Raw genomic sequence first — 55726 nt, 5'->3', positions numbered from 1 at the left:
CGTTCGGATCGTCGTTTTGACCGTAACGAGCGTGGTGACCAGCGCGGAGGACGTAATTTCCGTGACACTCAGCGTTCGAGTGCACCGCGTTCGCGCGATGAATACACTGCTCCCAATGGTGACGAACCTACGATTCCCGCAGGCGTTTCCGCTGAAGAACTTGATAAAGATGCGCTGCGCGCACTCTCTACGCTTTCTGGAATCAATCGCGATATCGTCGCCCGCCACCTCGTGATGGCAGGCCAGCTGATTGACCTGGATCCCGAGCTTGCGTACAAACACGCAAAAGCGGCAGCATCACGTGCGGGACGCGTCGACGTCGTGCGCGAGGCCTCGGCTCTGACTGCTTACGCCGCCGGCCACTATGAGGAAGCGCTGCGCGAGGTACGCGCTATGCGACGCCTCCGCGGTGATCTTTCCTTGCGCGCCATCGAAGCAGACTGCGAACGCGGATTGGGACGCCCCGAGCGCGCCATCGAAATTATCGACCAGACTGATACTTCCCAGCTGGATCTTGCAGAACAAGTTGAACTTGTGCTTGTTTCCTCCGGTGCACGTGCGGATCTGGGACAAAATGAAGTTGGCCTTGTCATTGTTGACGATGCGATTGCTGCACTCGGCTCGGATGCAGATCCTGAATTCCTTCGCCGTCTCATGTCAGTCAAGGCAGATCGTCTTCGTGAACTTGGACGTGAAGAAGAAGCAGCTCAGGTAGAAGCTGAAATTCCGGAAGAGGAAGAGGACCCGGATATCGTCGATGTTGGCCTCTTTGCAGATGCTGATGTGGATGATCGTCGCTCACCTCTCAAAGGCTCGAAGGGCGCTCTGTACACCAATTTTGATGCAGCCCTCTTAGACCTGGATGGCACTGCCTACGCTGGCAAGCTTCCAATCGAACATGCCGCACAGGCAGCCGAGGAAGCTCGTGAAGCAGGTCTGAAGATTGGGTTTGTCACCAATAACGCTTCACGTACCCCCGAGATGATTGCTGCTCAGCTTGATGAGCTTGGTTTCAAGGCACAGCCATCTGACATTATGACCTCTGCCATGGATGTCATTGCAGTGATGAGCGAACACCTTGATGAGGGTGCCTCGGTCTACGTTGTTGGTGGCGAGGGGCTGCGTCAGGCACTTCGCGAGGCCGGCTATGTCTTGGTTGAGAGCGCAGACGATGAGCCTGCTGCAGTTGTTCAGGGCTTTGATGTTTCGGTTACTTGGGCCCAGCTTACTGAGGCTGCTTTTGCCTTGGAACGCGGTGCTCAGTTCTTTGCAACCAACTTGGATGCGACGCTTCCACAGGAACGAGGATTCGCACTGGGTAACGGTGCATTAGTACGCGCAGTCAGCTATGCAACTCGCAAGCGTCCGATTGCTGCTGGCAAGCCGGAACCTGGAATCTACCAGCGTGGCGCTGAACTGCTCGAGAGCGAAAATCCGATTGCAGTCGGCGACCGTCTTGAAACCGATATCCTCGGCGCGGTTGCTGCAGGCATCCCTGCGCTCCATGTTTTGACCGGTGTTCACGATGCCCGTGCAGTGATCTGTGCGCCTCGTGGCCAGCGTCCAAGCTACCTCGCATTGGATATGCGCGGACTCCTCGAAGAGCATCCTTCACCCAAACATCACGCAGACGGAACGTGGACTTGCGGTATCTCTCAGGTTGCACGCCTACGTCGTGATGGACACTTGACTCTTGACGACGTCGAGTTGCGAGAGGATGCCGTTATCAATATGGATTCCTATCGCGCTCTTGCAGCAGCCGCATGGGATTCACCCTCGGAGCTTGATATTGTCTGCCCGACTTTGACGGTGGTACCTAATGATGATCCTACAGGTTACTTCGAAGCTCTTGAGGAGTCTGTTGAAGAATCTGAAGTAGGTGTCAGTTCTGAAGAGATCGTCTCAGGAGTGGGTGAAACCCTAGAGTTCCTTCCCGGTGAAGAAGACCTCCAAGAGCTTCTGGCTCAGACCAGCGATCTTGACGGAGAGGACGACTGATCGTGTCCTTAGAGGCAGGCGAGGCGGGCGGCTCATCATTGCCTGATAACTTTGATGAGCTTCCCGTCGCGCAGCAGATCGAGTTGCTTCGACAGCTCGATCAACGCCTTCGTAGTGAATTAGAAGGACGCATGAGCTGATGAAACTACGGCGTATCGATTCTGAGCTCGTTCGGCGCAAGATGGTCCGTTCACGTTCTCATGCGCAAGAACTTATTGCCCAGAGACGGGTTCTTCTTGATGGACAGGTTGTTGAGAAACCTGCTCGTCAAATGGATCCGGCCCAGGCATTGGTGATTACTCAGGGCGATGATCCCGATTATGTCTCTCGCGGAGCTTTCAAGCTTGCGGGTGCCTTGGATGCATTGGGTGAACACGCGCCGATTGTTCAGGGACGTCGATGCATGGATGCTGGAGCCTCTACCGGCGGTTTTACTGACGTGCTTCTTCGCCGTGGTGCATCCAGCGTTGTTGCCGTCGATGTTGGTTATGGACAACTGGCCTGGCGTCTTCAGAGTGATCCACGAGTCGAAGTTATGGATCGAACGAATGTACGCCTAATGAAGGCCGGCGACATCCTCCCAGCTCCAGAGCTGGTTGTTGGCGATCTCTCCTTCATTTCCTTGACGCTGGTTCTCCCCGCGCTTGTGAGTGTTGCCGCGCCCGATGCTGATTTTCTCTTAATGGTCAAACCACAATTTGAGATTGGAAAAGATCGTTTGGGTAGTGGTGGGGTTGTCCGTAACCTTGACCATCACCGCGAAACTATCACTCAGGTGATCGACTGTGCACGAGGCCTCGGCTTGGGAATTGCCGCTGTTCAAGCATCTCCGCTTCCCGGTCCTTCCGGGAATGTCGAGTATTTTGTCTCCATGCGGGCAAACCATCCTGAAGCTCTTGAGGATTCTGAGATCCCCGAAGCGATTCAAAAAGCCATTGACGAGGGGCCTGCGGGACGCGGTATTGGCACTCACATGCACAAGAATGCATAGGGAGAGGGGTATTCATGAAAAGAATTCTTATGGTTCGGCACGTTCAACGCCCCGCTGCTATTGCCGCAACTGAAGTGGCGGTACGTGAGCTCACGCAACTTGGAATTGAAGTTATTGGTGAAGATGAGGCAGAAAATCTCACCGATGATCATGGGCCTGATCTGGTCCTAGCGATGGGTGGAGATGGGACCATCCTTGCGGCTGCCGAATCAGCTCGGCGCTTCAATATTCCCTTGCTCGGGATCAATGCTGGCCACATGGGTTTCCTAGCCGAGGCCTCGCCGGAGTCAATTCCTACTCTGATGCATCGCCTTGCGTTGGGGGAGTACCACGAGGAAAAACGCTCAACTTTGGATATTTCCATCAAGCTCCCCGGTGAAAATCTTATTACCGATTGGGCGCTTAATGATGCGGTTGTGAAGCACACCGATCCTGCGCACCCTGTACACCTTGTGCTGGTAGTCGATGGCCAGGATGTTTCAACATATGGTGCAGATGGAATGATCCTCGCGACGCCCACGGGATCGACCGCCTACTCTTTCTCTGCTGGCGGTCCGGTTGTGTGGCCCGATACGGAAGCTGTTGTGATTTCTCCGATTGCGGCACACGGGCTTTTCACCCGACCGCTCGTGGTCGGTCCCGGCTCAACGATTGAAGTTGTGATTAATGAAGAGCATTGGAGTGCCCCTGAAGTCTGGTGTGATGGTCTTCGTCGAACAATTGCACCTGCCGGCACCTCAGTGGTCGCACGAGTATCGCAAAATCCCGTGCGCTTGGTTCGAATGGAGCACACTCCTTTTGCTGAGCGTCTGGTGACGAAGTTCAACCTGCCTGTCCGTGGATGGAGGAACCCGGAAGGAAACGCCAAGTGATCGAGTCTTTGGATATCGAGAACCTGGGAGTTATCGAAAGCTCTCATGTCGATTTCGGTCCACGTTTTACCGTGCTGACCGGAGAGACAGGTGCGGGAAAGACCATGGTTCTCACCTCGTTGAACTTGCTTTTAGGGGGACGGGCCGATCCCCAGATCGTTCGTCAAAGCAGCGACGAAAATGCCTCTGATCGTGGAAGTGTTGATGGGGTGTTTTCGGTCCCGCGCGCTCTTGCTGACGAACTGGAAGAAATGGGCGCGCAGCTCGATGACGACCTCCTCTATGTTTCGAGGACAATCCCGAGGAATGGGCGATCGCGTGCTGCCCTCGGAGGGCGCGCGATGCCGGCGGCTGCTCTCTCGAGGATCGTCGGTTCCCTTGTTACTATTCATGGTCAATCAGATCAGCTTCGTCTTCGCTCGACGAGTGCTCAACGAGAGGCTCTGGATTCCTACGGTGGAGACGAGCACCAGACACTGATCAATGACTACAGCGCGGCTTGGAAGAAAGCCGTCGATCTTAGCTCGCGTTTGCGTGAGCTAAGGCGCTCTTCGAGTGACCGACAGGAAGAAATTACTGAGCTTTCGAGCGCGCTAGCAGTTTTTGATTCTCTCAAACCGCAAGAAGGTGAAGAGGAAGAGATCCTTTCGAAGATTCAGCGCCTGACCAACACGGAAGATCTCCGCCGTCATGTAGGCACTGCAGTTGAGTTTCTCGACGGCGATGAGGATACCGACGGTATCCTCGATTTGATTGGTCGCGCTCTTGATTCGCTTCGAATGGGGGCGCGTGTGGACCATGCACTTGCCTCTATCGGACAGCGCTTTAAGCAGTCCTCAATGGAACTCGCCAGTGTCCGCGATGATCTTGCACACTACCTCTCAACTGTTGAAGCCGATCCCGAGGCTTTGGCTGCGTTGCACTCCCGACGATCCTCGCTGCGTCAACTGATGGAGGGAAGAGCAAGTGATATTCCCTCACTTCTCGAGTGGGAGAGGAACGCGCGTTCACGCCTTGACGTACTTACTGCGCAAAACGACAGTCCAGAGGTTGTCGAAAAGGAACTTGAGAAGGCTCAAGAACAGGTACTTGTGACTGGTGAGGCGCTGGCCCGTTCGCGCAGACTTTTGGCAGAAGAGCTTAGTTCAAAGGTCACACGCGAGCTTCACTCTCTTTCGATGCCTGATGCTTCTTTTAGCGTCGATTGGGAGAAACACACCCCACAGTCTCATGGTCTTGAAGACCCTGTGATGCTCCTCCAACCACACCCGCAGGCACCGCCGAGGCCCCTAGGCGTGGGTGCCTCGGGAGGTGAGCTCTCTCGCGTCATGCTTGCCTTAGAGGTGATTTTGGGGGAGTCCGACAGCGATGTCACTTTCATTTTCGATGAGGTCGACTCGGGAATCGGCGGGAAAACGGCAGTGGAGGTTGGTGCTCGGCTTGCTCGGCTTGCTGAGCATCATCAAGTCATTGTCGTCACTCACCTTGCGCAGGTTGCTGCCTATGCTGATCATCATCTCTACATCGAGAAGTTGGATGGCCGAACCTCGATCCGCGTGCTTGAGGGTGAAGAACGTGCCGCTGAGCTAGCGCGCATGATGAGTGGGGATGCGCACTCTGAGGCGGCGCGCCGACATGCTTATGAGCTCCTAGGCCAGGACATGCCACAATCGAAGGCGTGACGGAAGAAAAATCAGGATTTTTAGGTAGCGATGCTACCTCGATTGAGGGACGTGTATGGATCGCCAGAGACCTGCACCAGAAGGTTCCTCAGCTCGACAACGGTGATTTTTTACTGATTGAGGACAACGATCTCACTCAGGCAGACGCGGAGCTTCTTATTGAAAGCGGAGCGAGAGTTGTGATTAATGCACAACTTTCAGTGACCGGTCGTGTTCGAAGCCGCGGCCCCCAGGCACTTCTTGATGCAGGTATCGTGCTGATTGATGATTGCGGACCAGATGTGTGGGCCCTCAAAGATGGCGATACGGTGAGGATCGTTGGTTCTGAAATTCAATGCAAGGAAAAGCGAATCGCACAGGGGACTCGATACGATTCCCGCTCTCCGCTAGAGGATGAGCTTCCCGATGCTGATCAGACTCTTTCCGACCAACTTCAGGCTTTTGAAGCATCGACTGCGGCATTCCTAGAAAACGAAGGCGCTGCGGTTCTTCACGGCGAAGGCTATCCGAAGCTGTCAACAAAGATTGCGGGTCAGCAGGTTCTTCTGGTGTGTGATTCCCCGCGATCCAGCCAGCAATTGAAAGATCTTCGCCAGTGGATCCGTGACACGCAGCCTATAGTGGTCGCTGTTGAGGGTGGTGCGCTTCGCGCGCGTCGTGCGCATCTCAAGCCGGCCATCATCGTCGGTGATATGACTGAAGTACCAGACAGGATCTTGCGCAGCGGTGCCGAAATTGTTGTTCCGCGTGCTCATGATGGTGATCAGGGGCGTGATCGTCTCAATCGTATGGGGATCGATTATCACCAGGTCGATCTCTCCGCAGCAGCAGTTGATGTTGCGATCAGCGTTTTGAGCTTTATGGATCCGGCCGCGATTGTTGTCGCGGGAGATGCTCGCGAGCTTGAGGACTATCTTGAGCTCTCGCGTTCGGTTGTCACGCCCGCTTTCTTGATCCGTTTACGAGCCGGTGATCTTCTGATTCCAGCGCGGGCTGTCAGTGCTACTTATCGAAGCCGTATCCGCGGTGGTTCGCTCTTCCTCTTGTCATGTGTCCTTCTGATCTCAATGGGTGTTGCGCTCTGGTCAACTCCTTGGGGACACGACCTATTTACCGGAGTGTGGGATTGGGTTTCGCACCTGTGGTCCCCGACGAATTCAGCAACCTCTGAGCTAGCCAACTGGGCTGGCGCACCCACTGCTTAAGGAAGATATCTCATGGTGAATTTTCGCTATCACATTGTTTCTTTGATCGCGGTGTTTGTTGCGCTGTGCCTAGGCGTTGTCCTCGGTGCGGGACCGCTTCAGTCGCGAATTTCTTCAGGTTTGGCGCCAAAGGCCACCACGGCCTCGTCAAACGAGGCGCTTGCCCAGGCACAGAACAACGGCAAGATTGAAGCGCGCGCAGTTTCCGAACTCGCACAGAGCCGAATCAATGGTTCCCTGAACGGAGTTTCGGTTGCGCTTGTGACGGTGCCGGGAACAGATGCTGCGGATGTTGATTCAATGCGTCAAACCCTCGGACAGGCTGGCGCGCAGGTTTCGGGCGAGGCAGAGCTAACGAATACGTGGCTGAGCGCTGATTCTGCGACTTTCCGTAGTACCTTGTCGACCCCTCTTGCTTCGCACTTGAATGGTTTGCCAGCAGATGCAGGCGCCGAGGCAGTGATTGCGCAGGCAATCGTGTCGTCATTGACTCAATCTGGATCCGAGCCTGATCTTGTTAAGCAAATTCTTACGGGTGGAGACACCCCCGTTATGAAGATTTCCAAAGATCCTCAGGGGGGCGCACAGGCAATCGTCGTCATCGGTCCCAGAGCAAACGCGATGTCTGCGAATGAGACCTCGGCCGCCGCTCCTTTGTCTTCGCAAGCATCATGGGAAGGCTTGGCGAAGATGATTGGCAATGCACCGGTTGGTGGCGTAATTTTTGGCGATGCGTCAAGTGACCGTTCCACCATTAGTGCCCTACGCAATGCAAACGTTGCAGCAACGACCGTCGATCAGGTTGGAACGACACAGGGGACAATTTCTGCAGTCTTGGCCCTTAAGGATGCCCACGCGAGTGCCCGTTCCTTCGGTGTCGGTAGCGGCGCGACCTCAGTTTTCCCTCCTGCTCAGTGAGAGACAATAGAGTCGTGAGTGAATTTCAAGATGAGCATGTCCCTGTTCGCTTAGTGTCGTCTCAGACCGTTTTCGAAGGAAAAGTCTTTGATATCCAACGTGATGAGCTGACTCTTACCCACTCTGAACAACCCATTGTTCGTGAATACATGGCGCATCCTGGTGCAGTGGTTATCGTTGCGCTGCGCGGTGACGAGGGTAATGAGGAAATTCTTCTGGAACGTCAGTATCGTCATCCAGTCCGTGCAAAACTGTGGGAAGTGCCCGCCGGGCTCCTTGATATTCCGGGCGAAGACCCGCTGATTGGAGCTCAGAGAGAATTGGCTGAAGAAGCTGATTTGACAGCACAACACTGGGACGTTCTTCTCGATATCTTCAATTCTCCGGGGTGTTCGTCTGAATCAATTCGAATCTTCCTTGCGCGAGGCCTGGAGTCGACAGGTCAAACTTTTGACCGCGAGGATGAAGAAGCTGATTTTGAGTACCAGTGGGTCAGGCTTGATGATGCCGTAACCGCGGCACTTGATGGGCGCCTGCATAATGCGTCAACTGTGTCTGCTGTTCTTGCAACAGATGCGGCGCGTCGTCGCGGTTGGAAGCTTCGTAGCCTCTCATCTGAATGGCTTCGCTGACTGAAGGACCTTGGACCTAAGACTTGTGATGCGAGTCGCGCTAATCGGGCGGTATTTCGCAACGAAAATGTTTCATAAAGAGCGTATGCTTTTTCATGAGATTCAAGAGTTGTGAATGTAATTCGCTTGGAGGGCAGCGTGGAGAGCAGTGATGCGCGCACCCGGCAGCAGGTACGTGACCTTGTTGTTGAGAAGGGGCCGGTAACCGCCTCGACAATTGCGCGCATTCTCGGATTGACGACCGCCGCGGTGCGTCGTCACCTCACCATCTTGCTTTCCGATAACGAAATTGCTGAGCACGAACCGGGACAGGTAGGGCGACGTGGGCGCGGACGTCCCGCGCGTCACTATGTCGCCACTGCTCGGGCGCACGAAAAACTTGCTGAAAGTTACTCAGACCTTGCCTCGAAAGCCCTCGGATACCTTGGGCAAGTTGGCGGGGGAGAAGCGATTGATTCGTTTGCTGCGGCTCGCTCTCGAGAAATCGAAAGGCGTTATGCAGCTACGGTCCGTGAGGCAGGTAGCGACCCGCGGCTGCGGGCACAAGCCCTTGCAGATGCCCTTACGGCAGATGGCTACGCAGCTACGGTTCGCGATATTGGTCGCGGCGGCTATGCTGTCCAGCTCTGCCAGGGGCATTGCCCGATTAGGCAGGTTGCTGGTGACTTTCCACAGCTGTGTGAGGCTGAGACTGCTGCATTTTCGCGACTGCTCAATGTTCACGTTCAACGACTTGCAACACTTGCGGGAGGGGAACACGTGTGCACAACCAATATTCCGGTTTCTGCACCTGTCATCTCTCCCGCAGCGCGAGCTGCTCTTCGCAAGTAGCAGCGCATCACTGAAATAACCGAATTGACGAGGAAAAATATGACCCAGTCACCACCGGTCACCGAGGCAACTACTCAGATGAGTGACGATGAGATCATTAGCTCCATCGGCGCATACGAGTACGGGTGGCACGATAACGATGACTATTCGAAAGATGTCCCCCTTGGTATTAACGAGTCGGTTGTCCGTTTTATCTCTGATGTAAAGGACGAACCGCAGTGGATGCGCGAACGGCGTTTGAAAGCGCTTGAGTTATTCGAGCGTAAGCCAATGCCGACGTGGGGTCCCGATCTTTCGGGTGTTGATTTCGATGCCTTTAAGTACTACGTGCGTCCCACTGATCGTCAGGTGAATGACTGGGAAGACCTTCCCGAAGAAATTCGTGACACCTACGATCGTCTGGGTATTCCCGAGGCTGAGAAGAACCGCCTGGTTTCTGGCGTTGCTGCTCAGTATGAATCTGAGGTCGTCTACCAGCAGATCCAAGATGACTTGGAGAAGCAGGGCGTGATCTTCACTGACACCGACACTGGTTTGCGCGAACATCCAGAGATTTTCGAAGAGTACTTCGGTAAGTGCGTCCCGGCTGGAGACAACAAGTTTTCTGCTTTGAATACAGCAGCATGGTCTGGTGGTTCCTTCGTTTACGTCCCGCCGGGTGTGCACGTGAATATTCCTCTTCAGGCCTATTTCCGTATCAACACTCAGGCAATGGGACAGTTTGAGCGAACCCTGATTATTGCTGATGAAGGTTCCTACGTTCACTACGTCGAAGGCTGTACCGCTCCTATTTACGATGAGAACTCTTTGCACTCCGGTGTCATTGAGATTTTCGTGAAGAAGGATGCGCGTGTTCGTTACACCACGGTGCAGAACTGGTCGACAAACGTGCTGAACCTCGTGACTCAACGAGCAATGGTCGATGAGGGCGGCACAATGGAATGGGTTGACGGCAATATGGGTGCCGCCATCACGATGAAGTACCCTGCTTGCTTCCTTATGGGTGAGCATGCTCGTGGTGAAACTCTCTCCATTGGTTTTGCTGGTCCGGGGCAGCAGCAAGACACCGGTGCAAAGATGGTTCACATGGCACCCCACACTTCCTCTTCGATTGTGTCGAAGTCGGTGTCTCGTGGTGGCGGTCGCACTTCTTACCGCGGTCTTGTTCAGATCAATGCTCGTGCCCGTCACTCGAAGTCCAACGTGCTCTGTGATGCACTTCTTGTGGATAAGGTGTCGCGTACTGATACCTATCCCTACGTCGATGTCCGCACTGATGACGTCGAAATGGGACACGAAGCTACTGTTTCTAAGGTTTCCGCCGATCAGCTCTTCTATTTGATGAGCCGCGGTTTGGATGAGAACGAGGCGATGGCGACAATCGTCCGCGGCTTTGTTGAGCCGATCGCTAAGGAACTCCCCATGGAATATGCCCTTGAATTGAACCGACTCATTGAGTTGCAGATGGAAGGATCTGTTGGCTGATGACGACCCAAGAGACCGCTGCCCGTCCGCATTCTCACGGAGCGGGAGCACCCGTAGCACATTCGTCCCGAGGCGATCGCCCGACTTCTTTCTCTCTTGAAGAGATTCCTGTCCCTCACGGGCGTGAAGAGGACTGGCGTTTTACCCCGCTTCGCCGAATTGAAAAACTTTTTGATCCCAGCTTCTTTGAGTCGCAGCCCCTGGGCTTGCAGGTGAACGCACCTGCTGAAGTGACTGTTGAAGAGGTTGGACGTGATGATTCTCGTCTGGGAAACGTTCTTGCCCCCGGCGACCGCACGTCGGTTGTTGCGTGGAATGCTTTCACCCGCGCGCAAATCGTCACTGTTCCTCCACGTACCGAGGTCACTGCCCCCGTCATGATCGACGTTGACGGTGACGAGCATGCCCGCGTTCAGCACCTGCTTGTCAGTGTTGGAAGCCAATCTGCCGCAACCGTTGTCATTAATCACCGAGGCGGGGGCGAAGGTGCGCTCAACCAGACAGTTGAGATTGAGGCAGGCGATGCTTCAGATCTGACAATCGTTTCAATTCAGGAATGGGACGACAGCTTCGTACACGCATCGAATCACCGTATTGCGATTGGCCGTGATGCAAAGGTTCGCCACATTGTGGTTAGCCTTGGTGGCGACCTCGTACGTATTTGCTCTGATACTGATTATCGCGGTCCTGGCGGCGAATTGACCATGCTCGGCCTGTACTTCGTCGACTCTGGACAACACCTTGAGCACCGAGTGTTCGTTGATCACTCGCAGCCTAATTGTTACTCCCGCGTGACATACAAGGGTGCACTTCAGGGGAAGGACGCACATTCGGTGTGGATCGGGGACTGCCTGATTCGCGAGGCTGCCGATGGAACCGATACCTACGAGCTCAACCGTAACCTTGTACTGAGTGAAGGAGCGAAGGCTGACTCCGTTCCTAACCTCGAAATTGAGAACGGTGAAATCGTCGGTGCTGGACACGCATCCGCGACCGGACGCTTTGATGATGAACAGCTCTTCTACCTGATGAGCCGCGGCATCGACGAAGCTGATGCACGTCGTTTGGTCGTTCGCGGATTCTTCGCCGAACTTATTGAACAAATCGGCGTTCCACAGGTTCAAGAACACCTGATGAACGCAATTGAGAAGGAACTGGAACGCGCCGCTCTTGGCGCCTGAGGCTACACGACAGTAGGACGACAACTACAGTGCGGCGTCTAGCGCCGAAGAGGAGAAAAAATGTCGACTTTGACCATTAAAGACCTTCACGCATCCGTTGAGACAGCTGAAGGACCGAAGGAAATTCTGAAGGGCGTGAACCTGACCATTAACTCCGGTGAGATTCACGCAATCATGGGCCCCAACGGCTCGGGCAAGTCAACTCTTGCATACGCTCTTGCAGGACACCCAGCCTATGAAATCACCAGTGGAGAGGCTTACCTCGATGATGCTTCGATTCTGGACATGAGCGTTGATGAGCGCGCGAAAGCTGGCCTTTTTTTGGCAATGCAGTACCCGGTTGAAGTTGCTGGTGTTTCGGTTTCGAACTTCCTGCGTACAGCAAAGACCGCGGTTGACGGTCACGCCCCCCAGATTCGTCAGTGGGTGAAGGACGTGAACCAGGCTATGGAGAATCTGCGGATGGATCCTTCCTTCGCAGAACGCGACGTTAATGTTGGTTTCTCCGGTGGTGAGAAGAAGCGCCTCGAGATCCTGCAGATGGAGCTGCTCAAGCCCTCCTTTGCGATCCTTGACGAGACCGACTCTGGCTTGGATGTCGATGCGCTCCGCATCGTTTCTGAAGGCGTTAATCGCGTCCATGGCAATACCGGCTGCGGAGTCATGCTCATTACGCACTACACCCGCATTTTGCGCTACATCAAGCCCAGCCACGTTCACGTTTTTGTCAATGGCCAGGTCGCAGCTCAGGGTGGTCCTGAACTCGCTGATGAGCTGGAAGAGAATGGTTACGATTCCTACCTGGAGAAGTGAGCTTTCTCGGTGACTGAAGATTTTTCGCTTCAAGAGCTGTCGCGACTGCGTGCCGACTTTCCCATTCTTGGGAGGGTCGGCCGCGGTGGCAAGCCCATTGCCTATCTCGATTTCAGTGCGACTTCGCAAAAGCCCGTGCAAGTTATCGATGCGATCAGTAATTTCTACCGCACCAGTAATGGTGCAGTACATCGTGGGACGCATCTGCTGGGTGACGAGTCGACTGCTGCCTTCGAAGAAGGACGCGCGATTCTGGCAGATTTCATTGGTGGTCGCGCCAATGAAATTATCTGGACAAAGAACGCCACCGAGGCAATTAATCTAGTTGCACTTGCAATGCGAAATGCAACGCAAGACAGCGGCGTAAAGCCGTCACCTGTCAAGCTTGCGGCGGGGGATAACATTGTTATTACCCGAGCAGAGCATCATGCGAACCTAGTTCCGTGGCAACAACTCTGTGCTGCAACCGGCACAGAGCTTCGCTGGCTCGACCTTCATGAAGATGGCCGGATTGATTGTGAGACTCTTGGGGTAATCGATGAACACACGCGTCTGGTTGCCTTTACCCATGTGTCGAATGTGACCGGTGCGGTTTCTCCCGTTGAGTCGATCGTTTCGCGCGCACGTCAATGCGGCTCTCTTGTGCTTCTTGATACCTGTCAGTCCAGTGCACATATGCCGGTCAATGTCAGGGAGCTTGGAGTTGACTTTGCGGTCTTTTCCTCGCATAAGATGCTAGGCCCAACCGGTATTGGAGCACTGTGGGGGAGAAGCGAACTTCTTTCACAGCTGCCGCCAGTTCTGACCGGTGGATCGATGATCGAGAATGTCACCATGGAGTCCTCGACTTTCATGCCTGCACCCGAGCGTTTTGAAGCAGGTAGCCAGCCGATCGCTCAGATCGTTGGCTGGAGTGCCGCTCTTCAATACCTCAGCGGTATCGGTATGGCGCGCATTGCTGAGCACGAACGCATCCTGACTTCCTACATGCTTGAAGGCATCTCTGGAATTGACGGTGTTCGCGTGTTGGGACCGGGAGCGGATAAAGAACGTATCGGTGTCGTCGCGTTTGCCGTTGATGGCGTGCATCCGCATGATGTTGGACAAGTCTTGGATTCACTGGACATCGCGGTGCGAGTTGGTCATCATTGTGCCATCCCATTGCACCACTTCTTTGGAGTCCGTTCTTCGACCCGAGCATCCGTCGGACCGACAACAACTCGTGAAGAGATTGATCGTTTCATTGAGGCCTTAGGACAGGTTCGTTTCTACTTCGGAGGCAAATGATGTCAAGCCTTGAACAGATGTATCAGCAGGTCATTCTTGACCATGCGCGTGAGCGCCACGGGACTGGTGATCCCTCAAGCCTTGCAGCCTCATCGCATCAGGTGAACCCGACTTGTGGAGACGAGACAACACTGGGTGTCACTCTGTCTGACTCCGGTAAGATCGAGGCACTGACCTGGGATGGTGATGGCTGCTCGATTTCGCAGGCATCCCTCTCAATGCTCTCAGACATGGTGAGCGGAGCTGATTTGGAGCATGTCCGTGAGCTCTATGCTGCTATGGAGAAAATGATGCATTCACGCGGACTGGGCGTGGATGACGATACCCTCGACCTCCTTGGTGATGCTGCTGCATTGGAGGGAACGTCACAGTTCCCGAATCGTGTGAAGTGCGCACTCCTTGGATGGTATGCATTGCGCGATGCTCTCGCGCAGCTCGGAACCGATATTGCAGGAGAAAACGAGTAATGGATACTTCTTCCAACCCGATGGCGCAAACTGATGCTGTCGAGCAGCGCTTCGCCCCTGCGCCTTCTGCAGTCGCAAGCTCTGCCACGCCCGAGCAGGCTTCTGCTTCCGCTCCCGATGCGGCCTCGGCGAATGTATTCAATGTCGAAGGAACTGACATCATTGAAGGCGGAAACATTGCCGGCCTTGATGTTCTTGAGGCACTCAAGGACGTCATCGATCCCGAACTAGGTATCAATATTGTTGACCTCGGTTTGGTTTACGGTGTCAAGGTTGCGACGGATGACTCAATTGTCATTGACATGACCTTGACCTCAGCGGCATGCCCCCTGACTGACATTATCGAGCGCCAGGCACAGATGGTACTGGCTTCGCTCTCGGATGACGTCTTGATCAATTGGGTCTGGATGCCCGCTTGGGGTCCTGATCGAATTACAAGCGATGGTCGCGAACAGCTCCGCGCGATTGGTTTTAACGTCTGAGCGAGTAGTGACGTGTCCGTGAACCCCTTCCGCTATGCTGGAGGGGGTTCACCTGTACCGGAGGAAAGAGAAGCGATGACTATGGCCGATGCTCCTGTTGTGCAGCCTGTACTTTTGGGCGGAGATTTTGGAGTTTATGCTCTTGCTCGTTCTTTCCACGAGGCCTATGGCGTGACCTCGATCGTGCTGTCTCACGCACCGACTGTTGCGATCTCACGTTCTGCCTTTTGTCGGGTTGAGCCGATCGTTGCGCATGCTTCCGATGAGGAACTTCTGGCAACGCTTGGGAAACTCGCCGATACTTATGCGGATCGCGCACTGGTCCTTGTTGCAAATCATGACCTTCATTCTGAATTTGTTGCGCGTCATTGGGATACTCTGAGCCAACATTACGCACTCCCATTTCCGTCGATGGACGTTATCGATCGCGTGACGGATAAGGGTGCCTTTGCTCAGCTCTGTGATGAGCTGGGAGTGCCTACGCCGGCGACGCGTGTGGTGTCCTTCCGTGATTTTTCTTCCGAGGCTCCAGTGCGTCCCGAGATTCCGTTTGCTTTCCCCGTGGTGGCAAAAGCCGCGCGCGGTAATGATTACGATGCCTTGGAATTCGAAGGAAAACGCAAGATCTGGTTTGTCGAGAGTCAAGAGGAACTCAACGACCTCTGGGATCTTTTGGGGCGTGTTGGCTTCCGCGGTGACTTTATTGTTCAGGAACTGATTCCCGGAGATAACACGCAGATGCGTTCTGTGACCGCCTATGTTGACTCTCACGGGCATATGACTTTGATTGGTTCCGCACGCGTCCTCTTGGAAGATCATGCGCCAACCATGATCGGTAATCCCGTTGCAATGATTACCGAGGCCTTTCCTCAGTTGTGGGAGGATGCTCGACGCATTCTTGAGGCGGCTGACTACCGTGGCTTCGCAAACTTCGATGTGAAGATTGATCCCCGTGATGGTCGCGCGCTCTTCTTTGAAGTGAATCCTCGAATCGGGCGGAACTCTTGGTACATGACCGCGGCGGGACATAACCCCATGATTCCAATGGTTGATGATCTTATTCGCGGTGAGGAACATAGCCCTGAAGAAGTCAATGAGGAAATCCTCTATTCGATGGTTCCTGATCGATTGCTCTTGCGATACATCCGAGAGCCCGAACTTGCCCAGCGAGTGCGTAGTTTGATTCGAGGGGGGAAGCGTTTCGATCCGCTCTTCTACTCAGCTGATTCGGACCTGCGCCGCTCGCTGACGCTTCACCTGCAAAAGCTCAATCACTACCGAAAGTTCCATAGGTACTACCCTCAAGCGAACGACCGTTCATTCTAAGGGGACTTTTCTTATGACAGATACACAGCTTCGTGAGATCACCGCTGAAGAAATGCGTATTGGCGCTGCCGGAGTAACTCCTCTGCCCATTGAACAGTCTGCAATTTGGGAAGAGTACGAGGCAGTTGAGGGGCGTAAGCTCTGGGGACGTTTCGAGTATTCAGAAAATGGCAAGCGCATTGCTCTTGTTGCGCTCTACGAGTACTCAATGCGAGGTGCGCGCTACCTTTGGGCTAAACATGGACCGGTGTGGCTTAAGGAGGCCACACCAAGTCGCGAGCGTGCTTTCCGTGATGCGCTTGGACGTTATGTTCGTCAGAAAGACTCATCGATCGTTTTTATTCGCCTGAATGCGATCTTTAATGACACTGATCTTCGCGATGTCGTGCAGATTATTACCTATGACCGCACCGTCATCATTCGCTCCTATGGCGGTGATGAGGAAAAGATCCTTGGGGATATGACGAAGGAAGGTCGGCGTCAGCTTAAGCGTTCGCGCAAGGCCTTGTCTGAAGTTCAAACAACGATCGCTGACGAGCGCGATCAGGCTGTGGAAGATTTCACTGAGTACTACGAGGTACTGAAAGAGACCGCCGAGCGCGATGGCTTCAGTCCTCACCCCGCGCAGGTGTACTCAACAATGCTGAAAGTCCTTGGCCATGAACATTCACGCCTCTTCGTGCTTCGAGTCGATGGGGAAGTGGTCGCATGGAATTTGATCCTTATCAATGACCGTCAGGCTGAATGCTATTACGGCGCAACGACCGCGAAGGCCCGTAAATTGGGAGCAATGCCTGAACTTGATGTTCAGTGTGCCATCATCTTGGGACCTGAGCTTGACGTCAATGGCGGTATCGACTTGATGGGAATTCACTCACCTCGGGTTCCCGAACTATTTACTGTCGGGAAATACAAGTTGAGTTTTGCGCAGGGCTATACAGACGTCCCGGGAGCATGGGATCTACCTCTTCGCCCGCGTTTGTATGCTGGTTTACGAAATCTGCTCTCAATTAAGCGTGCTCTTCGTTCGTGACATTGGGATGAGACGGCTACGATAGAAGGGTCCAAGCCTGCTGATTCTCGAAAGAGCGTTTGACACGCCATCGTATGCGTGCAGTCAGTGGGTAGAGATGGCGCAAGACGCCAGAACCCGAAGGAGCACAGCTCGTGCCTGTTATCAACGCAACTATTGATGGTGTTGCGGTCGAAATTGAAGAAGGCTGCACCGGAACGCAGTACTACGAATCCCACAGTGATGTCGTCGCGATGACGGTTGATGGGAACGCATGGGATCTTTCCCGCGAAATTCCTGCCGGTGCAACTGTTGAAGCAATCACTCTGAATTCCCCAGCAGGCCTAGAGATCCTGCGTCACTCCTGCACTCACGTTATGGCGCAGGCAGTCCAAGAGATCTTCCCCGATGTCAATTTGGGAATTGGCCCCTTCATCACTGACGGCTTCTACTATGACTTCGGGAATATTGATTCCGTCACTCCTGAGCTCATGCGCGATATCGACAAACGCATGAAGCGCATTGTGAAGGAAGGCCAGGCTTTCCGACGCCGTGTTGTCACTGAAGAAGAAGCACGCGAAGAACTTGCTGATCAGCCCTTCAAGCTTGAGCTGATTAGCACCAAGGGTGGGGGAGCGCAGGACGCCTCCGTCGAGGTTGGCGGAGCGGAACTCACCATTTACGACAATGTCCGCCGTGATGGAACCACCGCATGGAAAGACCTCTGCCGTGGACCCCACCTGCCTTCGACAAAACTCATTGGCAACGGATTTGCGTTGACCAAGTCTTCATCCGCCTACTGGCGCGGCGACCAGGCTAATGACCAGCTGCAGCGAATCTACGGAACTGCCTGGGCCTCGAAAGATGACCTTGTCGCTTACCAAGAACGACTCAAGGAAGCGGAACGACGCGACCACCGTCGCCTCGGTGCTGAACTTGATCTCTTCTCCTTCCCAGAAGAGTTGGGTGCGGGGTTGCCGATCTTCCACCCCAAGGGCGGTGTGCTCAAGCGCGTCATGGAGGACTACGTGCGGGAGGCTCACATCGAGAACGGCTTCCTTTACGTGGGTACCCCACACATCTCGAAGGAAGAACTCTTCCATACTTCGGGACACCTTCCGTACTACGCCGATGGCATGTTCCCTCCGATGGATGATGATGGCCAGCTGTACTACCTCAAGGCCATGAACTGCCCTATGCACAACCTGATCTTCAGGAGCCGAGGCCGTTCGTACCGTGAGCTTCCCCTGCGTCTCTTCGAATTCGGTACTGTGTATCGAAATGAGAAGTCCGGTGTTCTTCAGGGGCTCACTCGCGTTCGCTCCATCACCCAAGATGATTCGCACTCCTATGTGATGCCTGAGCAGGCAGCGGATGAAATTAAGCATCTCTTGAACTTCATTTTGAAGCTTCTGCGCGACTTTGGATTGAGCGATTTCTATCTGGAACTTTCCACCCGTGATACCGATGGGAAGAAGAAGGATAAGTTTATCGGCACCGATGAACAGTGGGAAGAAGCAACTGAAATTCTGCGTCGCTGCGCCGAAGAGACCGGTTTGCAAACCGTCCCCGATCCGGGCGGTGCTGCATTCTACGGTCCGAAGATTTCGATTCAGGCCAAGGATGCCATCGGTCGTACCTGGCAGATGTCGACGATCCAATACGACTTCAACCAACCGCACCGTTTTGGCCTGGAATACACTGCTCCCGATGGAAACCACCGCGAGCCGGTCATGATTCACTCGGCGAAGTTTGGCTCGATTGAGCGTTTCATCGGTGTTCTGACTGAGCATTATGCCGGTGCTTTCCCGGCATGGCTCTCGCCGGTGCAGGTGCGCCTGGTCCCCGTTGCCGAGGCTTTCGATGAGTACGTTGATACGGTTGCGCAGCGTTTGCGTGAGCGTGGGATTCGCGTCGAAGTTGATCACTCCGATGATCGCTTTGGTAAGAAGATTCGCAATGCTGCAAAGCAAAAGGTCCCCTTCACTTTGATTGCAGGTGGGGAAGACCAAGAAGCACAGGCAGTGTCCTTCCGCTTCCGCGATGGCTCTCAGCTCAATGGAGTTCCCGTTGACGAAGCGGTTGAGCGTATTGCTCAACACATCGCGACCCGCAATAACGCTGATCCCAGCGCTGAGGACTGATAACAATGAGTGGCACTCTTCCGACAGAGGATTCCCGGGCATTCGCCGGCGTTCCCGACGGTTTCGATCGTTTATGGACGCCGTATCGAATGGCCTACATTAATGGCGATCACAAGCCTGCCGATTCCTCGTCGGAAGAGTGCCCTTTTTGCGTTGCACCATCGCACACAGACCAAGAGGGGCTCATCGTTCATCGCGGTGTAAGCTGTTTCGTTCTGATGAATCTCTTCCCTTATAACTCCGGGCATCTCTTGGTCTGCCCCTATCGCCATGTCTCCGACTACACGGAGCTTACTGACGAAGAACGTATTGAACTCAGTCGTTTGACTGCCACTGCAATGCGTGTGGAACGTGCGACTGCGAATCCCGCTGGATTCAATTTGGGCATGAACCAAGGAGATGTCGCAGGCGCGGGGATTGCTGCCCACCTTCATCAGCATGTCGTTCCTCGGTGGGCTGGAGACGCAAACTTCTTCCCAATCATTGCTCGCACCAAGGCAGTGCCAGAACTACTTGAGGATGCTCGTGCTCGACTAGCCGCTGCATGGCCCATATCATCGGAGGAATAGTGCTTGGAAACCACGGACGCTCGATAACGAAAGCTATTTTTACTCCTGTCGCGAGAGTGCTCGTAGCAGCGCACATTACTCCCAATATGGTGACTATTGCCGGAACCCTTGTGACAATCGCAGTTGCTGTCACAACCTTTCCTTTTGGCTACCTTTGGCAAGGCGCCCTTGCTCTCGCTGTTGTCCTTTTCTGCGACTCGATTGATGGTGTTCTCGCGCGAATGAGTGGGACCTCATCGCCATTTGGGGCCTTTTTGGATTCAACAATGGACAGGCTGGGCGATGGAGCGGTCTTCGGTTCCTTGACTGCCTACGCAATTTTCAGCATGGAAAGCTCACCATCGAGGACTGTCTCGATCGTTGCAGGCCTTATTGCGATCGTTGGTGCAGCTACAGTGTCCTATGCGCGAGCGCGAGCTGAATCGATTGAGGTGATCGCAAAGGTCGGTATTGCCGAGCGGACTGACCGTCTCATCGTTGCTTTGTTGGGAGCTGCGCTATACGGGTGGGGCGCACCCGCAGTATTCCTCGCAGCAAGTTTGTGCTGGGTAGCTTTTGCGTCGATTGTTACTGTTATTCAGCGGGTGCATTTCACAGCAACGCATCTTCCTTCATCCCAGGAGTCCTAATGTCAGGGCGTGCCTTGGTATGGGCTTTCAGAGTAGTTCCTCGTCTACCTTTCTCCTTCGTGACATGGCTGGGCAGACGTGGAGCCGATCTCATGTGTCTGCTCAATGGTTCCAGCGTGCGCAGAATGCGAGCCAACCATGAGCGTGTTTTAGGGCGCAAAATTTCGCGACGCGAGCTTCGAGATGCCGTGCGCTCACACATCAATGCTTATGTTGAGCAGCTGAGTTTTGGTGGCAGCGTCGGTGAGAAACTTCGTGCACGTGTTGATCTCAGCCAGGCAGAAGAATTCCTTCGTCTTGCCGCCGAAGGTCCAGTTGTTTTGGCTTTACCTCATGCGGGAACCTTTGATCGTGTCGGTGCGGCTGTGTGCGCACGGGGAATTTCCGTACTCACTGTTGCCGAGAAACTGAATCCTCCTGAGCTTTTTGATGCCTTCCTGAAACTGCGCACGGACGTCGGGATGGAGATCATTGGGGTTTCACCTGGAGATAGTGTTTTTCATTCTTTGGTTGAGCGGGCAAAGGGGAGGAATAACCTTGTGATCCCGCTTCTTGCTGACCGCGATATTTCAGGAACCGGTATTGAGGTTGAATTCGGTACCAAGTCTGCTTTGGTTGCCGCCGGGCCAGCGGCACTTGCACGAGCGCTCAATGCCCCGCTTATAGCTGGGGTTGTGTCAGATGTTGATGCTTCTGGCACCCCAGAATTTGTGCGTTTGGAAGTTACTGAGAATCTCTGCGATCCGCAGGTCAAGGATGATGACGTACCTGAGCTCACCCAGAAATGGGTGACTGCGCTCCTTCCAATTCTTCAACGTCGGATTCGTGAGTGGCATATGATGCAAGCAGTTTTTGTTGAGGATTTAGATCCGGAGCGTTTGGCCCGGGCGCGTAAGCGCGCGGCACAGAAAGGAGAATAGGTGAGAGTCGGTATTGTTAACCCTTACTCCTGGGATGTGCCCGGTGGCGTTCAGTTCCATATTCGTGACTTCGCATTGGAGCTTATGAAGCGAGGACACGAGGTGAGTGTTCTTACTCCAGCGAAAAATACCGATGACTTGCCCGAGTGGATAACTACCGTCGGTTCATCGGTTGCTGTTCCTTTTAATGGTTCAGTCGCCCGGCTTTCCTTCACCCCCTTGGCTAACATGCGAACGAAACGGTGGATTGATGAAGGCCACTTTGATCTTCTTCATGTCCACGAACCAGAAGTTCCCTCTATCTCAATGCTGGCATTACGTGCGGCCGAGATTCCGGTTGTTGGAACTTTCCACGCAGCATTGGACTATTCCTTCTCTCGTTCCGTTTCTTCCTCCGCGCTGGACCCGCTATTGGAGAAACTTGCGGCCCGTATTGCTGTTTCAGCAGAAGCACGCCGGACGCTTGTTGAACATCATGGTGGCGATGCGGTCATTATTCCCAATGGGGTTGATACTCATTTCTTCGAGCAGGCTCAGATCAAACCCGAATGGGAAGCGACTCTACAGCGCCCGGTCGTTGTTTTCCTCGGCCGTCTTGACGAGCCCCGGAAGGGATTACCAGTCTTCTCTGCAGCGATCGAAACGGTGCTTGCAGAAATCCCAGGTGCCCGCTTTCTTATTGCAGGACGAGGAAACGCACATGAATACCGCTCACAATTGGAGCGTTTTGGGGACTCAGTCGAGTTCCTTGGCGGCGTGAGCGATGAAGAGAAGGCTTCGCTTCTGAAGGGAGCAAGTATTTATGTCGCTCCCCAAACCGGTGGGGAATCCTTCGGAATTGTTCTTGTCGAGGCGATGGCAGCAGGTTGCGCAGTACTTGCCTCTGATCTCGAGGCCTTCAGGGCAGTTCTTGAACAAGGAGAAGTAGGCGCGCTATTTGAGACCGGAAATAGTCAGGATCTTGCTCGTCAACTAGTTAGACTTCTTCGTGATTCTGAGGAACTCTCAATGCTTGCACGCCGTGGAGAAGCGGCGAGTTCTCGTTATGGATGGGATACGGTCACCGACCAAGTCTTAGCCTTGTATCAGACCGTTTTAGCCTCTGCTCAAGCGCAGCCATCGGACCCGACAACTCTTGATCTGATTCGTGGCAGGAACGAGGCCGAAGACGATGAGTAATACTTTGACCTTTGTCCTCTTGACTCTTGTCTTGGTCGCGCTGGCCTTTCTTGTGCGTCAATCAGCAATTCTTGCAACACGACTTGACCGTCTTCATTGGCGGATTTTAACGACGAGGGATTCGCTAGCACTTCTTCTTGACGAACGAGCACGCTATAGCGAGAGGATCGCTGACTATCCGGGGTTTACCTCTGACGAATCTCAAGAGATCCGGGAGGCCTCGACAAGAGCGCGCCGGCAGATGATTCCTCTTGTTGCCGATGGACTCGACCGACGGACAAGCGAAGCAAGCGTCCGCGACACCCAAACGCATGAGAAGGTCATCGAATTTTTTGAAATTCAGTCGCAACTTTCAAAAATTCTCCGAAGCGCGCTTAATGCAAAGCTCCGCAAGGAGATTGATGCCGATGATTACTGGTCTCGCGAGCTACGCGAACTGGACCAAGCCTCCTATAAGGTCCAATTAGCTCGATCAATGCATAACCTTTACGTTACTCAGACCCATAAGATTCGTGAGAGAAGCTGGGTACGCTTGGCACATCTTGCAGGACATGCGCCAATGGCTCAGACAATTGATTTTGATGACGACACCATTGAAGACGGATACGGCTATTAAATGAGTGAAACACACCCGCGTTGGGGAGGTCCCGGTGAGGACTATCGGCTGAAGAAGATCAGAACGACCGAAGCTGAACTATTCGGTCCTGACGACCCAGCCCCCGCACAAGCTCCGACATGGCGAATTCCTCAACGTGTCCGCTCCTTACCGTTCCTTGAATTTATCTTCACAATTTTGGGAACCATCGGTGTCATCATCCTCATGGTGACGTACGTGCGTACGGGCGGTGTTGTCTCCGCAGCAGTGATGACGACCTTGGCATTAATTCCGCTTGTCATTGTCCTCGGAGTGCTCAGCTACCTTGATCGTTGGGAACGTGAGGGTTGGAAATCTAATTTCATCTGTTTCATTTGGGGAGCGGGCGTCGCAACGCTTTCTTCGTTGGTCGTGAATAGCACCTTAAATTTAGATATTGCACGCACACTCGGTGATCAAGATTCCGCAGCGGTCATCGTCTCTGTTTTTGTTGCACCGGTTGCTGAAGAATTCTTCAAGGGCATTGGTGTCATCATCTTCATCCTTGCACGCCGAAATTCCATTAATTCACGGCTTGATGGTCTGATCTGCGGTGGCATTGTTGGTGCCGGGTTTGCCTTCATTGAGAATATTCAGTACTTCCTGCGATCCAGTTCTTCCGGTGCGTTTATGCTGACAACGACGGTATTTACACGCGGGATTCTCTCGCCATTCGTTCACCCGATGGCAACCTCTTTTACCGGAATGGCCATCGCACTTGTTTTGATTCGACGCTATGGCGCACTGTGGAGCACTGTTCGAGTCTTACTCGGTTACCTAACTGCGGTGTTCTTCCATGGCCTGTGGAACTTTCTTGCGAGCAATAACGGTATCGGAGGTTGGTTCCATTCTTATATCACCATTGAAGTTCCTATTTTTACGTGTTGGTTCATCTATCTAATTACGCAATCTTCACGTGAAGCAAAACATATCCAGCAGGGCTTAACTCCTTATGTCGTTCAAGGCTGGGTGCTTCCTGTTGAACTTCAAATGGTTACTGACCGTGCGCAGCGTCGAAATGCTGTCAAGTGGGCTGCTAGCGCAGGTTCAGAAGCCCGTAAAGCAATGAATTCCTTCTTGAATTCTCTTGCCGCCATTGGTCTTGATGAGTATGCGCGTCCTTTAAGAAAGCGCGAAGATCCCGCACGCGATGCTTACGATCGAGAACTGCTTACGAAAGCGGTTGAAGCGCGGAAGAAGTTCCTCTCGTTGACGGAACTTTCGCAAGCGGCACGTCGGGTGAGCGCGTGAGCGTTCTAGAGTGGCCTCGTGATGAGGAAGGTTTCCCACATCGAGAGGCAGCGCGAGTAATTCTCATCGACAATCAAAATCGCGTTCTTCTTGTAAGAGGACACGATGCTGATAACCCCACGCGCTCATGGTGGTTCACCGTTGGCGGGGGAGTCGAGGACGGGGAAACAAGCCAAGAAGCTGCCCTACGTGAGGTCTTCGAAGAGACCGGTATACAACTCAAGCAGAAGGAACTCGTTGGGCCCATTGCTCGTCGACAGGCAATATTTGACTTTAAGAGTCTTGTTGCTCGCCAAGACGAAGAAATTTTCTGGGCACGCGTTCAAGCCCAGCCTCTCAGCAATTCTCATTGGACCCCAGAAGAACAACGAGTGATCGATGAATACCGTTGGTGGGATCTACACGAACTCAAGAAATATGCCAAGAACCATGAGGTGTACCCGCGCTCGCTGGGTGATCTTATTGAGCAATGTCTTCACGGATGGAATGGAACAGTAAAAGACATTGAATAACTAGAAGTTAGCCCCCTGCGATGATGACTCACGCAGGGGGCTAACTCTAAGTTTTCACGAGCTATCGGGTGACTATCGTTCCCTTCGGGACGACGGTAATTCCTGATTCTGTGACCGTGAAGCCACGCTCGAGATCGTGTTCCAAATCGAGACCGACAATCGCGCCTTCTTCAACGACGACGTTCTTGTCCAGAATTGTCTTCACGACCTGTGAGGAACGGCCGACACGCACACCGTGCATGATCACTGAGTCAGTGACTTGCGCCCATGAGTGGACATAGGAATTTGGAGAAACGATGGAGTGGTAGACCTCGCCACCCGAAATAATCACGCCGGGTGAAACGAAGGAGTCGACTGCGTGCCCCATGCGCGAATGTTCGTCTCCATAAACGAACTTCGCGGGAGGCAATGAGCCATCCAAAAGCGTCATCGTCGGCCAATCCCTGTTATAGAGGTTAAAGACCGGGTGAACGCTAATGAGGTCCATATTTGCCTCGTAGTAGGCATCTAAGGTACCGACATCGCGCCAGTAATCGCGGTCTCGATCCGTCGAACCGGGAACATCATTGTCCTTGAAGTCGTAGTAGCCGCACATGCCACGCTCAACGAACCACGGAATAATATTCCCGCCCATATCGTGCTTCGACAGGGGATCCTCAGCATCTTCTCGAAGCGCGGCAATCAGATCCTGAGTTGTGAAGACGTAGTTGCCCATCGAGGCCAGAACCTGAGTGGGATCATCCTCGAGGCCAACTGGATTTTGAGGCTTCTCAACGAACCTATCGACGTGGCCATCCTTGCCTTCGATTACCCCTAGGGCCGATGCTACTTCGATGGGCTGGCGAATTCCCGCGACGGTCGCGGGAAGCCCGGAATCGATGTGGTGTTGGACCATCTGTGAGAAGTCCATGCGGTAAATATTGTCAGCGCCAGTGATGACAATGTAGTCGGGATTTTCATCATCAACGATGTTGAGTGACTGGTAGATCGCATCCGCGCTTCCCAAGTACCAGTGTGGTCCACGACGCTGTTGGGCGGGAACTGGAGCAATGAAATTGCCAAGCAGGGGAGAGGTGTACCACGTACGGGTTACGTGCCTGTCCAGTGAATGCGATTTGTACTGAGTCAGTACAACGATCTTCATATAGCCAGAATTGACCATATTTGATAGTGAGAAATCAATGAGTCGGTAATGACCACCGAAGGGAACGGCCGGCTTTGCCCGATCCATGGTGAGAGGCATCAGCCTTTTACCTTCGCCTCCGGCTAGAACGATCGCGAGAACATGATTTTTAGCCATGGCTCTAGAGTATGCGTAAATTTCTCATTTTGGTTGCGGATTTTAGAACGTGGTGAAGAACATATTGCGAGGGAAATTTCCGCTAAGCTAGAAGCACCCGTGCGTCGAAGGAGCTCACATGCGCGTTGACTTGTTGACCAGAGAATACCCGCCACATGTTTACGGAGGCGCGGGAGTTCATGTTACTGAATTAGCTAAGGTTCTTCGCTCTCGAGTGGATGAGCTTCGTATTCACGCATTTGACGGTCCCCGCGAAGACGCGGGAGATGTCATTGGATATTCAGATCTCCCGGAGCTGGCACAAGCCAACCCTGCTCTACGCACGCTTGGTGTTGATATTGCTATTGCAGCCGATACAGTTGGCGCCGATCTAGTGCACTCACATACGTGGTATGCAAATTTTGCCGGGCACCTATCATCCTTGATGAACGATATTCCCCACGTCGTGACGGCTCATTCACTGGAGCCACTGCGCCCGTGGAAGGCTGAACAGCTCGGTGGCGGGTACCGCGTTTCCTCTTTCGTTGAGCGTTCTGCCTACGAGGCTGCGGCAGGTATTGTTGCAGTTTCGCACGGAATGCGCGAGGACATTTTGCGCGCCTATCCGGCCGTAGATCCCGACCGTGTTCATGTCATCCATAACGGCATTGATCTGACTCAATGGCATATTCCAACAACCGATGCTGAGAAAGAACATCAGGTCGAGGTCCTTGAGCACTGGGGTGTAGATCCGGATAGGCCTTCGGTGATCTTCGTTGGGCGGATTACTCGCCAGAAGGGGCTGCCGTACTTCCTGCGAGCGGCACGCCGTCTTCCCGAGGAAGTCCAGGTAATCCTGTGCGCTGGTGCGCCAGATACCCCGCAGATTGCCGCCGAGGTTGAAGGACTAGTAGCCGAGCTGCGCAATAGTCGTAATGGTGTTGTTTTGATCTCCGAAATGCTACCTCGCGTAGATCTTATTGCCCTCTTAGATGCTGCGACTGTCTTTATTACCCCTTCGATCTATGAACCTCTTGGCATCGTCAATTTGGAGGCTATGGCTGTTGGTCTACCTGTTGTTGGAACAGCAACGGGCGGTATTCCAGATGTCATTGTTGATGGTGAAACAGGTTATCTTGTGCCGATCAAGCAGCTTCATGATGGGACAGGGACACCGTTGGATCCTGAGCAATTTGAAAACGATATGGCTGATCGCTTGATCGAGGTGCTCTCGTCGCCTGAGAAGGCTCATCAAATGGGACAAACAGGTTTGCGTCGTGCACGTGATTATTTCTCGTGGGATGCGATCGGTGATAAGACCGTTGCGCTTTATCAGAAGCTCGTTCACTGAGCTGATGGCTTTGAAGAGGACACTTACTGTGAGCTGCGGGATACTAAGACAATGAATACGGTAATTGAGCTCGATGACGTTGCTTTAACGCGTGGCGAAACCAAGATTTTAAACGACATCACGTGGAGTACCCATCGCGGCGAGCAGTGGGCCGTTCTGGGTGCAAATGGGGCAGGAAAGACTTCTCTTGTTCGCATTGCAAGCGGAAAAGTTCAAGCGACAAGCGGAAGTGTTCGTTTTGACGGCAATCCGATCAATGATCTCCAGCCCCAAGAACTTGCATCACGCTGCTCGTTAGTATCTTTGTCGACCACCCAACGACTACGTGCAAGTATGCGTGTGATTGATGTGGTGCGCTCAGCAGCTTGGGGGATTTCTGCACCATTCGTAGAGACTTACGAAGATATCGATACCCAGCGTGCCCGTGACTTGCTCGGTCTTTTTAGTGTTGATCACCTCGAGGAACGTCCTTTCCACACCTTGTCTGAGGGCGAACGCCAGAGGATTGTTCTTGCACGCGGTTTGATGTCGGATCCCGAAGTACTGATTCTTGACGAGCCAACTGCGGGCCTCGACCTTGGAGCACGAGAGCTTCTCATTGCCGCCATGGAAGAGATCATCGCAGGGAAGAATGCCCCTCAGGTTATTTTGGTGACGCACCACCTTGAAGAAATTCCACAGGGGGTCACCCACGCAGCAGTGATGAAGGGCGGGGAAATCTTCGCTGCCGGCACTGTCGATGAGGTGCTGAATGGCCGGGTACTTTCGGATGCCTTCGAACTAGCACTCAGCGTAGAAAACGAAAACGGCCGTTGGTTCGCCCGCGGATTACCCCGTTGATCAATTTTTCGGTACACAGAAGTAGGTGAAAATAAATGATTACCTGGTGGATGTGGTTTCTTGCCGCGCTCGTCTTCGGCATCATCGAGGTCTTGACTATTACCTTCGTTTTCCTGATGTTTGCCATCGCTGCAATCGCGGCGGGTCTTGTCGAGTTCTTCGGTGGAGGGACCTTAGCCCAGATCATCGTTTTCGTTGTGGTTTCAATACTTTTGATCTTCGCGCTTCGCCCGTTGATGAAAGGACGCATTCAACGCTCAGGTGAGGATGTTCGAACCAATGCGGATGCCTTGATCGGTAAGACCGGTTATGTCACACAGTTGGTGGGCGAGCGTGACGGTCGAATTCAGTTTTCAGGTGGTGAGTGGAGCGCGCGAAGTGCCGTAGGTCTGATTCCTGTCGGTACCGAGGTGACTGTTGTCGCAATTGACGGCGCTACCGCAGTTGTTCAACCGCTTCACTCTTAATTTCATCCGGTTTACTCATAGAAAGGGGAGGGATTGATGAATGAAGATCCCATCGGGAGCATCGCAATGATAGTCGGTGTTGTGCTAGCGATTTTCGTCATGATCGCTATCGCTCGCGCTGTCCGTATTGTCCCGCAGTCTGAAGCATACGTCGTGGAACGACTTGGTCGTTTCCGTTCTGTTCTACACGGTGGTATTCACCTGCTTGTTCCCTTCGTCGATCGCGTTGCCGCACGCATCGATCTGCGCGAACAAGTTGTGAATTTCCCTTCGCAGTCAGTGATTACTGCAGACCAGGCAATGGTTGAAATTGATTCGGTCATCTATTTCCAGATTACCGATCCTCGTAGTGCAACCTACGAAGTCGCTAACTTCCTGCAGGCGATCGAGCAGTTGACTGCAACTACTCTTCGTAACCTCATCGGTTCCTTGGATCTGGAAGAAACTCAGACCAGCCGTGAATCTATTAACAAGCAACTTCGTGGTGTGCTTGATGAAGCAACTGGTCCCTGGGGTATTCGCGTGACACGCGTCGAGCTCAAGTCAATTGAACCACCGCCGAATGTTCTCTCTGCAATGGTGCAGCAAATTACAGCTGAGCGTACGAAGCGTGCCACGATCTTGACCGCTGAAGCCGAGCGCGAGGCGCAAATTAAGAAGGCGGAAGGCGCGAAGCAGGCTGCCGTTCTTGCTGCGTCAGCACAGCAGGAAGCTCAAGTGCTTCAAGCACGTGGTGAGAAGGAAGCACTGATTCTTCAGGCTGAAGGTGCGCGTCAAGCGCAGATCCTCCGCGCAGAGGGCGAAGCGGAAGCAATTTCCGTCGTCTTCAATGCGATCAATCAGGGGCACGCTACTCCTGAACTGCTGTCCTACAAGTACTTGGAGATGCTGCCTCGCATTGCTAATGGCCAGGCTTCAAAGTTGTGGGTTCTTCCCTCAGATCTCACCGGTGCACTGGATGCCATTTCCAAGGGTTTTGGTCGCTCCTAAGGTAAGCAAATGAAACAGCAACAGGAACAGGTCCTTCGTAGTGTTGCCCAGGAAGATATCCGACTAATCCGCTTGTGGTTTACGGATGTCGCTGGAGTGCTCAAATCGGTCTCAATTGATCCCGGAGAGCTCGAAGAGGCTTTTAGCGAGGGAATCGGTTTTGACGGGTCTTCCATTGAAGGTCTGACTCGTGTCTACGAATCCGATATGCTCTTGCATCCTGATGCTGCTACTTTCCAACGTTTGCATACAAAAGATGGCACTGATGTTCACGGTCGGATGTTCTGTGATGTCCTCACCCCGGATGGTTTGCCGTCGCCAGCCGATCCCCGAGGCGCGCTCGAGCGAGCGGTTCAGCGTGCCTCGGAGATGGGCTTCTCAGTCTTCGCCCACCCTGAGATTGAGTTTTACCTTCTTCGTCAGCCGGTTGATATCAATCATCTGGAACCGGTTGACCAAGCGGGCTATTTCGATCATGTGACTCGCGGGCTATCTAACGATTTTCGACGGAAGATCGTGCGCGCCTTGGAAGAGACGGGGATCCAGGTAGAGTTCTCGCACCATGAGGGTGGGCCTGGCCAAAATGAAGTTGATCTTCGTGCGGTCGACGCTCTTCATGCGGCCGATAACATCATGACCGCGCGGACGTTGATTGAAGAGGTAGCGCTGGCTGAGGGGATGCTCGCCACCTTTATGCCAAAGCCCTTCATTGATCGCCCTGGATCGGGAATGCACACCCACCTTTCCCTGTTTGAAGGCGATGAAAATGCTTTCTACGATCCTTCTGGACGCTACCAGCTCTCAGAGATTGGTCGCTATTTCATTGCTGGTCTGCTCCACCATGCGCGTGAAATAGCAGCGATCACCAATCAGCATGTGAATTCCTACAAGCGTCTATGGGGCGGGGGCGAAGCGCCGTCCTATATTTGTTGGGGTCACAATAATCGTTCGGCGCTCGTTCGCGTTCCCGTCTATAAACCCTCGAAGAGGAGCAGCGCGCGCATCGAATACAGGGGACTTGATCCTGCAGCAAATCCCTATCTCGCACTCGCTGTCCTTATTAGCGCTGGCCTTGACGGTATCGAAAAGAAAATGCCTCTCGCTGAAGAAGCAGAAGATAATGTGTGGCAACTCAGTGAAACAGAGCGTCAGATTTTAGGCATCCACCCGCTGCCCTCATCACTTTCTGATGCCCTGCGCGCAATGCGTTCATCGGATTTAGTCGCCGAAGCACTGGGCGAGCAGGTTTTCGAGCACCTTCTGCGTGAAAAAGAAAATGAGTGGCGCGAGTACCGTCGGCAGATTACTCCGGCAGAACTCCGTCAATTCCTCAAGGTCAATGGATGATCTCTGATCGTCAATTACGCCGTTGTGGCGTGACTCAGCCTGAGCGTATTCGCAGACTCTTCGAATCTTCTGGTTTGAGCGATATCGAGCATATCGACTCACTCGAAATATGCGCGGATATTGAACAGTTTGCGCTTTTCTGCGCAAGAGCACACGATGAATGCCCTTCGCTAATCAACCTGCTACAAAATGATGCTGTTAGTGCTAGGCGTCTTGCTGTGGTTCTCGGTTTCTCATCGTGGTGGGGAGACTACCTTCTCCAGCACCCGAATTTCTTCTTTCCAGATGCTCCCGGTGCGACAAAGCTCTGTATGACGGATGAACTCTGGCGACTGCTACCCGAAGGATGGCCTGCGACGGCTGCGGACGAGGCTCTTGAGTCGCGTCGGGAAGAGGCGGCCTCGTACCTTCGGATGGTCTATCGGCGGAGGCTTTTTGACATCATCGCGGATGATCTTCTGGCCGAGAATCCTTACGCACCCGATCATATTGAATCCATTACTCAACATCTCTCGCAGGCTGCAGACGAGGCTCTTCAAGGTGCGCTTTACATTGCTCGGCGACTGGAAGACCCCGATGGTGAGGTGCCTTTGTGCATTATCGCAATGGGAAAGACTGGGGGAGGTGAGCTCAATTATGTTTCCGATGTTGATGTCATGTACGTGCTTGCGGATAGCGCACCCACGGAAGACGCAGAAGTCACTCGTTTACGCCTTGAGCGTGCAACGCGTATTGCAAGCCTGGTGGCATCCATCTGCTCAAGTCCTGGTAAAGAGCCGCCACTGTGGAGCGTGGATGCGAATTTACGTCCAGAGGGTCGTGATGGAGCGCTTGTGCGCACCATTGATTCTTACCGAGCCTACTGGGAGCGCTGGGCGCAAAACTGGGAGTTCCAAGCGCTTCTGAAGGCACGTCCCTGTGCTGGCGACATGGAAGTTGGGCAGCGTTTTCTTGAGTGTGCCGCACCCTTTATTTGGGAAGCTTCTGCGCGGCCAGGTTTTGTCGACGACGTTCGTTCGATGCGCGCTCAAGTTGAAAACTCAGTGCCGCCAAAGGTGCGTGACAGCGAGTTGAAGCTGGGTGTGGGAGGACTGCGTGACATCGAGTTTTCGATTCAATTTCTGCAGTTGGTCCACGGGAGAAACGATATCCAGATCAGGCAGCGATCGACTCTTGGCGCACTAGGGGCATTAAGTGCACGAGGATATATTGCGCGCACGGATGCTGCTCATCTTCGGGAAGCCTATGCCTTCTTGCGTACCCTCGAGCATCGCTCCCAGCTGCTGAGGATGCACCGAACCCATACGCTTCCCACTGGTCTTCATCAGCTCGAACGCCTTCTGCGTTCGCTTCACGCAGCGCCCGCCACAGTTGAGCAGCTTTACGAGCAGCTTCGAGCACTTCGTTTACGGGTACGAGAGCTTCACCATTCGGTATTTTTCCGGCCAATTATTGCTGCAAGCGCCCGACTGGATGAGGATCTTATTCATCTTGATGACGAAGCGGCGATGGATCGTCTACGAGCGATCGGTTATTTAGACCCGCGCAGCGCGCTCAAACATATCGAGTCTCTATGCGCGGGAACTTCCCGGCGTGCGATGATTCAGCGTCATCTTCTTCCCGTATTGCTCTCATGGATTGCCGATGGTGCAAATCCCGATATGGGTTTGCTTAATTTCAGGGTTCTTTCCGATGAGATTGGTGATTCTCATTGGTATTTGGCGCTTTTACGCGATAGCGATTATGCGGCCTCGCAGTTGTGTCGGGTTCTTTCCGCATCCGCGTGGATTGGCTCCTTAATCCGTCTTTTCCCAGAGGCCGTTTCTTGGCTTGATTCAGCTGAATTGCTTGCGACACCTTCATTTGAGGTGCTTTCCCGCCAAATGCGTTCGGTTGCGGGAAGGGCAGGGAGCATTGACGAGGCGATTGAGAAGATTCGCCTTATTCGCACGCGTGAAGTTTTGCGTATTGCTCTTCGCGAGGCCGCTGGTTCAAAAGAAGGGGTGGGTAGGGATCTCTGTGTTGTTGCTGATGCCTGTGTACTTTCGGCCCTCGAAACCTTCGATGTTTTTGATGAGGGCAATGAGCATATTCCCGATATGCACATCGAACTGTGCGCCTTGGGTAGTTATGGGGCGCGGGAGCTGTCCTATACATCTGATTTGGATGTTCTTGCCATCGTTGCTGATAGCTGTGATGCTGGCGCTCTACGATGTGCACATGATCGAATCACGCGGCTAAAGCAATTGCTTTCTACATCAAGCCGAGCTCTGCCTGTAGCTTTGGATTTTGCTCTGCGTCCCGAGGGTAAAAACGGAGCCTTAGTGCGCACTCTCGAGTCCTATACGGAGTATTACGGACGGTGGGCGCAGGCGTGGGAAAAACAAATGCTTGTTCGTCTGCGCCCGCTTGGTGGTGGGAACACCGCAGATGCGCTGTATCAATTTGCGCAAGCGTATTGTTTCCACTCACCTTTGAACGACGATGAAACCCGCGACATTCAATTAATGAAGGTCCGTGTCGAGCGAGAAAGAATTCCCGGGGGGATTAACCCGCGAATGCACATCAAACTAGGCCCCGGCGGTCTTTCTGACATCCAATGGCTTGTCGAACTTCTGCAATTACAGTCGGGGAGTGAGGACTGCGACCTACGGACATCCTCTACACGACAAGCTTTGCTGGAACTACTCCACAGAGGAAAACTCACTCAAAGCGAGTACCAACGTGCGGCCTCGACTTGGGAATTTGGCCAAGAAGTGAGGCGCGCCCGGGTTATAGCGGCAGGCCCGTCTGCCTCGAAGAATGATGTTATTCCCTCAAATAGTGAGCAACTTGTGGCGATGGCTATGCTCATGGGTTTTTCGCGCGATCAGCGTGAAGAAATGACGACGAAATGGCTGACCTCCTCACGTAAAATGCGGGAGGTATTTGAGAAACTGTTTTGGAATATCTCGTGAAACTAGGCGTAGGAGCAGGGGAGCGGCATGAAACTTGCATTAATTAGACATGGACAAACTCCAGCAAACATCACAGCCTCTTTGGATACTCGCCTCCCGGGCTTGCCGCTGACTGAACGTGGGCTTTCACAGGCCGAGAGTCTGAAAGAACGATTTGTACGTGAAGTGGCGGGGCAATTGGATGCGCTCACTGTCTCTGCGATGAAACGAACGCAACAGACAGCGGCACCCTTGTGTGAGCTTTTCGGGGTAACACCAGTAGTGACGGCACAGATACGTGAAGTGAGTGCCGGCGATCTTGAGATGTCATGCGATCCCGTCGCAATCAGGATTTATGTGGAAGCCTGCGCAGCGTGGATGCAGGGAGATTTTTCGCATCGTATTCCTGGTGCTGAGGATGGTTACGAATTTCTCGGACGTGTCATCCCCGAGATTCAAGCTGTCATGGAACGTGCTTATCGCGTTGCTGGGGATCAAGGGATCGGAGCACTTGTTGCTCATGGAGGTCTCATTCGTGTGATCTCCGCGTATCTCAGTGAGGATATTCGCCAGGGAATTCCGCTTACTCGCTTCATGTCAAATACCGGAATCGCAGTGTTTGATGTTGATATTGAAGAAATCCTTTCCCTCAGCAGTGAGGGGGTTTTCGCTTCTCTCTCAGCTATCAGTTGGGACGGGGATCAAGTTAGCGGTGACTGAGACTGGGCTCCACTCTGCGGCGGATTGAAAGTGCCCACCTCATAGGGAAAGTTTCGATACCTGAGGTAATCGATGAGGAATTGCCGGTGCGCTTGGCATGAAAGCCACTTCTTAGTACGACCGGTATGAATCTTCGGATTTGACCATTCGATGATGAAAACCGCTGGATTCTCGCACTCTCTTGCAGAGCATACGCAGTGCTCGATACCGCGTCCTAAAGACATGTTCCCTCCTGAAAGAACCAAGTCAATGCTCGAATTTCCCGCGAACATCCACCATGCTGGCGAGGTGCATTGTCCCATAAAACGCGCGCCCGGTGGGGAAGTGAGGGTATGAGCTGTAAACTGGCACAGTATTAATCCAGCCCAAAAGGGAGAAGTAATGTCGGGACACTCTAAGTGGGCGACTACCAAGCACAAGAAGGCGGCGATTGACGCCAAGCGCGGTAAGCTCTTCGCACGACTGATTAAGAATATTGAAGTTGCTGCTCGTACCGGTGGTGGCGATCCCGCCGGAAATCCCACCCTCTTTGATGCTATTCAGAAAGCAAAGAAGAACTCTGTTCCCGCAGACAACATCGATCGCGCCGTTAAGCGTGGTTCGGGTGCAGAAGCTGGTGGCGCAAATTACGAAACCATTATGTACGAAGGCTACGGCCCCAACGGTGTCGCCTTCTTGGTTGAGTGTTTGACTGACAACCGTAATCGTGCGGCATCCGATGTTCGTCTGGGATTTACCCGTCACGGCGGGTCGTTGGCCGACCCCGGTTCGGTTGCTTACCTTTTCTCGAGGCGTGGTGTCATTGAGGTACCCGCTGCAGATGGTGTAGACGAAGACAGCATCATGGAAGCTGTTCTTGACGCCGGTGCCGAAGAAGTTGAAGACCTCGGTGAGGGCTTTGTTATTGAGTGCGAGCCCAGCGATGTCGTTGCAGTCCGCAAGGCGTTGCAAGAAGCTGGCATCGACTATGACTCGGCGGAAGTTCAATTCGTCGCATCCACCGAAGTTGAGCTCGATCTTGAAGGCGCGCTCAAGGTCAATAAGCTCATTGACGCACTTGAAGATTCTGACGATGTGCAGAACATCTACACCAATATGTCTCTTTCCGATGAGGTGCAAGCCCAGCTGGAAGAAGAGGAGTGAGTGATGACTGAGCAGACGGCAACTCGCGAGGTTGGAACCCCGCAGGTCAAGCGCGGAATGGCTCAGATGCTCAAGGGCGGCGTCATCATGGATGTCGTCACTCCTGAGCAGGCAAAGATTGCTGAAGATGCTGGTGCCGTTGCAGTTATGGCACTCGAGCGTGTCCCGGCGGATATTCGCGCACAGGGCGGCGTTGCTCGCATGTCAGATCCCGATCTGATTGATGGGATTATTAATGCTGTCTCCATTCCGGTCATGGCCAAGGCCCGCATCGGTCACTTCGTCGAGGCGCAGGTCCTGCAGTCCCTCGGCGTCGACTACATCGACGAGTCCGAGGTGCTGACCCCCGCCGACTACAGCCACCACATTGACAAGTGGAACTTCACTGTTCCCTTCGTCTGTGGTGCGACCAACCTCGGTGAGGCGCTGCGCCGCATCAACGAGGGTGCGGCCATGATCCGCTCCAAGGGCGAGGCCGGCACCGGTGACGTCTCGAACGCGACCACGCACATGCGTAAGATCCGCGACGAGATCCGTCACCTGACCTCCCTGCCCGAGGACGAGCTCTACGTCGCGGCCAAGGAGCTTCAGGCCCCCTACGAGCTCGTTGCTGAGGTCGCTCGCGAGGGTCGCCTCCCCGTCGTCCTCTTCACCGCTGGTGGCATTGCCACCCCCGCCGACGCTGCGATGATGATGCAGCTTGGTGCCGAAGGCGTCTTTGTTGGCTCTGGCATCTTCAAGTCCGGTGACCCCGCCAAGCGTGCGGCGGCCATTGTCAAGGCCACGACTTTCTACGATGATCCTTCGGTCATTGCAGAAGTTTCGCGGGGGCTTGGTGAAGCAATGGTTGGCATTAATGTCGACGACCTTCCCGTTGACCATCGATTGGCTGAACGCGGATGGTAAATATCGGCATTCTCGCCCTTCAGGGTGATGTCGCCGAACACGTGCGGGCGCTGGAAGAATCCGGCGCCCGCGCTGTCCTAGTGCGACGTAGCGAGGAACTCGCCTCTGTTGACGGCTTGGTAATTCCTGGCGGCGAATCGACAACTATGTCCAATCTGCTGCTTTCATTCGGCATTTTTGATCAGCTAGCCGAGCAGATATCAAATGGGATGCCGGTCTATGGGACATGCGCGGGAATGATCATGCTTGCGACGACGATTCTTGATGGCAGGGATGACCAGCGTTCATTTGGCGCCATCGACATGGTTGTGCGTCGGAATGCCTTTGGTCGTCAGGTGGACTCCTACGAAGAAGAGCTTGATATCAAAGGCATCGAGGGAAAGCCTTTCCCCGCCGTCTTTATTAGGGCGCCTTGGGTTGAGTCAGTGGGTGAGTCTGTCGACGTGCTCGCGCGTGCTGGAAATACTCCCGATGGTCCAATTGTTGCTGTCCGCAGTGGTCAGGCACTCGCAACCTCTTTCCACCCCGAGATTGGCACGGACTGGCGCTTTCACGAGCTCTTTACGCGGATGGTTCAGCGGGAATCTTAATCATGCGAGTTTTGGGAATTGACCCGGGTATTACGCGCTGTGGTTTGGGCGTTGTTGACGTCGATCCCTCTCGGCGCGCATCGATGGTTTTTGTCGGAGTTGCCCGGTCTTCAACCGAACTTGCCCAGCATTTTCGGCTAGCCAAGATCGCTGATGCGATTGATCATGTGATCTCCCTATATGAACCTGAGGTCGTTGCCATCGAACAGGTTTTCGCTCAGGACAATCTTCGTTCGGTTTCGACGACTATGCAGGTTATGGGAGTCGCACTCGCTGCTGCGGGACGGGCTGGACTTCCCATGGCAATACATACCCCTTCAGAAGTAAAAAGCGCAGTGACGGGGAATGGCAATGCTGATAAAGCGCAGGTTCAGCACATGGTTGCTCGTATTCTGGGGTTGGACAAACCCCCAAAGCCCGCTGATGCCGCTGACTCATTAGCTATTGCAATCTGCCATGCATGGCGAGGGACTGGACTGCTTGGAGCTCGGGGTGACTCTACAGTTGCTGTTTCTCAGTCAGGGAAGCTTTCTGCTAGGGGGCGCCTAACTCCGGCACAACAAATGTGGGCAGAGGCTCAAGCGGCGCAGCGCCGAACCGGCGCGGTCGACCCCCGTCGTCGACGCAGCTAGGGTATCGTACGTATGTTCGGTCCCATCAAGAGCATTGTTGAGGAGAAAGCATGATTTCCCGAGTTCTCGGCAGCATCGCACGCATCGGTGTGGGTGATGTCGTTGTTGTCCACGGAGGTATCGGCTTTCAGGTCTTCGTGACTCCGCCTTTTGCTAGTGAGCTCCACAAAGGTGATGATGTTGAGCTCTATACCCATCTGATTGTTCGTGAAGATTCTTTAACGCTCTACGGGTTCAAGACTGAAGAAGAGCGTGAAGTATTTGAAATCCTGATGTCAGTCAGTGGTATCGGCCCCAGGATTGGCCTAGCGGCTCTTTCTGTTTTCACCCCGAATGATCTACGGCGTGCTGTGGCAGATCAAGATACCGCAGCTCTGGCCAGGATTCCCGGAGTTGGCAAGAAGGTTGCCTCGCGCATGCTTGTGGAGCTGGGAGATAAGCTCGGACTGCCGGCTCAACTTCCTCAGGCCTCGGCACCGATGTCGGGAGTAGTCGAAGCAGAGGTGAAGGCGGCGTTGATTGGCTTGGGATGGAACGATGCAAAGGCAGACGCTGCGCTGGCCGAGCTGGGCGGAAATGGTCTCAATGCCTCGGATCTCCTACGTGCAGCATTGATTAAGCTGGGAGGCGCAAATGGCCGATGAGTTCGAGGCCTCCGTCAATATCGTTGCGCCAGACGCGGGAGAACTTGAGAGGGCTGCCGAGGCTGCTCTTCGCCCCAAGCGTTTGAGTGAGTTTGTTGGTCAGAAAGTTGTTCGTGATCAGCTTCAGTTAGTGCTGGATGCTGCGCGGGCTCGTGGCGCGAGCGCCGATCATGTCTTACTAGCGGGACCGCCTGGACTAGGCAAGACGACACTGGCAATGATCATCGCTGCTGAAATGGGTACATCTTTGCGTCTCACTTCAGGACCAGCGATTCAGCATGCTGGTGATTTAGCTGCAATTTTATCCGGGCTGCAGGAAGGTGATGTTCTCTTTATTGACGAGATTCATCGCCTAGCCCGTACCGCCGAGGAAATGCTTTACCTCGCAATGGAGGATTTCCGAGTTGATGTCGTCGTTGGTAAAGGTCCGGGAGCGACCTCGATTCCGCTGACCCTACCGCCTTTTACTGTTGTTGGTGCGACAACTCGTTCTGGCCTCCTTCCTGCACCGCTTCGCGATCGCTTTGGTTTCACCGCTCATCTCGAGTTTTACTCGACGGAAGACCTTGAAATGGTCGTCCGGCGTTCTGCAGAGCTTCTCTCAACTCCCATTGATGCGAAAGCAGCACATGAAATCGCCTCTCGTTCCAGGGGGACTCCTCGAATTGCCAATAGGTTGCTGCGTCGTGTCGTTGATTATGCCCAAGTTCGAGGCAATGGTCAGCTCACGCTTGACGCTGCGCGAGGTGCTCTTGAGCTCTTTGAGGTCGATGCTTTTGGCCTAGACCGTCTGGACCGTGCTGTTCTTGACGCAATGTGTCGCCGATTTGCGGGAGGGCCGGTTGGGCTCACCACCCTTGCGGTGACTGTTGGCGAGGAAGCTGAAACCGTTGAGACGGTCGCAGAGCCCTATTTGGTTCGCGAAGGTTTCATCCTGAGGACGACACGCGGTCGGATGGCAACTGCTAAAGCATGGAAACACCTTGGTTTAACGCCGCCGGCTGAATCTGCTCTCTTTGAGTAATCTCGTTTTTATATTGGGATGTCACCCAAATGCGCTGCTTCCTATTACACTGTATGCGGATAGCTTTCATGCATTCCTACCCCAAGAAGAAAGATAGATCGTGAGTACACCGTTCCTGATTTTCATCGGCCTGATGCTTGTCGCCATGTTTATTTTCAATAGTCGCGCCCGAAAGCGTATGGCTGAACAAGAAAAGAAGGCTGAAGAACGTCGTAAGGAAATGATGGTCCCCGGCGCGTGGGTTCGTCTGCGCTCTGGATTCTGGGGTCGTTTCGTTGACCAAGATGGTGAGATTGTCATTCTCGAGACCCCCGGTGGCTACGAGACTTATTGGGATCAGCGGGCAATTTTGGACGTGGCTGAGGAACTTCCGTTCCAGAGCACTGATGCAGAGAAAGACGACGCTTCTGGCGAGTCTGAAGAAGAGCCTGTTCTTGGCTTGGATTCGCAGGACGACTCGGCCGAGACGAAGTGATCCCAAGGGGAACTAAAGGTAGACCATCGTGACAACTCAAAAGCGCCATCCTTGGCGCGCTCTATTTACTCTAATCTTTATTTTTGTTCTTGGTACGGCATCTCTTGTTGTCGGAAAACTGACTAATAAAGGTGCTTCATATATTCCCTCGCTTGCGTTGGACTTGCAGGGTGGTACGCAGTTGATCCTGACTCCGGTTGCTTCTGGAGGGGTGGATCGCGAGGTTACTGAGAACGACATTACCGAGGCGATCAATATCATTCGTCAGCGTATCGACGCCTCAGGTGTGTCCGAGTCCGAGATCTCTTCCCTGGGTTCCTCGAATATCTCGGTGTCGATTCCAGGTACTCCTTCGCAGGAAACTCTGAACCTGATCCGCTCGTCCTCTCAGATGAATTTCCGTCCGGTTCTAGCAATGCTTCCCGCCACTCAGCCGCAAAGTAACCCGACCCCGAGCGCGACCGATTCTAGTAACCAGACGCAGGTGAACAATCCTGAGGCCTCGGCAAGCTCAACGCCCTCAGCGTCCGAGTCTGCCGCGCCTAGCGAATCTGCATCTCCCTCGGCCTCGGCAAGCCCCTCAACTGTCAGCACCGCGCTAAGCCCTGAGCGAGCAAAAGAACTGGCCGATCGGAATAAGGATGGTCAGCTCTCGGATACTCCCACTGAGCAGCCTGAGAACAACTCAGACCTGAAGTGGGCGACGGAGCAAGCGCTCTTCGATCTGTACACCCTTGATTGCACGACCGGCCGCGGCGGTCGCACTGAAGCCCCTGCTGATAAGCCCTATGCTGCATGTGATTCAAACGGACAGATTAAGTATCTGCTCGGTCCCGTTGATGTTTCAGGTTCGGAGCTCTCCAAAGCCACTGCCGGAATGGTCATGAACTCTCAGGGACACTCCACTGGTGAGTGGGGAGTTGATCTCACTTTCAACGCTGAGGGAACCAAGCAGTTCGCCGAGGCTTCAAAGCGTCTTTACGATCTGCGTAATGACACTCAGAGCGGGAAGAACTACGGCAAGCCGGATCGGAACCACTTCGCCGTTGTTTTGGACGGCCAAGTGATTACCGCGCCGTCGATGAATGCTGAAATTCCCACGGGTACTGCACAGATTACCGGTAGCTTCACTGCAAAGAGTGCCGCTGCTCTTGCTAACCAGCTGAGCTTTGGTTCGCTCCCGTTGAACTTCGAAGTCCAATCTGAGCAGCAGATTTCGGCAACCCTTGGCTCCGAGCACTTGGAGAAGGGCCTGTGGGCAGGCTTGATTGGTCTGGTTCTTGTTGTCCTTTACATGATTTGGCAGTACCGAGGCCTGGCAATCATCTCCGCTGGCTCGCTTGTTGTCGCGGGGTGCTTGACCTACCTGGTAATCACGGTCTTGTCATGGGCAGTTGGATACCGTCTGTCGCTTGCGGGTATTGCCGGTTTGATCGTTTCAGTCGGTGTTACAGCAGACTCCTTCATCGTCTATTTCGAGCGTATTCGAGATGAAGTGCGTGATGGCCGTCCGCTGAGTGCCGCCGTTGATGAAGGTTGGGATCGTGCAAAGCGAACCATTTTGGTTTCGGATGCGGTCAACCTCGTTGCTGCAGTGGTTCTTTACATCTTGGCTGTTGGCGGCGTTCAGGGCTTCGCATTCACCCTTGGCGTGACAACAGTTGTCGATCTGATCGTGATCTTCCTCTTCACACACCCGATGATGGAGTTGCTCATCCGTACCGAGTTCTTCGGTGGAGGACATAAGCTCTCCGGACTTGATCCCGAGCACCTCGGTGCCCGTTCGGCGGTTACCTATGCCGGCCGAGGCCGCGTGGTAGTTTCGGGTGCAGGTTCCGCTAGCGGCACTTCCGAGACCAATGCTGAAGGCCAGCCGCTCTCTCTGGCAGAACGTAAGCGTGCAGCACGTTTGGCTGAACAGGGGAGTCAAGATGCCGAGGACAACACTTCTTCCGAGCAGGCAGGAGAAGAGCAATGATGAGTTATGCCCAGTGGGGTAATGCCCTTTATTCGGGTGAGAAGTCCTATCGGATTGTCCCGAAGCGTCGAATTTTTGTTCGAGCAGCCCTAGCTGTGATCGCTATTTGTGCGATTCTCATTGGAATTTTTGGTCTTAATCGGTCATTCGAATTCACCGGTGGTTCGCAATTCACTTTGACGGGTCTTTCTGAGACTTCTCAGCAGCCGGCATACGATGCGATCCAGAAGGGAAACCTTGCGTCTGAAGTACGCGTTTCTTCTGTTGGCGTTGATGGTATCCGAGTTCAGACCGAATCTCTGGATTCACAAAAGACACTCGAGGTTCGCGAAGCTCTTGCAAGCGCCTACAAGGTCGATGCGAAGGATGTTCAGTCTGCATCTATCGGTCCTTCCTGGGGACGCGATGTTACTGCTAAAGCTGCGCAATCGCTTGTGATCTTCTTGACGCTTGTCGCAGTGCTAATGGCTGCATACTTCAGATCCTGGACGATGTCCGTTGCTGCGATTTTCGCGCTCTTCCACGATATTGCGACGACCCTTGGTTTCTTCGCAGTTACTCGTGTCGAGGTCTCGCCAGCAACAGTTATCGGCTTCCTGACGATTTTGGGTTATTCGCTCTATGACACCGTCGTGGTGTTCGATAAGGTTCGAGAACTCACGAAGGGTATTAACGACCAGAATCGCTACACCTTCGGCGACATGGTCAACCTTGCTGTGAACCAGACAATGGTGCGTTCGCTCAATACCTCAATCGTGGCTCTGCTTCCGGTTGGCTCAATTCTTGTCATCGGTTCGATTCTTCTGGGCGCAGGCACATTGACCGACATTTCTCTTGCTCTGTTCGTCGGTATGATCGTCGGAACATATTCCTCGATCTTCATTGCTTCGCCGTTGTTGGTTATGCTGGAAGAACGCCGTTCGTCAACCAAAGAACACGATGCTTTGGTCGCGAAGCGACGCGAACGCGAAGGTCATACCGGTGACGATGTACGTGTGGCACCGGTCCAGCCTGGTCGTCGCCTTGGAAATGAAGCCCAACCTAAGAGGAAGAAGGCCCGCTGATGAGCGCAGAGCTCGGAGCAGAAGTTAGCGAACTTGTCCGCACCCATCTCCGCGAAGTACAAGACTTCCCTGAGGAAGGCGTACTTTTCCGCGATATCACGCCTCTTTTGGCGGATGGCAACGCATTCGCGGAATTGATTCGCTTGCTGGCTGACCACTACCGTGGACGTATCGATGCGGTTGCAGGCCTGGAATCTCGCGGTTTTATCCTTGCAGCACCTTTGGCGACTGCGCTCGGCATTGGAATGATTACTGTGCGTAAGGGAGGGAAGCTTCCCGGTCCGGTAATCGGCATCGATTACGAGCTTGAATACGGTAAGGCTCGGATGGAGCTTAATCCAGGCCTCGTTGAAGAAGGCGCGCGTGTCTTAGTTGTTGATGACGTCTTGGCTACAGGCGGAACGGCAGCTGCTTCTGTCAGGCTTCTCGAGCAGTGTGGTGCGAAGGTAGAAGCCGTCGCAATTCTTTTGGAGCTTGAAGCTCTTGGAGGACGTTCCAAGCTTGAACCTCAGGTTAAGGTTGAAACTGCTGTCGTTTTCTAATTTGCGACTTTCATTCACACTGATCGCTTGTATCATTGAGGAATGAGTGAGCAAAATGACAACGTGACCCGGCCACCTGCGGCCGGGTCACGCGTGCGTTCAGGCCTGGTGTGGTTCGGTGCTCGTTCGAAGATGACGACGCCAGAGATCGAGCCTTTGGTTCGTGCCCTTCGCGCCAACCATCCCAAAGCGGATGTTTCTCTCATTGAGCGTGCCTATGCGACGGCTGAGAAGGCACATCGCGGCCAGATGCGTAAGAGCGGCGAACCGTACATCACTCACCCCGTTGCAGTTGCGACAATCTTGGCTGAAGTTGGAATGACTTCACCTACGCTCGCTGCAGCTCTTCTTCACGATACGGTTGAAGATACCGACTACAGTCTTGAGCAGCTCACTGCTGATTTTGGCCCGGCTATTGCTCAGTTGGTCGATGGGGTCACCAAACTCGATAAGATTCGTTACGGCGAACGCGCGCAGTCCGAAACTCTGCGCAAGATGATTATCGCGATGAGTCGCGATATTCGAGTGCTCCTCATTAAACTTGCCGATCGTCTTCACAACGCTCGTACTTGGCGTTTTGTCCCTGTCGAATCAGCGAAGAAGAAGGCGCGGGAAACTCTTGAGATCTACGCGCCCCTAGCGCACCGCCTCGGGATGAATATGATCAAATGGGAACTGGAAGAGCGTTCTTTCAAGATCCTTTATCCCGAAATTTATGAAGAGATTGATCATCTGGTTGCGGAACGAGCACCTGAGCGTGATCTTTACTTACGCGAAGTGATTTCTCAGATCGAAGAAGATTTGCGACGTTCAGGTACACAGGGAACGGTGACCGGGCGTCCTAAGAATCACTATTCGATTTATCAGAAGATGATCGTCCGCAATAAAGCATTTGACGAGATCTTTGATCTTGTCGCAGTGCGCGTGTTGGTCGAAACCGTACGTGACTGCTACGCGGTTCTAGGGGCTCTCCACGGAAGATGGAATCCAATTCCGGGGCGCTTCAAGGACTACATTGCGATGCCGAAGTTCAACTTCTATCAGTCGCTGCACACAACGGTGATCGGCCCGGGTGGCAAACCAGTTGAAATTCAGATTCGCACCTATGAGATGCACGAACATGCAGAACATGGCGTCGCGGCACACTGGAAATACAAGCAGAATCCAAATGCTAACTCGTTGGAGTCTGACCGGATGAGCGCCGATGAACAGATGAACTGGTTGCGTGCACTGGTTGATATGGAACGCGAAACCGGGGACCCTGAAGAATTCCTTGATTCGCTTCGATATGAGATTTCTGGCGACGAAGTCTATGTCTTCACGCCTAAGGGAGAAGTGGTTGTACTTCCGCGCGGGGCAACTCCCGTAGACTTTGCATACTCAGTGCACACTGAGGTGGGAAATCGGACTGTAGGTGCGAAGGTCAACGGCCGCCTCGTTCCGCTTAATACTCGACTGGAGTCCGGGCAAACCGTTGAAGTTGTCACTTCAAAGTCGGATAAAGCTGCTCCTTCGCGCGACTGGCTTGCTTTTGTTGCTTCACCGCGTGCTCGGTCAAAGATCAAAGCATGGTTTTCTCGTGAACGAAAAGAAGAAGCAGTAGAGGCAGGTAAGGAAAGTATTGCGCGCGCAATGCGCAAACAAAACTTGCCTTTGCAGCGTCTGATGAACCATGATTCTGTTCTTTCAGTCGCGACATCGCTGGGGTACCCAGATATTTCGGGTCTGTACGCAGCCGTTGGTGATGGCCATATTTCTGCGCAGAATATTGTCTCGAAGCTTGTTGAAAATCTCGGTGGTGGAGATGGCACTGAAGAAACCCTCTCCGAGGCAGTTACTCCAGGAGGACATCTCCATTCGGCCCCTGAGCTCAGCGCGAAGGGACAAGGCGTGAGCGTTGATGGGATGAATGCTAATGACGTGTGGGTGAAACTTGCGCGGTGCTGCACACCAGTTCCCGGTGATGACATCGTCGGTTTTATTACCCGCGGTCAAGGCGTTTCGGTCCACCAGCGCTCGTGCCCTAATGCTGTACGTCTGGAAGGTCTGCATCCGGAGCGTTTTGTACAGGTTTCGTGGAGTAGTGAGCATTCTCAAGCACAGTATCTCGTTCAAATTCAGACGAAAGCTCTGGACCGTCCCGGGTTGCTTGCAGATCTGACGAAAGTTATGACTGAATATCGAGTCAATATCGTCTCTGCGTCTACTGTTTCAACGCGAGACCAGGTGGCTACTGCGCGATTTAGCTTCCATTTGGCTGAAATGAGCCATTTGAATGCGGTCCTTGCCGCACTCCGGCGTGTGGATGGGGTCTTCGAGGCAGTGCGTGTTTCGACCTCCGCAAGTTAGCAACGCTGTCTCATTTTGAGGCAACCTTGTGAGACGTCAGCCTATTTTTTATGAGATTGGCGGTTTTTTCCTTTAGGATGGAGCATGTACCGCTGAAGGTATGCCTGTGTGGAAAATCCATGCATCGCGTCGGATGGGAAACTGTCCCAACCTCGAAGGAATATCGTGACTACTTCGCCTGAAACCCAGGCCGCTGAGCCTGAAGTCGCCGCTGCACGTACTGTCGAACCGGTCGCAACGACCGAGCTTTCGATCGATTTTGGTCGAATTGATTCCCAGGGAAATGTGTGGGTTCAAGACGGTGATACTGAGCGAATGATCGGATCCTTCCCTGAGGGACTTCCATCGGATCCTTTCGCGCTTTACACGCGTCGCTACGCGGACCTCGAAGCGACGATTAAGCTCTTTGAAGACCGCTTGGCAAGCCTTGGGCCGAAGGAGATTGACCAGACCCTTGCAACGCTTAAAGAAGCTGTTGACCAACCCAATGCTATTGGTGATCTCCCCGCACTGCGCGCACGTGTCCAAGCCGTAGAGGAGCGGGCTCAAGCTCGTAAGGAAGAAGCGAAGGAAGAACGTCGCCTCGCAAAGGAACACGCTCTGGAGGAGCGCACTGCTCTTGTTGAGCGTGCGGAGGCGATTCTTGCTAGAGAATCCAGCAAGATTCACTGGAAGCAATCGGGACAGGTACTTCGCGATCTGCTTGAAGAATGGAAGCAACTCCAGCGTCGTGGACCGCGCTTGGATAAGGCCGCAGAAGATGAACTGTGGAAGCGCTTCTCCGCGACCCGTACGCAATTTGATCGTCGTCGTCGGCAGTATTTCTCTGAGCTCGATGAACGACAAGGGCAGGCAAAGCGCGTTAAGGAAGAAATTATTGCTCGTGCAGAAGCTTTGAAGGACTCGACCAATTGGGGTGAAACCTCCAATGCCTTCCGTGAATTGATGGAGCAATGGAAGCGTGCGCCGCGTGCTTCTCGTCGTGAAGATGATGCGCTGTGGGCGCGATTCCGCGCTGCCCAGCAGGCCTTCTTCGATGCGCGTCACCGCAATGATCTTGCCGTTGACTCCGAGTACCAAGCGAATCTGAGCGCAAAAGAAGATCTGCTGAAGGAAGCAGAAGCACTTCTGCCGATTACTAACCAAGAAGAGGCCAAGGCTGCTCTGAGGTCGATTCAAGATCGTTGGGCTGAGATTGGTCGTGTTCCTTCAGAGCACTTCCGTAAGATCGAAGCCCGGCTTCGTGCAGTTGAAGATGAGCTTCGTAAGGCCGAAGAAGCTGAATGGCGCCGTACGAACCCCGAGACTCGTGCTCGTGCCACGGGAATGCTTGGTCAGCTTGAAGAACAGCTCGATCAGTTGCGCGCTGACCTTGAAGAAGCAAAAGCCTCGGGTAATGAGGCGAAGGTTCGCGAGCTGACGCAGGCACTGGAAACGAAGCAGGCTTGGTTCGATCAGATTTCCTCATCACTGTCGTGAATGAGAACATTCGAATCCACGTTATCCCCACCCCCTTCTATGGCGCGAATTGCTGTGTGATTACGCCGCAGTCTCAGGGAGACGGACAAGTGGGAGCGCTTGTTGTCGACCCTTCTTTTGGCGTGCGTGAAGAAATTCGTCGGGCGCTCGAGGAAGACGGAGCATACGTTGGCGCCGTTTTAGCGACGCATGGTCATGCTGACCATGTCTGGGATTGTGCTGAGGTTGCGTCGTGGGCGCCGGAGGGGCCTGCACCCGTCTGGATCCCAGGACCCGACGCATACCGCCTCGACGATCCAGCATCCTACGTATCGCTCCCACTTCCGGAAGAAGTGAGTGAAGGATGGCGCAAGCCCTCAGTGATCAAAGAATGCCCGGTCGACTCCTTTGAGTACGTTCCTGGACTTGTTCTCAGGATGGTTCCTGCTCCCGGACATACTGAAGGCTCGGCGCTTTTCTTGGGAGCCTCGGTACTCACTGTCTATTGGAACGGCGTGCGCGCTCTAGACACTGGGGTTGTTGTTCCCTGGGCGCTCAGTGGTGACGTTATTTTTGCCGGTTCTGTGGGACGAACTGATATGCCCGGCGGTGATGAGACCCAGATGCGGCATACTTTGCGAACCCTTGCAAATGTGATTGATCCACAGACAATTCTTTTCCCCGGGCACTCTGTAGCGACGACGATGGGTGATGAACTGGCGAATAATGCCTATCTACGTCGCGCGAAGAGCATCGGTTAATTTCGCTCTCGTCTACCCGCGGCTCGGGCCGACAGCTGAGCTCCTCCGTGAAAGAATAGGGATTATGGCACGTACTTCACTTTCAGGATTTCCCGAGTGGCTCCCACAGGGCCGCATCGTTGAACAAGCGATTCTTGATCACATCCGTTCTGTATTTGAGCTCCATGGATTTGCGGGTATCGAAACTCGAGCGGTTGAAACACTTGAACAGCTTCAATCCAAGGGCGAAACCTCGAAAGAGATCTATGTTCTGGATCGCTTGCAGGCACTGAAAGATGAGGGACAGCGCTCTTCCAAAGAACGCCAGATGGGACTTCACTTTGATTTAACCGTGCCCTTCGCAAGATACGTCATTGAGAACGCAAACGAGCTCGATTTTCCGTTTAAGCGTTATCAGATTCAAAAGGTCTGGCGTGGTGAACGCCCACAGGACGGTCGCTTCCGCGAGTTCACTCAGGCTGATATCGATGTCGTCGGCTTGGGGGAGTTGCCGTTCCACTACGAAGTCGATCTGCCCTTGGTGATGGCTGAGGCTTTGATGTCTTTGCCGATCCCTCCCGTTCACGTCTTGGTCAATAACCGCAAGGTTGTCCAGGGAATTTGTGAGGGGCTCGGTGTCGATGATGTTGAGTCCGCACTCCGCGGCCTCGATAAACTTGACAAAATTGGGCCTGAAGGCGTGGCTGAAGAGCTTGCCGAGGCCGGGCTTGAGCAGCCGCAAATCGACGTACTCTTGCGTATGGCACAGATCCGTACCGAGGATTCAAAGCATCTGCGCTCAGAGGTTAACGCACTTGGCGTATCGAGTGAAACACTCACCCAGGGCTTGGATGAACTGTGTGCATTGGTTGAGCAAGCCGGTGCTGCGATGCCCGGTGTTGTTCTGGCTGACCTAAAGATCGCGCGTGGACTGGATTACTACACGGGTTCCGTTTACGAGAGCGAAATCGTTGGTCACGAGGACCTGGGGTCGATCTGTTCTGGTGGACGTTACGATTCTCTTGCCAAAGACGGAAAGCGAAGCTATCCCGGTGTTGGCCTCTCTATCGGTGTTTCTCGCTTGGTGTCACGGATCCTTTCGCAGGATATGGTGACAGCTTCTCGTAAGGTGCCTACATGCGTTGTTATTGCAGTTGCGGACGAGGAACAACGCCAACACTGCAACGCTCTTGCGACGATCTTGCGCAAGCGCGGAATTCCCACCGATGTTGCCCCCAGCGCGGCGAAGTTTGGCAAACAGATTAAGTTTGCTGACAAGCGCGGGATTCCCTTCGTGTGGTTCCCAGGAAGCGAAGGCGAAGCGGATACCGTTAAAGACATACGTTCAGGTGAGCAGGTGCAAGCTGATATCTATAGTTGGCAGCCTCCGGTAGAGGATCTTCATCCCTCGATCGTTCCTACGCAAGCCTCGAACGACTAAGCTTCAGGTGCCTTCGGTGTGCGATCTCACCGAAGGCACTACTGTTTCTAGAGCATTGACCTGATAGCCTTGCTAGGCAACGAGGCGCTACCCAATGGTGGTCGAGCATAGCCTCGGCGGTGAAAACGGTGTGGGGTCGCGCTTCATCCGTGAAGTCGACCCTGAGCGACGCTAATTGTAAGGAATACTGTGTCCACTGCACCTGAAAACACTACCGAGACTACTTTCGCAGATCTTGGACTGCCTGATGATCTCCTCAAAGCCATTACTCACATGGGCTATGAGGTTCCAACTCCTATCCAGGCTGAGGCAATCCCTGCGCTTCTCGACTTCCATGACGTCGTTGGAATTGCTCAGACAGGAACGGGAAAGACCGCTGCATTTGGTCTGCCGCTCTTAGCTTTGATTGATTCAGATCAACGGCATGTACAGGCACTTGTTCTCGCGCCTACGCGCGAATTGGCAATGCAGTCCGCTCAGGCGATTTCTGATTTTGCCGCGCAGAGCCGTGATATCGACGTCGTGCCCGTCTATGGGGGCTCTGCTTACGGTCCTCAGATCGGCGCGCTTAAGCGCGGTGCGCAGGTCGTTGTCGGTACTCCCGGCCGCGTGATCGACCTTATTGAGAAAGGTGCGTTGGATCTCAGCAACGTCGTTATGTTGGTGCTTGATGAAGCAGATGAAATGCTTCGCATGGGCTTCGCAGAAGACGTTGAGACTATTACCTCCTCAGTTCCTGATGATCGTTTGACGGCCCTCTTTTCTGCAACAATGCCAGCCGCAATTGAAAAAATTGCGCAAACGCATTTGAAAGATCCTCTGAAGATTGCTGTTTCTGAAGAGTCTTCAACTGTTGATACGATTCACCAAACCTATGCTGTTGTTCCTTACAAGCACAAGATTGGTGCGCTTTCGCGCGTTCTTGCTACTCGAGCGCAACATCAGAGCACGCAAGAATCTGATGCTGCAATTGTCTTTGTCCGCACGCGTCTGGATGTTGAGGAGATTGCTCTTGAACTGAACTCGCGGGGGTTTAAGGCCGCAGGTATTTCGGGTGATGTTGCGCAGACCGAACGCGAACGCATGGTGGAGCGTCTAAAGAACGGCTCCCTCGACGTTCTGGTTGCAACCGATGTTGCAGCTCGAGGCCTCGATGTTGAACGAATTGGATTGGTCGTCAACTTCGACGTTCCCCGTGAAGCAGAAGCTTATGTACACCGAATTGGACGTACTGGGCGCGCCGGGCGTGAAGGGCGCTCGTTAACCTTCTTCACGCCTCGGGAACATGGCCGACTTCGCAAGATCGAGAAGCTTACCGGTACCCCCATGGAAGAGGTTGAGATTCCTTCACCCGCTGCTGTCTCACAGTTCAGAGCCAGCAGAATCTTGGATGCCATTGGCGCGCGTATTGAACGTGGACGACTTGATCTTTACCGGCAGCTTCTTGATGAGGTCCATGACACTACCTCATTGGATATTGAGGATATTGCGGCTGCACTTCTTGCCCAGGCAGTGGGGGATGAAGGACCCGCTGCGCGCATCAGCGAGGATCGTCGCGGTAATGGAAAGATTCGTCGCGAGGAAGAACTTGACGAATCGGGCGAATTTGCACGCGCTCACTTTGAGGGAGGCCGCGACAACGACCACCCACTCAAGGCGCGTAAACAGGGTTCTTCACCTCGGCACACAGTCGGGACTGGTACGCGCTACCGCATCGAAGTAGGGAAGAAGGACCGCGTCAAGCCCGGTGCGATCGTCGGAGCAATCACCGGTGAAGGCGGTATTGCCGGTGCAGATATCGGTCATATTGATATCTACCCGACCTTCTCTCTAGTCGAAATTCATACAGACCTTCGTCCGGATGCCATGGCTCGGATCTCAAAGGCGCATGTTTCAGGTCGCGCACTGAGAATCCGCGTTGATGAGGGACCCGATGGGAAGGCTCATTCCCCGAAGAAGGCTTCGCTTTCACGAAAAGATTCCCGGGATTTAGCTAAGTCCCGCATGGACCGCGGACGTGGGCACCGTTTAGGCCATGGAGATGATCATCGCCGTGATGATCGCCGAGGCGGTCGCGAGTTCGGCGAAAAATCCTCGTTTAGGGGTGGGAGAGCTACGCAACCTCAGCGGAAATCGGCCTCGAAGAAGTTGGGGAAGGGACGTCGTTTCGGACGCTGAGCGACAACTACATTACTGAGCAGACGCGCGGGGGAGAAGATCTTCCTCGCGCGTTCTCATTGCCGCGAATACACCGACGACAGCGACTCCGAGGGCGACTAAGGTTGCGGGGAGGTAAGCAATGGCACCCGTGAATCCGAGAGCACTCCAGAGAGCCAGCGCAAGAGAGACGAAAGCAAGCTCTACGGCTGCACCGGCCGAGTCCGCAACCTGAAGCCAAGAGGAGGCTCGTCCATGCATTGAGGGATCGGTTGCCCCAAGCGTGAGATCTGAGATCGTAGAGTGCGTGAGGCCAATGCCAAGTCCAGCAAGGAGCCAGGCGATAAAGATTGGCCAGTGAGGGGCGGATGTCTGGAGAAGCATTGTTAGTGGAGCCAGGCCAATGACAACAAAGACCATTCCGATTCGTGGGAGCCTAAGTCGGCTCTTGCCCACGTGGATATGGGACTGGATCACCGAGCCGGCAGCCCAGGATAGGGCGCTTGCAGTAACGACGAGGGAGGCTGAACTTGGAGTCCAGCCCTGAACACGTTGAAGAAGTAAAGGCAATACAACTTCTGCGCCTGTTACCGCTCCCATCATGAGTAAACGAGTTATGACAAGTGCTGGGATGCCACGCTTGAGAGTAAAAGAGCCAGGAGGGAGCAGACGCGGAAGCGTTATTGCGGAGAGCGTAAGACCTGCAGAGCCCACAAGCACCATTGCCCAGACCGAAGTAAAAGTACCCGAAATCTGTAGAAGGAAAACACCGATTCCGCTGCCTAGCGCCAGTCGTACAAAGCGCGAAGAAGGTAGAACTCCTTGAGATGGGATCGAGAATTTTTTAAGAACCGAATGAAGGGGAATCGCGCCGAATACTGCGAGGAGGGGAGCTAAACCAAAAACCACCCGCCATCCAATATATGTCACGATCAGTCCAGCAAGGGTGGGTCCTACGAGCGAAGGGAAGACCCAAGATAGGGAAAAAGCTGCAAAGTAGCGTGGACGGTGTAGGGGAGTGGCGATTGCTCCGATAAGAACGTAGAGCGGGACAATGATGAATCCTCCACCCAGGCCCTGGATGAGCCGACCGAGAACGAATACTGCGATATGGGGAGCGAGAGCGCTTACTAATAGTCCTACGCAGAAAAGCCCTAATCCCCAGGCAAATACCTTTTTGACGCCCAACGCATCGCTGAGACCTCCTGCTAGGACATTTGCAATCAAATTTGTAATCAGAGCAGCACCCGAAGAAACTGCGAACCAAGAGTCTGCATGGAAAGAGGCAACGACGTTCGGCATGATCGTGGTCGTTGCAAGCGATTCAAAAGCGGAAAGCGTAATCAAGATGACGGAGGAGAGCATGAGTCCCTTTTCCGCACTTGACCATGCCTGAGCTCGGGGACTTGGGGACATGGCATTATCCTTGCACATTTCACCTGAGACTTTGGCCAGCGTCTACAAAATGCGCGCCTCGATTGTTGGTACTGCAGATTATTGTTGAATGAAAACAAACGAATGAACTCAGGGTGTCGACTCCTTGATCGAGGAGTGGGGGAGCATTGGGGGTATTATGTCCGTGCCGCCGCTCGTCTCGCGGATGGTACCAACGAAAGGAAAACCAGTGCTTCGCACTCACAATATTGGAACGCTTGGCCTTGACCTTGTCGGCCAAACCGTCACCTTGACCGGATGGGTCGATCGACGTCGTGACCACGGTGGTGTTGCATTCATCGATCTCCGTGATGCTTCGGGAATTGCGCAGGTGGTCGTTCGAGATGAACGCGTTGCCCATGAATTGCGCAGCGAGTTCGTTTTGAAAGTGACCGGAGAGGTTTGCGCTCGTCCTGAAGGCAACGAGAACCCGAATCTCGCAACGGGTGCTATTGAAGTCATGGGCGACGATATTGAGATTCTCAATACTTCTGCGCCGCTTCCTTTCCAGGTGTCCTCCAACGCGGAAGACTCAGGCAACGTCGGTGAAGAAACGCGTTTGAAGTACCGTTACCTTGATCTGCGTCGTGAACCCGAGCAGTACGCGCTGCGCCTGCGTTCGAAGGTTTCGCGTGCTGCTCGCGATACTCTCTACGCTCACGATTTCGTGGAAATTGAAACCCCGACGCTGACACGTTCCACCCCTGAAGGTGCGCGTGACTTCATTGTCCCTGCACGTCTGTCACCCGGTTCTTGGTATGCGCTGCCGCAGTCCCCGCAGCTTTTCAAGCAGATGCTGATGGTTGCCGGAATGGAACGTTACTTCCAGATTGCACGCTGCTATCGTGATGAAGACTTCCGTGCAGATCGTCAGCCGGAGTTCACACAGCTTGATATTGAGATGAGCTTCGTCGATCAGGACGACGTCATTGCCGTTGCAGAAGAGATTTTGAAGAATGTCTGGGCCCTCATCGGTTACGATCTCCAGACCCCGATTCCTCGCATGACCTACAAGGATGCGATGGAGAAATACGGCTCTGACAAGCCTGATCTTCGTTTCGGATACCAGCTTGTTGATCTGACCGAGTACTTCAAGGACACGACTTTCCGAGTCTTCCAGGCACCCTATGTTGGTGCAGTCGTGATGCCCGGTGGTGGTTCTCAGCCTCGCCGCACCTTCGACAAGTGGCAGGAATGGGCCAAGGCGCGTGGGGCCAAGGGACTTGCTTACGTCACTCTTGATGAGGAAGGCACCCTTGGCGGTCCGGTTGCAAAGAACATCACTGAAGCTGAGCGCGCTGGCCTCGCCGAGGCCACTGGCGCCAAGCCTGGTGACTGCATTTTCTTCGCTGCTGGTAAGCCCACCGCCTCGCGCGAGCTGCTTGGCGCCGCCCGCCTCGAGATCGGTAAGCGCTGCAACCTGATCGATCCCGACGCGTGGGCGTTTACATGGGTTGTCGACGCTCCTCTTTTCAAGCCGACCGGAGATGCCGAGGCCGAAGGTGACGTTGCTCTTGGGCACAGCGCTTGGACTGCTGTCCACCACGCCTTCACCTCGCCAAAGCCTGAGTGGTTGGATACTTTCGATCAGGATCCCGGGAATGCTTTGGCCTACGCCTATGACATTGTCTGCAATGGTAATGAAATCGGCGGTGGCTCCATCCGTATTCACCGACGTGACGTCCAAAATCGCGTCTTCAAGGTCATGGGTATTGGCGAGGAAGAAGCCCAAACGCAGTTCGGATTCCTCCTTGATGCCTTCAAGTTCGGAGCTCCTCCGCACGGCGGCATCGCCTTCGGATGGGACCGAATTGTTTCGCTGCTCACCAAGTCTGAATCAATTCGCGACGTCATCGCCTTCCCGAAGTCGGGTGGCGGATACGATCCGCTGACCGATGCTCCTGCACCCATTACTCCTGCACAGCGCAAGGAGGCTGGCGTGGATGCGAAGCCGAAGAAGCGCGGCGAAGAGGACTTAGAGACTAGCTCTGAAAAGTAAACGTCTTTTCGGCTAATTTCTAGCAAATTTCCGGGGTGGTTGATGCGCATCAACCACCCCGGAAATTATTGCTCAGTGAATAGGCAGATCGAGGATTGAGAGGCTAATCTTGGTAGTCAACAGGGCTCAATGCCGATTCCTCAGGAGTGATACGTGATGGCGCTTCTTCCACCCCATTTGCTACCTTCACCGATTCAGGC

General features: G+C 53.8%; 51 protein-coding genes (1 of these 51 running past the window's edge). 49 read left to right on the top strand and 2 right to left on the bottom strand.

Going from position 1 to position 55726, the window contains the following annotated elements; genetic code table 11:
- From ADG72_RS06970 to ADG72_RS06855, 25 genes are all read left to right on the top strand, one after another.
- On the top strand, positions 1-1998 hold a 1998-nt coding region (locus tag ADG72_RS06970; protein WP_048713782.1), incomplete at its 5' end, for an HAD-IIA family hydrolase.
- 2 nt (positions 1999-2000) lie between these two features.
- Positions 2001-2138, top strand: coding sequence for a hypothetical protein (locus ADG72_RS08710; protein ID WP_192831731.1), 138 nt, complete (start codon positions 2001-2003; stop codon positions 2136-2138).
- On the top strand, positions 2138-2989 hold the full coding sequence (locus ADG72_RS06965) for a TlyA family RNA methyltransferase (protein ID WP_048713780.1): 852 nt from the start codon (positions 2138-2140) through the stop codon (positions 2987-2989). The genes ADG72_RS08710 and ADG72_RS06965 overlap by 1 nt, the downstream gene beginning before the upstream one ends.
- Before the next feature lie 14 nt (positions 2990-3003).
- Positions 3004-3861: an NAD kinase gene (locus tag ADG72_RS06960; protein WP_048713777.1), complete on the top strand. Its 858-nt coding sequence runs from the start codon at positions 3004-3006 to the stop codon at positions 3859-3861.
- Entirely contained in the window at positions 3858-5543 is a 1686-nt protein-coding gene (gene recN / locus ADG72_RS06955; protein WP_048713775.1) for a DNA repair protein RecN, read from the top strand. The genes ADG72_RS06960 and recN overlap by 4 nt, the downstream gene beginning before the upstream one ends.
- Positions 5540-6748, top strand: coding sequence for a putative cytokinetic ring protein SteA (steA, locus tag ADG72_RS06950; protein ID WP_048713771.1), 1209 nt, complete (start codon positions 5540-5542; stop codon positions 6746-6748). The genes recN and steA overlap by 4 nt, the downstream gene beginning before the upstream one ends.
- Positions 6749-6760: 12 nt before the next feature.
- A complete protein-coding gene (locus tag ADG72_RS06945; protein ID WP_048713770.1) occupies positions 6761-7666 on the top strand; it encodes a copper transporter in 906 nt (301 codons plus the stop codon).
- A gap of 14 nt (positions 7667-7680) precedes the next feature.
- Positions 7681-8298, top strand: a complete 618-nt coding sequence (locus ADG72_RS06940; RefSeq protein ID WP_239667690.1) for an NUDIX domain-containing protein — start codon at positions 7681-7683, stop codon at positions 8296-8298.
- A 138-nt stretch (positions 8299-8436) separates the two neighbouring features.
- Complete coding sequence (locus tag ADG72_RS06935) at positions 8437-9129, top strand: helix-turn-helix transcriptional regulator (RefSeq protein ID WP_009409521.1); 693 nt, start codon at positions 8437-8439, stop codon at positions 9127-9129.
- Between the two features lie 39 nt (positions 9130-9168).
- A complete protein-coding gene (sufB, locus tag ADG72_RS06930) occupies positions 9169-10614 on the top strand; it encodes a Fe-S cluster assembly protein SufB (RefSeq protein ID WP_048713763.1) in 1446 nt (481 codons plus the stop codon).
- Positions 10614-11795, top strand: coding sequence for a Fe-S cluster assembly protein SufD (gene sufD, locus ADG72_RS06925; protein WP_048713760.1), 1182 nt, complete (start codon positions 10614-10616; stop codon positions 11793-11795). Before sufB ends, sufD begins: the two co-directional genes overlap by 1 nt.
- Before the next feature lie 60 nt (positions 11796-11855).
- A complete protein-coding gene (gene sufC / locus ADG72_RS06920) occupies positions 11856-12608 on the top strand; it encodes a Fe-S cluster assembly ATPase SufC (RefSeq protein WP_009409518.1) in 753 nt (250 codons plus the stop codon).
- Positions 12609-12617: 9 nt separating this feature from the next.
- Complete coding sequence (locus tag ADG72_RS06915) at positions 12618-13895, top strand: aminotransferase class V-fold PLP-dependent enzyme (RefSeq protein ID WP_048713757.1); 1278 nt, start codon at positions 12618-12620, stop codon at positions 13893-13895.
- Complete coding sequence (sufU, locus tag ADG72_RS06910) at positions 13895-14362, top strand: Fe-S cluster assembly sulfur transfer protein SufU (RefSeq protein WP_048713755.1); 468 nt, start codon at positions 13895-13897, stop codon at positions 14360-14362. The genes ADG72_RS06915 and sufU overlap by 1 nt, the downstream gene beginning before the upstream one ends.
- Positions 14362-14844 (top strand): metal-sulfur cluster assembly factor, encoded by a 483-nt coding sequence (locus tag ADG72_RS06905; protein ID WP_048713752.1) that lies wholly within the window; start codon positions 14362-14364, stop codon positions 14842-14844. Before sufU ends, ADG72_RS06905 begins: the two co-directional genes overlap by 1 nt.
- Before the next feature lie 75 nt (positions 14845-14919).
- Positions 14920-16170, top strand: a complete 1251-nt coding sequence (locus ADG72_RS06900; protein ID WP_048713749.1) for a carboxylate--amine ligase — start codon at positions 14920-14922, stop codon at positions 16168-16170.
- Between the two features lie 13 nt (positions 16171-16183).
- Complete coding sequence (locus tag ADG72_RS06895; protein WP_048713746.1) at positions 16184-17203, top strand: lipid II:glycine glycyltransferase FemX; 1020 nt, start codon at positions 16184-16186, stop codon at positions 17201-17203.
- 134 nt (positions 17204-17337) lie between these two features.
- Positions 17338-19326 carry a threonine--tRNA ligase gene (gene thrS / locus ADG72_RS06890; RefSeq protein ID WP_048713743.1) on the top strand — a complete coding sequence of 663 codons (1989 nt, stop codon included), beginning with the start codon at positions 17338-17340 and terminating at the stop codon, positions 19324-19326.
- A gap of 5 nt (positions 19327-19331) precedes the next feature.
- The gene (locus ADG72_RS06885) at positions 19332-19895 is read left to right on the top strand and encodes an HIT family protein (protein ID WP_048713740.1); all 564 of its coding nucleotides are present in this window, start codon (positions 19332-19334) and stop codon (positions 19893-19895) included.
- Positions 19895-20524, top strand: a complete 630-nt coding sequence (pgsA, locus tag ADG72_RS06880) for a phosphatidylinositol phosphate synthase (protein ID WP_048713737.1) — start codon at positions 19895-19897, stop codon at positions 20522-20524. Before ADG72_RS06885 ends, pgsA begins: the two co-directional genes overlap by 1 nt.
- Complete coding sequence (locus ADG72_RS06875; RefSeq protein ID WP_048713735.1) at positions 20524-21444, top strand: lipid A biosynthesis lauroyl acyltransferase; 921 nt, start codon at positions 20524-20526, stop codon at positions 21442-21444. Before pgsA ends, ADG72_RS06875 begins: the two co-directional genes overlap by 1 nt.
- On the top strand, positions 21445-22623 hold the full coding sequence (locus ADG72_RS06870) for a glycosyltransferase family 4 protein (protein ID WP_048713732.1): 1179 nt from the start codon (positions 21445-21447) through the stop codon (positions 22621-22623).
- Entirely contained in the window at positions 22616-23239 is a 624-nt protein-coding gene (locus ADG72_RS06865) for a hypothetical protein (RefSeq protein WP_048713729.1), read from the top strand. The genes ADG72_RS06870 and ADG72_RS06865 overlap by 8 nt, the downstream gene beginning before the upstream one ends.
- Positions 23240-24508, top strand: a complete 1269-nt coding sequence (locus ADG72_RS06860) for a PrsW family intramembrane metalloprotease (protein ID WP_048713726.1) — start codon at positions 23240-23242, stop codon at positions 24506-24508. It abuts the gene before it with no gap.
- Positions 24505-25020: an NUDIX hydrolase gene (locus tag ADG72_RS06855; RefSeq protein WP_048713723.1), complete on the top strand. Its 516-nt coding sequence runs from the start codon at positions 24505-24507 to the stop codon at positions 25018-25020. Before ADG72_RS06860 ends, ADG72_RS06855 begins: the two co-directional genes overlap by 4 nt.
- Before the next feature lie 61 nt (positions 25021-25081).
- Here the strand turns inward: ADG72_RS06855 and ADG72_RS06850 are convergent, their stop codons facing one another.
- On the bottom strand, positions 25082-26320 hold the full coding sequence (locus ADG72_RS06850) for a glucose-1-phosphate adenylyltransferase (RefSeq protein ID WP_048713720.1): 1239 nt from the start codon (positions 26318-26320) through the stop codon (positions 25082-25084).
- Between the two features lie 118 nt (positions 26321-26438).
- Here ADG72_RS06850 and glgA point away from each other — a divergent pair, with 118 nt between their 5' ends.
- The 22 genes from glgA to ADG72_RS06740 all read left to right on the top strand — a co-directional run bounded on the left by glgA (position 26439) and on the right by ADG72_RS06740 (position 52114).
- Positions 26439-27650, top strand: coding sequence for a glycogen synthase (gene glgA / locus ADG72_RS06845; protein ID WP_048713716.1), 1212 nt, complete (start codon positions 26439-26441; stop codon positions 27648-27650).
- 51 nt (positions 27651-27701) lie between these two features.
- Positions 27702-28490 (top strand): ABC transporter ATP-binding protein, encoded by a 789-nt coding sequence (locus ADG72_RS06840; RefSeq protein ID WP_048713713.1) that lies wholly within the window; start codon positions 27702-27704, stop codon positions 28488-28490.
- Positions 28491-28525: 35 nt separating this feature from the next.
- Positions 28526-28957, top strand: a complete 432-nt coding sequence (locus ADG72_RS06835; protein ID WP_048713710.1) for an NfeD family protein — start codon at positions 28526-28528, stop codon at positions 28955-28957.
- A 36-nt stretch (positions 28958-28993) separates the two neighbouring features.
- Positions 28994-29947 carry an SPFH domain-containing protein gene (locus ADG72_RS06830; protein WP_009409500.1) on the top strand — a complete coding sequence of 318 codons (954 nt, stop codon included), beginning with the start codon at positions 28994-28996 and terminating at the stop codon, positions 29945-29947.
- A 9-nt stretch (positions 29948-29956) separates the two neighbouring features.
- Positions 29957-31294: a type I glutamate--ammonia ligase gene (gene glnA, locus ADG72_RS06825; RefSeq protein ID WP_048713706.1), complete on the top strand. Its 1338-nt coding sequence runs from the start codon at positions 29957-29959 to the stop codon at positions 31292-31294.
- Positions 31291-34251, top strand: a complete 2961-nt coding sequence (locus ADG72_RS06820) for a bifunctional [glutamine synthetase] adenylyltransferase/[glutamine synthetase]-adenylyl-L-tyrosine phosphorylase (protein ID WP_048713703.1) — start codon at positions 31291-31293, stop codon at positions 34249-34251. The genes glnA and ADG72_RS06820 overlap by 4 nt, the downstream gene beginning before the upstream one ends.
- A 27-nt stretch (positions 34252-34278) precedes the next feature.
- On the top strand, positions 34279-34950 hold the full coding sequence (locus ADG72_RS06815) for a histidine phosphatase family protein (RefSeq protein ID WP_048713700.1): 672 nt from the start codon (positions 34279-34281) through the stop codon (positions 34948-34950).
- Between the two features lie 381 nt (positions 34951-35331).
- Positions 35332-36093 carry a YebC/PmpR family DNA-binding transcriptional regulator gene (locus ADG72_RS06810; protein WP_009409495.1) on the top strand — a complete coding sequence of 254 codons (762 nt, stop codon included), beginning with the start codon at positions 35332-35334 and terminating at the stop codon, positions 36091-36093.
- Between the two features lie 3 nt (positions 36094-36096).
- Positions 36097-36999, top strand: coding sequence for a pyridoxal 5'-phosphate synthase lyase subunit PdxS (gene pdxS / locus ADG72_RS06805; protein WP_019125958.1), 903 nt, complete (start codon positions 36097-36099; stop codon positions 36997-36999).
- Complete coding sequence (gene pdxT / locus ADG72_RS06800; protein ID WP_048713696.1) at positions 36993-37589, top strand: pyridoxal 5'-phosphate synthase glutaminase subunit PdxT; 597 nt, start codon at positions 36993-36995, stop codon at positions 37587-37589. Before pdxS ends, pdxT begins: the two co-directional genes overlap by 7 nt.
- Before the next feature lie 2 nt (positions 37590-37591).
- On the top strand, positions 37592-38221 hold the full coding sequence (ruvC, locus tag ADG72_RS06795; RefSeq protein WP_019125960.1) for a crossover junction endodeoxyribonuclease RuvC: 630 nt from the start codon (positions 37592-37594) through the stop codon (positions 38219-38221).
- A 50-nt stretch (positions 38222-38271) separates the two neighbouring features.
- A complete protein-coding gene (gene ruvA / locus ADG72_RS06790) occupies positions 38272-38865 on the top strand; it encodes a Holliday junction branch migration protein RuvA (protein ID WP_048713694.1) in 594 nt (197 codons plus the stop codon).
- Positions 38855-39889, top strand: a complete 1035-nt coding sequence (gene ruvB, locus ADG72_RS06785; protein ID WP_048713691.1) for a Holliday junction branch migration DNA helicase RuvB — start codon at positions 38855-38857, stop codon at positions 39887-39889. The genes ruvA and ruvB overlap by 11 nt, the downstream gene beginning before the upstream one ends.
- 100 nt (positions 39890-39989) lie before the next feature.
- Positions 39990-40364, top strand: a complete 375-nt coding sequence (locus ADG72_RS06780; RefSeq protein WP_239667689.1) for a preprotein translocase subunit YajC — start codon at positions 39990-39992, stop codon at positions 40362-40364.
- Positions 40365-40392: 28 nt separating this feature from the next.
- A complete protein-coding gene (secD, locus tag ADG72_RS06775) occupies positions 40393-42342 on the top strand; it encodes a protein translocase subunit SecD (protein ID WP_048713689.1) in 1950 nt (649 codons plus the stop codon).
- Entirely contained in the window at positions 42339-43406 is a 1068-nt protein-coding gene (gene secF, locus ADG72_RS06770) for a protein translocase subunit SecF (protein ID WP_048713686.1), read from the top strand. The genes secD and secF overlap by 4 nt, the downstream gene beginning before the upstream one ends.
- Positions 43406-43948: an adenine phosphoribosyltransferase gene (locus ADG72_RS06765; protein ID WP_048713684.1), complete on the top strand. Its 543-nt coding sequence runs from the start codon at positions 43406-43408 to the stop codon at positions 43946-43948. The genes secF and ADG72_RS06765 overlap by 1 nt, the downstream gene beginning before the upstream one ends.
- Before the next feature lie 42 nt (positions 43949-43990).
- Positions 43991-46297 carry a RelA/SpoT family protein gene (locus ADG72_RS06760; RefSeq protein WP_048713682.1) on the top strand — a complete coding sequence of 769 codons (2307 nt, stop codon included), beginning with the start codon at positions 43991-43993 and terminating at the stop codon, positions 46295-46297.
- A gap of 165 nt (positions 46298-46462) precedes the next feature.
- Positions 46463-47776 carry a DUF349 domain-containing protein gene (locus ADG72_RS06755; protein ID WP_048713679.1) on the top strand — a complete coding sequence of 438 codons (1314 nt, stop codon included), beginning with the start codon at positions 46463-46465 and terminating at the stop codon, positions 47774-47776.
- 8 nt (positions 47777-47784) lie between these two features.
- Positions 47785-48516: an MBL fold metallo-hydrolase gene (locus ADG72_RS06750; protein ID WP_192831733.1), complete on the top strand. Its 732-nt coding sequence runs from the start codon at positions 47785-47787 to the stop codon at positions 48514-48516.
- A 64-nt stretch (positions 48517-48580) separates the two neighbouring features.
- Positions 48581-49936: a histidine--tRNA ligase gene (hisS, locus tag ADG72_RS06745; protein ID WP_048713673.1), complete on the top strand. Its 1356-nt coding sequence runs from the start codon at positions 48581-48583 to the stop codon at positions 49934-49936.
- Between the two features lie 189 nt (positions 49937-50125).
- Positions 50126-52114 (top strand): DEAD/DEAH box helicase, encoded by a 1989-nt coding sequence (locus tag ADG72_RS06740; protein WP_048713669.1) that lies wholly within the window; start codon positions 50126-50128, stop codon positions 52112-52114.
- A gap of 12 nt (positions 52115-52126) precedes the next feature.
- Here ADG72_RS06740 and ADG72_RS06735 read toward each other — a convergent pair whose 3' ends face one another.
- Positions 52127-53509, bottom strand: coding sequence for an MFS transporter (locus ADG72_RS06735; RefSeq protein ID WP_048713668.1), 1383 nt, complete (start codon positions 53507-53509; stop codon positions 52127-52129).
- 208 nt (positions 53510-53717) lie between these two features.
- Between ADG72_RS06735 and aspS the strand changes: the two genes are divergently transcribed.
- Positions 53718-55526 carry an aspartate--tRNA ligase gene (aspS, locus tag ADG72_RS06730; RefSeq protein WP_192831730.1) on the top strand — a complete coding sequence of 603 codons (1809 nt, stop codon included), beginning with the start codon at positions 53718-53720 and terminating at the stop codon, positions 55524-55526.
- Positions 55527-55682: 156 nt separating this feature from the next.
- Positions 55683-55726 carry the 5' portion of a TIM-barrel domain-containing protein gene (locus ADG72_RS06725; protein ID WP_048713664.1) on the top strand. It continues 2332 nt past the right edge of the window, so the window shows 44 of its 2376 coding nt (coding positions 1-44); the start codon lies at positions 55683-55685; the stop codon falls past the right edge of the window.

It is taken from the genome of Trueperella pyogenes (genome assembly GCF_001070855.1).
GTDB lineage: Bacteria > Actinomycetota > Actinomycetes > Actinomycetales > Actinomycetaceae > Pauljensenia > Pauljensenia pyogenes_A.
This window is presented reverse-complemented; position numbering and strand designations above follow the sequence as displayed.

Excerpts from the sequence above, each read along its gene's own strand:
- ADG72_RS06765 (WP_048713684.1), top strand. The coding sequence starts at position 43,406 with ATGAGCGCAGAGCTCGGAGCAGAAGTTAGCGAACTTGTCCGCACCCAT.
- ADG72_RS06735 (WP_048713668.1), bottom strand. The coding sequence starts at position 53,509 with ATGTCCCCAAGTCCCCGAGCTCAGGCATGGTCAAGTGCGGAAAAGGGA.
- ADG72_RS06860 (WP_048713726.1), top strand. The coding sequence starts at position 23,240 with ATGAGTGAAACACACCCGCGTTGGGGAGGTCCCGGTGAGGACTATCGG.
- sufC (WP_009409518.1), top strand. The coding sequence starts at position 11,856 with ATGTCGACTTTGACCATTAAAGACCTTCACGCATCCGTTGAGACAGCT.
- secF (WP_048713686.1), top strand. The coding sequence starts at position 42,339 with ATGATGAGTTATGCCCAGTGGGGTAATGCCCTTTATTCGGGTGAGAAG.
- ADG72_RS06865 (WP_048713729.1), top strand. The coding sequence starts at position 22,616 with ATGAGTAATACTTTGACCTTTGTCCTCTTGACTCTTGTCTTGGTCGCG.
- sufD (WP_048713760.1), top strand. The coding sequence starts at position 10,614 with ATGACGACCCAAGAGACCGCTGCCCGTCCGCATTCTCACGGAGCGGGA.
- glnA (WP_048713706.1), top strand. The coding sequence starts at position 29,957 with ATGAAACAGCAACAGGAACAGGTCCTTCGTAGTGTTGCCCAGGAAGAT.
- glgA (WP_048713716.1), top strand. The coding sequence starts at position 26,439 with ATGCGCGTTGACTTGTTGACCAGAGAATACCCGCCACATGTTTACGGA.
- ruvC (WP_019125960.1), top strand. The coding sequence starts at position 37,592 with ATGCGAGTTTTGGGAATTGACCCGGGTATTACGCGCTGTGGTTTGGGC.
- ADG72_RS06895 (WP_048713746.1), top strand. The coding sequence starts at position 16,184 with ATGACAGATACACAGCTTCGTGAGATCACCGCTGAAGAAATGCGTATT.
- ADG72_RS06815 (WP_048713700.1), top strand. The coding sequence starts at position 34,279 with ATGAAACTTGCATTAATTAGACATGGACAAACTCCAGCAAACATCACA.
- ruvB (WP_048713691.1), top strand. The coding sequence starts at position 38,855 with ATGGCCGATGAGTTCGAGGCCTCCGTCAATATCGTTGCGCCAGACGCG.
- ADG72_RS06965 (WP_048713780.1), top strand. The coding sequence starts at position 2,138 with ATGAAACTACGGCGTATCGATTCTGAGCTCGTTCGGCGCAAGATGGTC.
- ADG72_RS06885 (WP_048713740.1), top strand. The coding sequence starts at position 19,332 with ATGAGTGGCACTCTTCCGACAGAGGATTCCCGGGCATTCGCCGGCGTT.
- ADG72_RS06760 (WP_048713682.1), top strand. The coding sequence starts at position 43,991 with ATGAGTGAGCAAAATGACAACGTGACCCGGCCACCTGCGGCCGGGTCA.
- ADG72_RS06875 (WP_048713735.1), top strand. The coding sequence starts at position 20,524 with ATGTCAGGGCGTGCCTTGGTATGGGCTTTCAGAGTAGTTCCTCGTCTA.
- ADG72_RS06905 (WP_048713752.1), top strand. The coding sequence starts at position 14,362 with ATGGATACTTCTTCCAACCCGATGGCGCAAACTGATGCTGTCGAGCAG.
- ADG72_RS06900 (WP_048713749.1), top strand. The coding sequence starts at position 14,920 with ATGACTATGGCCGATGCTCCTGTTGTGCAGCCTGTACTTTTGGGCGGA.
- ADG72_RS06810 (WP_009409495.1), top strand. The coding sequence starts at position 35,332 with ATGTCGGGACACTCTAAGTGGGCGACTACCAAGCACAAGAAGGCGGCG.
- ADG72_RS06835 (WP_048713710.1), top strand. The coding sequence starts at position 28,526 with ATGATTACCTGGTGGATGTGGTTTCTTGCCGCGCTCGTCTTCGGCATC.
- ADG72_RS06830 (WP_009409500.1), top strand. The coding sequence starts at position 28,994 with ATGAATGAAGATCCCATCGGGAGCATCGCAATGATAGTCGGTGTTGTG.
- ADG72_RS06820 (WP_048713703.1), top strand. The coding sequence starts at position 31,291 with ATGATCTCTGATCGTCAATTACGCCGTTGTGGCGTGACTCAGCCTGAG.
- pdxS (WP_019125958.1), top strand. The coding sequence starts at position 36,097 with ATGACTGAGCAGACGGCAACTCGCGAGGTTGGAACCCCGCAGGTCAAG.
- ruvA (WP_048713694.1), top strand. The coding sequence starts at position 38,272 with ATGATTTCCCGAGTTCTCGGCAGCATCGCACGCATCGGTGTGGGTGAT.
- pdxT (WP_048713696.1), top strand. The coding sequence starts at position 36,993 with ATGGTAAATATCGGCATTCTCGCCCTTCAGGGTGATGTCGCCGAACAC.
- ADG72_RS06840 (WP_048713713.1), top strand. The coding sequence starts at position 27,702 with ATGAATACGGTAATTGAGCTCGATGACGTTGCTTTAACGCGTGGCGAA.
- ADG72_RS06945 (WP_048713770.1), top strand. The coding sequence starts at position 6,761 with ATGGTGAATTTTCGCTATCACATTGTTTCTTTGATCGCGGTGTTTGTT.
- hisS (WP_048713673.1), top strand. The coding sequence starts at position 48,581 with ATGGCACGTACTTCACTTTCAGGATTTCCCGAGTGGCTCCCACAGGGC.
- sufU (WP_048713755.1), top strand. The coding sequence starts at position 13,895 with ATGTCAAGCCTTGAACAGATGTATCAGCAGGTCATTCTTGACCATGCG.
- ADG72_RS06850 (WP_048713720.1), bottom strand. The coding sequence starts at position 26,320 with ATGGCTAAAAATCATGTTCTCGCGATCGTTCTAGCCGGAGGCGAAGGT.
- sufB (WP_048713763.1), top strand. The coding sequence starts at position 9,169 with ATGACCCAGTCACCACCGGTCACCGAGGCAACTACTCAGATGAGTGAC.
- ADG72_RS06960 (WP_048713777.1), top strand. The coding sequence starts at position 3,004 with ATGAAAAGAATTCTTATGGTTCGGCACGTTCAACGCCCCGCTGCTATT.